The 57,671-nt window shown below is 36.7% G+C and carries 56 protein-coding genes and 1 riboswitch (2 of these 57 cut by a window edge); of the genes, 40 read left to right on the top strand and 16 right to left on the bottom strand.

The annotated features are described in order from the left end of the window. The 7 genes from B9N79_RS14700 to B9N79_RS14730 form a co-directional block, all read left to right on the top strand. On the top strand, positions 1 to 651 hold the 3' portion of the coding sequence (locus B9N79_RS14700; protein WP_046216774.1) for an ABC transporter permease. The gene continues 570 nt to the left of window position 1, outside the view; 651 of the gene's 1,221 nt are visible here — the last part of the coding sequence; the start codon falls outside the window, past its left edge; its stop codon occupies positions 649 to 651. A 1-nt stretch (position 652) separates the two neighbouring features. Further along, on the top strand, positions 653 to 1,804 hold the full coding sequence (locus B9N79_RS14705) for an ABC transporter permease (protein ID WP_040058238.1): 1,152 nt from the start codon (positions 653 to 655) through the stop codon (positions 1,802 to 1,804). Then, positions 1,777 to 2,523 (top strand): ABC transporter ATP-binding protein, encoded by a 747-nt coding sequence (locus tag B9N79_RS14710; protein ID WP_048896719.1) that lies wholly within the window; start codon positions 1,777 to 1,779, stop codon positions 2,521 to 2,523. The genes B9N79_RS14705 and B9N79_RS14710 overlap by 28 nt, the downstream gene beginning before the upstream one ends. Positions 2,524 to 2,750: 227 nt before the next feature. Further along, positions 2,751 to 4,022, top strand: a complete 1,272-nt coding sequence (locus B9N79_RS14715) for an ammonium transporter (protein WP_040058237.1) — start codon at positions 2,751 to 2,753, stop codon at positions 4,020 to 4,022. Positions 4,023 to 4,138: 116 nt separating this feature from the next. After that, positions 4,139 to 5,116: a DUF294 nucleotidyltransferase-like domain-containing protein gene (locus B9N79_RS14720; RefSeq protein ID WP_040058236.1), complete on the top strand. Its 978-nt coding sequence runs from the start codon at positions 4,139 to 4,141 to the stop codon at positions 5,114 to 5,116. Between the two features lie 3 nt (positions 5,117 to 5,119). Further along, positions 5,120 to 5,848 (top strand): exonuclease domain-containing protein, encoded by a 729-nt coding sequence (locus B9N79_RS14725; protein WP_040058235.1) that lies wholly within the window; start codon positions 5,120 to 5,122, stop codon positions 5,846 to 5,848. Between the two features lie 95 nt (positions 5,849 to 5,943). Beyond that, positions 5,944 to 6,492 (top strand): hypothetical protein, encoded by a 549-nt coding sequence (locus B9N79_RS14730; protein WP_052264301.1) that lies wholly within the window; start codon positions 5,944 to 5,946, stop codon positions 6,490 to 6,492. A 14-nt stretch (positions 6,493 to 6,506) separates the two neighbouring features. Here the strand turns inward: B9N79_RS14730 and B9N79_RS14735 are convergent, their stop codons facing one another. Together B9N79_RS14735 and B9N79_RS14745 are read right to left on the bottom strand one after the other, a co-directional pair. Then, on the bottom strand, positions 6,507 to 6,968 hold the full coding sequence (locus tag B9N79_RS14735; protein ID WP_019393074.1) for a hypothetical protein: 462 nt from the start codon (positions 6,966 to 6,968) through the stop codon (positions 6,507 to 6,509). Positions 6,969 to 7,287: 319 nt separating this feature from the next. Next, entirely contained in the window at positions 7,288 to 9,117 is a 1,830-nt protein-coding gene (locus B9N79_RS14745; protein WP_046216775.1) for an APC family permease, read from the bottom strand. Positions 9,118 to 9,234: 117 nt separating this feature from the next. Beyond that, positions 9,235 to 9,377: riboswitch (cyclic di-AMP (ydaO/yuaA leader) on the bottom strand. Positions 9,378 to 9,631: 254 nt separating this feature from the next. On the opposite strand from B9N79_RS14745, the gene B9N79_RS14750 reads away from it, so the two are divergent. The 5 genes from B9N79_RS14750 to B9N79_RS14765 all read left to right on the top strand — a co-directional run bounded on the left by B9N79_RS14750 (position 9,632) and on the right by B9N79_RS14765 (position 13,983). Further along, entirely contained in the window at positions 9,632 to 10,189 is a 558-nt protein-coding gene (locus tag B9N79_RS14750; RefSeq protein ID WP_046216776.1) for a YdhK family protein, read from the top strand. 91 nt (positions 10,190 to 10,280) lie between these two features. Further along, complete coding sequence (locus tag B9N79_RS26165) at positions 10,281 to 10,442, top strand: hypothetical protein (protein ID WP_156134400.1); 162 nt, start codon at positions 10,281 to 10,283, stop codon at positions 10,440 to 10,442. Between the two features lie 267 nt (positions 10,443 to 10,709). After that, positions 10,710 to 11,897 carry an MFS transporter gene (locus B9N79_RS14755; RefSeq protein WP_019393079.1) on the top strand — a complete coding sequence of 396 codons (1,188 nt, stop codon included), beginning with the start codon at positions 10,710 to 10,712 and terminating at the stop codon, positions 11,895 to 11,897. 197 nt (positions 11,898 to 12,094) lie between these two features. Next, positions 12,095 to 13,480, top strand: coding sequence for a PepSY-associated TM helix domain-containing protein (locus B9N79_RS14760; RefSeq protein WP_046216777.1), 1,386 nt, complete (start codon positions 12,095 to 12,097; stop codon positions 13,478 to 13,480). A gap of 35 nt (positions 13,481 to 13,515) precedes the next feature. Then, positions 13,516 to 13,983 carry a FixH family protein gene (locus B9N79_RS14765; RefSeq protein ID WP_040058230.1) on the top strand — a complete coding sequence of 156 codons (468 nt, stop codon included), beginning with the start codon at positions 13,516 to 13,518 and terminating at the stop codon, positions 13,981 to 13,983. Between the two features lie 82 nt (positions 13,984 to 14,065). Here B9N79_RS14765 and B9N79_RS14770 read toward each other — a convergent pair whose 3' ends face one another. Further along, entirely contained in the window at positions 14,066 to 14,962 is an 897-nt protein-coding gene (locus B9N79_RS14770) for a LysR family transcriptional regulator (protein ID WP_040058229.1), read from the bottom strand. Positions 14,963 to 15,148: 186 nt separating this feature from the next. Between B9N79_RS14770 and B9N79_RS14775 the strand changes: the two genes are divergently transcribed. The 14 genes from B9N79_RS14775 (at position 15,149) to B9N79_RS14840 (ending at position 32,793) form a co-directional block, all read left to right on the top strand. Continuing rightward, positions 15,149 to 16,081: an ACP S-malonyltransferase gene (locus B9N79_RS14775; protein ID WP_046216779.1), complete on the top strand. Its 933-nt coding sequence runs from the start codon at positions 15,149 to 15,151 to the stop codon at positions 16,079 to 16,081. A gap of 15 nt (positions 16,082 to 16,096) precedes the next feature. Then, entirely contained in the window at positions 16,097 to 17,734 is a 1,638-nt protein-coding gene (gene mdcA, locus B9N79_RS14780) for a malonate decarboxylase subunit alpha (RefSeq protein ID WP_040058227.1), read from the top strand. 4 nt (positions 17,735 to 17,738) lie between these two features. Next, positions 17,739 to 18,602 carry a triphosphoribosyl-dephospho-CoA synthase gene (locus B9N79_RS14785; RefSeq protein WP_046216780.1) on the top strand — a complete coding sequence of 288 codons (864 nt, stop codon included), beginning with the start codon at positions 17,739 to 17,741 and terminating at the stop codon, positions 18,600 to 18,602. Further along, positions 18,577 to 18,873 (top strand): malonate decarboxylase acyl carrier protein, encoded by a 297-nt coding sequence (mdcC, locus tag B9N79_RS14790; RefSeq protein WP_040058226.1) that lies wholly within the window; start codon positions 18,577 to 18,579, stop codon positions 18,871 to 18,873. Before B9N79_RS14785 ends, mdcC begins: the two co-directional genes overlap by 26 nt. Continuing rightward, on the top strand, positions 18,866 to 20,551 hold the full coding sequence (gene mdcD, locus B9N79_RS14795; RefSeq protein ID WP_082864690.1) for a biotin-independent malonate decarboxylase subunit beta: 1,686 nt from the start codon (positions 18,866 to 18,868) through the stop codon (positions 20,549 to 20,551). The genes mdcC and mdcD overlap by 8 nt, the downstream gene beginning before the upstream one ends. Then, complete coding sequence (locus B9N79_RS14800) at positions 20,542 to 21,156, top strand: malonate decarboxylase holo-ACP synthase (protein ID WP_040058225.1); 615 nt, start codon at positions 20,542 to 20,544, stop codon at positions 21,154 to 21,156. The genes mdcD and B9N79_RS14800 overlap by 10 nt, the downstream gene beginning before the upstream one ends. A gap of 199 nt (positions 21,157 to 21,355) precedes the next feature. Next, a complete protein-coding gene (gene uxaC, locus B9N79_RS14805; protein WP_040058224.1) occupies positions 21,356 to 22,783 on the top strand; it encodes a glucuronate isomerase in 1,428 nt (475 codons plus the stop codon). A 37-nt stretch (positions 22,784 to 22,820) separates the two neighbouring features. Continuing rightward, positions 22,821 to 24,197, top strand: a complete 1,377-nt coding sequence (locus B9N79_RS14810) for a glycoside-pentoside-hexuronide (GPH):cation symporter (protein WP_046216781.1) — start codon at positions 22,821 to 22,823, stop codon at positions 24,195 to 24,197. 101 nt (positions 24,198 to 24,298) lie between these two features. Continuing rightward, entirely contained in the window at positions 24,299 to 25,297 is a 999-nt protein-coding gene (locus tag B9N79_RS14815) for a LacI family DNA-binding transcriptional regulator (RefSeq protein ID WP_019393091.1), read from the top strand. A 67-nt stretch (positions 25,298 to 25,364) separates the two neighbouring features. After that, complete coding sequence (locus B9N79_RS14820) at positions 25,365 to 26,825, top strand: tagaturonate reductase (RefSeq protein WP_046216782.1); 1,461 nt, start codon at positions 25,365 to 25,367, stop codon at positions 26,823 to 26,825. 14 nt (positions 26,826 to 26,839) lie between these two features. Further along, a complete protein-coding gene (locus B9N79_RS14825) occupies positions 26,840 to 28,330 on the top strand; it encodes a UxaA family hydrolase (RefSeq protein WP_040058221.1) in 1,491 nt (496 codons plus the stop codon). 18 nt (positions 28,331 to 28,348) lie between these two features. Beyond that, on the top strand, positions 28,349 to 29,647 hold the full coding sequence (locus tag B9N79_RS14830) for a Gfo/Idh/MocA family protein (RefSeq protein ID WP_046216783.1): 1,299 nt from the start codon (positions 28,349 to 28,351) through the stop codon (positions 29,645 to 29,647). 460 nt (positions 29,648 to 30,107) lie between these two features. Next, on the top strand, positions 30,108 to 31,622 hold the full coding sequence (locus tag B9N79_RS14835) for an MFS transporter (protein ID WP_019393095.1): 1,515 nt from the start codon (positions 30,108 to 30,110) through the stop codon (positions 31,620 to 31,622). Between the two features lie 43 nt (positions 31,623 to 31,665). Continuing rightward, positions 31,666 to 32,793, top strand: a complete 1,128-nt coding sequence (locus tag B9N79_RS14840; RefSeq protein WP_082023624.1) for a glycoside hydrolase family 88/105 protein — start codon at positions 31,666 to 31,668, stop codon at positions 32,791 to 32,793. 153 nt (positions 32,794 to 32,946) lie between these two features. Here the strand turns inward: B9N79_RS14840 and kduD are convergent, their stop codons facing one another. The 3 genes from kduD to B9N79_RS14855 are packed head-to-tail and all read right to left on the bottom strand — an operon-like array spanning position 32,947 to position 35,254. Next, positions 32,947 to 33,729, bottom strand: a complete 783-nt coding sequence (kduD, locus tag B9N79_RS14845) for a 2-dehydro-3-deoxy-D-gluconate 5-dehydrogenase KduD (RefSeq protein ID WP_046216785.1) — start codon at positions 33,727 to 33,729, stop codon at positions 32,947 to 32,949. 14 nt (positions 33,730 to 33,743) lie between these two features. Next, a complete protein-coding gene (kduI, locus tag B9N79_RS14850; protein WP_040058218.1) occupies positions 33,744 to 34,574 on the bottom strand; it encodes a 5-dehydro-4-deoxy-D-glucuronate isomerase in 831 nt (276 codons plus the stop codon). Positions 34,575 to 34,600: 26 nt separating this feature from the next. Beyond that, positions 34,601 to 35,254, bottom strand: a complete 654-nt coding sequence (locus B9N79_RS14855; protein WP_040058217.1) for a bifunctional 4-hydroxy-2-oxoglutarate aldolase/2-dehydro-3-deoxy-phosphogluconate aldolase — start codon at positions 35,252 to 35,254, stop codon at positions 34,601 to 34,603. Between the two features lie 331 nt (positions 35,255 to 35,585). On the opposite strand from B9N79_RS14855, the gene B9N79_RS14860 reads away from it, so the two are divergent. From B9N79_RS14860 to B9N79_RS14875, 4 genes are all read left to right on the top strand, one after another. Then, a complete protein-coding gene (locus tag B9N79_RS14860) occupies positions 35,586 to 36,182 on the top strand; it encodes a TetR/AcrR family transcriptional regulator (RefSeq protein ID WP_040058216.1) in 597 nt (198 codons plus the stop codon). Between the two features lie 257 nt (positions 36,183 to 36,439). Continuing rightward, positions 36,440 to 38,644, top strand: a complete 2,205-nt coding sequence (locus B9N79_RS14865) for an MMPL family transporter (protein ID WP_040058215.1) — start codon at positions 36,440 to 36,442, stop codon at positions 38,642 to 38,644. Positions 38,645 to 38,701: 57 nt separating this feature from the next. Continuing rightward, positions 38,702 to 39,445, top strand: a complete 744-nt coding sequence (locus tag B9N79_RS14870) for an alpha/beta fold hydrolase (RefSeq protein ID WP_040058214.1) — start codon at positions 38,702 to 38,704, stop codon at positions 39,443 to 39,445. Positions 39,446 to 39,564: 119 nt separating this feature from the next. Continuing rightward, the gene (locus B9N79_RS14875; protein ID WP_019393102.1) at positions 39,565 to 39,789 is read left to right on the top strand and encodes a hypothetical protein; all 225 of its coding nucleotides are present in this window, start codon (positions 39,565 to 39,567) and stop codon (positions 39,787 to 39,789) included. Between the two features lie 67 nt (positions 39,790 to 39,856). Here the strand turns inward: B9N79_RS14875 and B9N79_RS14880 are convergent, their stop codons facing one another. The 4 genes from B9N79_RS14880 to psiE all read right to left on the bottom strand — a co-directional run bounded on the left by B9N79_RS14880 (position 39,857) and on the right by psiE (position 42,818). Continuing rightward, positions 39,857 to 40,249 (bottom strand): YxiJ family protein, encoded by a 393-nt coding sequence (locus tag B9N79_RS14880; protein ID WP_019393103.1) that lies wholly within the window; start codon positions 40,247 to 40,249, stop codon positions 39,857 to 39,859. Positions 40,250 to 40,312: 63 nt separating this feature from the next. Next, positions 40,313 to 41,533 carry a DUF819 family protein gene (locus B9N79_RS14885; RefSeq protein WP_040058213.1) on the bottom strand — a complete coding sequence of 407 codons (1,221 nt, stop codon included), beginning with the start codon at positions 41,531 to 41,533 and terminating at the stop codon, positions 40,313 to 40,315. A 152-nt stretch (positions 41,534 to 41,685) separates the two neighbouring features. Further along, positions 41,686 to 42,333, bottom strand: coding sequence for a DUF421 domain-containing protein (locus tag B9N79_RS14890; RefSeq protein WP_040058212.1), 648 nt, complete (start codon positions 42,331 to 42,333; stop codon positions 41,686 to 41,688). Between the two features lie 80 nt (positions 42,334 to 42,413). Further along, positions 42,414 to 42,818, bottom strand: coding sequence for a phosphate-starvation-inducible protein PsiE (psiE, locus tag B9N79_RS14895; RefSeq protein WP_019393106.1), 405 nt, complete (start codon positions 42,816 to 42,818; stop codon positions 42,414 to 42,416). A 155-nt stretch (positions 42,819 to 42,973) separates the two neighbouring features. Between psiE and B9N79_RS14900 the strand changes: the two genes are divergently transcribed. Beyond that, positions 42,974 to 43,498: an NAD(P)H-dependent oxidoreductase gene (locus B9N79_RS14900; RefSeq protein ID WP_019393107.1), complete on the top strand. Its 525-nt coding sequence runs from the start codon at positions 42,974 to 42,976 to the stop codon at positions 43,496 to 43,498. A 36-nt stretch (positions 43,499 to 43,534) separates the two neighbouring features. On the opposite strand, the gene B9N79_RS14905 is transcribed toward B9N79_RS14900, so the two are convergent. After that, entirely contained in the window at positions 43,535 to 44,296 is a 762-nt protein-coding gene (locus B9N79_RS14905) for an SDR family oxidoreductase (protein ID WP_040058211.1), read from the bottom strand. A gap of 178 nt (positions 44,297 to 44,474) precedes the next feature. Here B9N79_RS14905 and B9N79_RS14910 point away from each other — a divergent pair, with 178 nt between their 5' ends. Continuing rightward, positions 44,475 to 44,960, top strand: coding sequence for a spore coat protein (locus B9N79_RS14910; RefSeq protein ID WP_019393109.1), 486 nt, complete (start codon positions 44,475 to 44,477; stop codon positions 44,958 to 44,960). A gap of 120 nt (positions 44,961 to 45,080) precedes the next feature. On the opposite strand, the gene B9N79_RS14915 is transcribed toward B9N79_RS14910, so the two are convergent. Beyond that, on the bottom strand, positions 45,081 to 46,280 hold the full coding sequence (locus tag B9N79_RS14915; RefSeq protein WP_046216787.1) for an AGE family epimerase/isomerase: 1,200 nt from the start codon (positions 46,278 to 46,280) through the stop codon (positions 45,081 to 45,083). 110 nt (positions 46,281 to 46,390) lie between these two features. Between B9N79_RS14915 and B9N79_RS26170 the strand changes: the two genes are divergently transcribed. Beyond that, positions 46,391 to 46,543: a hypothetical protein gene (locus tag B9N79_RS26170; protein WP_156134398.1), complete on the top strand. Its 153-nt coding sequence runs from the start codon at positions 46,391 to 46,393 to the stop codon at positions 46,541 to 46,543. A 245-nt stretch (positions 46,544 to 46,788) separates the two neighbouring features. Here B9N79_RS26170 and B9N79_RS14920 read toward each other — a convergent pair whose 3' ends face one another. After that, entirely contained in the window at positions 46,789 to 47,916 is a 1,128-nt protein-coding gene (locus B9N79_RS14920; RefSeq protein WP_019393111.1) for a 2-methylaconitate cis-trans isomerase PrpF family protein, read from the bottom strand. A 145-nt stretch (positions 47,917 to 48,061) separates the two neighbouring features. Between B9N79_RS14920 and B9N79_RS14925 the strand changes: the two genes are divergently transcribed. Further along, positions 48,062 to 48,922, top strand: coding sequence for a LysR family transcriptional regulator (locus tag B9N79_RS14925; RefSeq protein WP_019393112.1), 861 nt, complete (start codon positions 48,062 to 48,064; stop codon positions 48,920 to 48,922). 198 nt (positions 48,923 to 49,120) lie between these two features. Further along, on the top strand, positions 49,121 to 50,431 hold the full coding sequence (locus tag B9N79_RS14930) for a CitMHS family transporter (RefSeq protein ID WP_040058209.1): 1,311 nt from the start codon (positions 49,121 to 49,123) through the stop codon (positions 50,429 to 50,431). A gap of 43 nt (positions 50,432 to 50,474) precedes the next feature. On the opposite strand, the gene yyaC is transcribed toward B9N79_RS14930, so the two are convergent. Together yyaC and B9N79_RS14940 are read right to left on the bottom strand one after the other, a co-directional pair. Further along, on the bottom strand, positions 50,475 to 51,008 hold the full coding sequence (yyaC, locus tag B9N79_RS14935) for a spore protease YyaC (RefSeq protein ID WP_048896721.1): 534 nt from the start codon (positions 51,006 to 51,008) through the stop codon (positions 50,475 to 50,477). A 122-nt stretch (positions 51,009 to 51,130) separates the two neighbouring features. Next, positions 51,131 to 51,376, bottom strand: a complete 246-nt coding sequence (locus tag B9N79_RS14940) for a hypothetical protein (protein WP_019393115.1) — start codon at positions 51,374 to 51,376, stop codon at positions 51,131 to 51,133. A 328-nt stretch (positions 51,377 to 51,704) separates the two neighbouring features. Between B9N79_RS14940 and B9N79_RS14945 the strand changes: the two genes are divergently transcribed. From B9N79_RS14945 to B9N79_RS14965, 5 genes are all read left to right on the top strand, one after another. Further along, positions 51,705 to 51,926: a GNAT family N-acetyltransferase gene (locus tag B9N79_RS14945; protein ID WP_253946773.1), complete on the top strand. Its 222-nt coding sequence runs from the start codon at positions 51,705 to 51,707 to the stop codon at positions 51,924 to 51,926. 190 nt (positions 51,927 to 52,116) lie between these two features. Then, positions 52,117 to 53,142 carry a Gfo/Idh/MocA family oxidoreductase gene (locus tag B9N79_RS14950; protein WP_046216788.1) on the top strand — a complete coding sequence of 342 codons (1,026 nt, stop codon included), beginning with the start codon at positions 52,117 to 52,119 and terminating at the stop codon, positions 53,140 to 53,142. A 78-nt stretch (positions 53,143 to 53,220) separates the two neighbouring features. Continuing rightward, positions 53,221 to 54,225, top strand: coding sequence for a LacI family DNA-binding transcriptional regulator (locus B9N79_RS14955; protein ID WP_040058207.1), 1,005 nt, complete (start codon positions 53,221 to 53,223; stop codon positions 54,223 to 54,225). Between the two features lie 52 nt (positions 54,226 to 54,277). Then, positions 54,278 to 55,657, top strand: a complete 1,380-nt coding sequence (locus tag B9N79_RS14960; RefSeq protein ID WP_275080530.1) for a sugar porter family MFS transporter — start codon at positions 54,278 to 54,280, stop codon at positions 55,655 to 55,657. Between the two features lie 31 nt (positions 55,658 to 55,688). Continuing rightward, positions 55,689 to 56,516 carry a sugar phosphate isomerase/epimerase family protein gene (locus B9N79_RS14965; RefSeq protein ID WP_019393120.1) on the top strand — a complete coding sequence of 276 codons (828 nt, stop codon included), beginning with the start codon at positions 55,689 to 55,691 and terminating at the stop codon, positions 56,514 to 56,516. 62 nt (positions 56,517 to 56,578) lie between these two features. On the opposite strand, the gene B9N79_RS14970 is transcribed toward B9N79_RS14965, so the two are convergent. Beyond that, positions 56,579 to 57,671: the 3' portion of a sugar porter family MFS transporter gene (locus B9N79_RS14970; protein WP_040058205.1), read on the bottom strand. It continues 305 nt past the right edge of the window; 1,093 of the gene's 1,398 nt are visible here — the last part of the coding sequence; the start codon falls outside the window, past its right edge; the stop codon is at positions 56,579 to 56,581.

Here is a 57,671-nt window from a genome sequence, read left to right on the forward strand (position 1 = left end):
GAAAGGAACGAAGCCTTTTCTCATGATGTTGTAAAGGGATTGTTCAGTCAAAATGTCATTCAGTACTATGCGGTCTCATTTTATGTGTTGCTTATTATGTTTTGGAGTTATGGAGGGCTATTTTTGCTGCGAACAAAGCAAACGAAAGCATTAGATCATCGTTTTGTTTCACGTCATATTTCACTCTTTTCCATTAGTATCGGAAAAGGTTTTGCTTTGCTTCTTCTAATTAGTATATGTTCGCTTCTGCTTGGAGTGCCTATCTTTGAAAGTCTCGGATTAAAAGCCGTGGAAAATAGGTGGATTTTTGGAGGTTTAACCGTAATTTCAGCCTTTTTCTTTATAAGTTTATTTATCATGATCGAAGCATTAACAAAGCGTATTCAGTTTTATCAACTATTTGGACTCTTTTTTATGATTGTTAGCGCTCTTTTAGGAGGCCATCTTATCCCACCTGTCTATTTTCCAGAAGGACTTTTGTGGCTTGAAGTGTATTATCCGAACTCTATTATTTTAAAATCGTTTCTTGCCTTATTTAGTGGAGAAGAATATAACCATTTTCTAAAATCCTCTCTATCGCTTCTTTTCCTTTCATGTGCTTTTCTAGCTCTAACGTTGATGAAATTCAAGTTAGGAAGAGGAGAGAAGTAATATGAGATTAATAGAATTAAATATTAAACAAATGCTAAAAAAATGGACAACGTGGCTGCTTTTTCTTTTCCCTGTTCTACTTGCAGTAGGAGCTGGAGGGCTGATCGAAAAGCAGGGAAGCGAGATTAGAATTCCAGTCGTTTTTGTTGATAAAGATAACAGTACCTCGTCAAAACTTGTTGTGGATCGAATGAAAAAGCAGGATCTTTTAGACGTTTCAACAGCAACGCAAAAGGAAGCTTTTCGTCGTTTAGGACAGAATAAAGTAGATAGCGTTTTTATCATTGAAGAGGGATTTGAAGAAAAAATAAAACTCGAAGAAAGAGAGGGTGTTATTAAGCTAGTTTCTACACCTTCATCTCTTACTTATCGCATCGTTCGTGAACTTGTCGCAAGCGAAGTAACCCGTCTGACAAGCAACGCAAAAGCTGCTAACCGGGTTATTGCCATTTATGACAAGAGAAAAATAGATATAGATAAGGAAGAGATTTGGAAAGATGCATATCGTTATTCAGACGACCAGTGGGAACCAGAACCCCTTATGACAATCCAGTATAAACAAGAGGGAGAAAAGTTCGGTAATAGAGAAACTAAAGGGAGTTTTAATTCTTATCTAGGACTATGGAGCTTCTCAGTATTGCTTCTTTGTTTTATTATGAATGAATGGGTTTTAAAAGAGCAGCTTTTGTTTTCGAGAATGAGAACAACATATAAAGGACTCACGGCCTATCTTTACGGGAAATCAGGATCACAACTTCTCTTCTTGTTTGGAAGCGCCGCATTATCTTTTGGTGTCTTGTTATACTTTCACCATATTACAATGAATATAAAAGTATTAGTAAGTATGATCATATTTAGTTTGTTTTCTAGTATGTTAAGTATGTTTATGGCAAGCTTTATACGTTCTAATGGAAACTATTATTTGCTATCTTTTTTAGTTGTAATGATGATAAGCGCTTTTGGTGGAAGTTTCTTTTCACTCAGTGATTTTTCACCTTTTTTAGGACATATATCAGCTTGGATGCCTCAATCGCTTTTTGTAAAAGCATCTTTTGCTCATGAGTATTATTACAGTTTTAGTGCTTTTATAATCGGAATAAGCGTGATTTTATGGGGAGGAACAGTATGGAAAATACAGAAACAGAAAAGATAATTGTTATAAAAGACGTGTATAAAAAATATAAGGGAAGAATGGCATTAAAAGGGGTTTCACTTTCCATCCGCAAAGGGGAAATCTTTGGACTTCTTGGTCCAAACGGAGCGGGAAAGTCTACGTTGTTATCGTTGCTAGCAACCATTGTTCCGCCCTCTAAAGGCGCGATTACTGTTCAAGGACTCGATCTTCGAAAACATAAGAAAAAAGTACGGGAACAGATTGGTTATGTTCCTCAAGACTTAGCTCTATGGGAAGAGTTTACGGTAAAAGACAACTTTACGTTTTGGAGTAAACTCTCAAAACGTAAAAAATCGAAGGAAGAACTTTATAAACTATGTGAGAAAGTAGGACTTGGTGACAGGTGGAATGATAGAGTTGAAAATCTATCAGGTGGAATGAAGCGAAAGCTTAATATTGGTATTGCCCTCATTCATGAACCATCTATTTTAATTATGGATGAGCCAACGGTTGGAATAGATATTCAATCTAAGTTTGAAATTAATCGTTATGTAAAAGAGCTAGCTGCTGAAGGAACAACAATTATTTATACAACACATGATATGAGTGAGATTACAACCATTTGTCACCGCATGGGAGTTTTAAAAGAAGGAAGAATGGACTTTATCGGAACAATTGAGGAAGCTAAGTACAATGCAGAAAATGAAGGTTGGAATATAAAGAACCAAGAAGAGTTAATTTATCACATATTAAAGTAAGCAAGGATTGAATGTTCAATCCTTGCTTTTTTGTATGTAAACAATTTATACAATTTCAAATGAATTGAAACTATGTAAGAAGTTCTAACACGATAAATCTGAAAATTTAAAAAATGGTGTTGACTTTTCTTTCTAATGCTATAAAATAAAATTAAATCATTAAATGTAAGGAAAAGTAACACTTGATGTAACTAAAGAGATTTGTGATGAAAAAAGGGGGCAATCATATGGATATGGAATTTTTGATGAACAGCGTTTGGGTTATGCTTGGAGCAATTTTAGTTATTTTTATGATAGGTGGATTCATTCTTCTTGAAGCAGGATCAACGCGAATGAAAAACGCCGGCCATATTGCTGGGAAAACAATTTTTACATTCGGCATTTCTTCCCTTGTCTTTTGGGCAGTTGGATTTGCTTTTATCTTTGGAGATAATGCAAACTTTCTTGTTGGTTTATCTCACTTTTTCTATTCCGGTTATGAAATTGAAGGGCAAGGACTTTCAACGGCTGTATTCTTTGTCTTTCAATTAGCTTTTGCTGGAATCTCGTTAACTATCGCGTTAGGTGGATTTGCAGAGCGAGCAAAAATGTCGGTTTATTTTATCTTCTCTATTTTATTTGCGGCACTTATCTATCCGGTTGTTGCGCATTGGATTTGGGGCGGAGGTTGGTTAGCTGAGCACGGTAAGCAAGACTTTGCTGGATCAACGGTTGTTCATTTAACAGGCGCTATGGCTGCGCTAGCAGCAACGATTCTTTTAAAACCTCGTATTGGTAAATATAATAAAGACGGTTCAGCAAACAACATTTATGGTCATAACCAAGTGTTTACTGCTCTAGGCGTGCTCATTTTATGGGTAGGATGGTTCGGTTTTAATGCGGGAAGTACAGTTTCTGTAGCAGATGGTTTTTTTGGATTTGTTGCTCTTAATACAAACCTTGCTGCAGCAGCTGGAGCTGTTGCAGCATTTCTTATCTCATGGCTTGTGCTTGGAAAATCAGATGTTCCAACTATCTTAAATGGAGCATTAGCAGGACTTGTTGCCATTACGGCCTCTTGTGCATTTGTTGAGACGTGGGCAGCTGTTGTTATTGGTTTCATTGGTGGACTTATCGTATTTTATAGTGCACGTTTCTTTGAAAGAAGACGTATTGATGATCCGATTTTTGCTTTATCTGTTCACGGTGTAGCAGGGGTTTGGGGAACATTATCAACAGGATTTTTCGCAACGCCTGAACTTGCTACAGTTGGAAAACCAGGTTTGTTCTACGGTGGTGGATTTGACCAACTTGGCGTCCAATTCACAGGTGTAGCTGTTTCTGCTCTTTATGCTTTTGTTGTTTCTTTCATTATTTTAGCTATTATTAAAAAAGTGATGGGAGGACTTCGCGTAACAGAAGAGGAAGAAATTATGGGATTAGATATGAGCGAGCATGGGAGCTACGGATATCCTGAAGCCTTTACAACACAAAAAGAAAACAATAAGCTTAGTTCATAAAGAAAGAGAAAACTTTGCAATAAATGAAATAAAATCCTCCATAAAAGAAAGTGGAGGATTTTATTTCATTTCAGTAGAAAGTGTTCCCTTTTAGTATAAGAAAAGGAAGTGGCACAGTGCAAAATGAAGCTCAGTACAAAGAACTAAAAGAATGGCGTTCTGAACACATTCAAGCTTATTTGACAGATAACAAGAAGTTAAATGAATTTCACGATGAGCTGATGAGAAAGGTGTTTAACAAAGCTTTTCAAACGATAAAAAAGCAAAGTGGTGAACCACCATGTGCTTTTTTATGGTTTGTAGTCGGAAGTGCTGGAAGGCGTGAACAAGGTGTTGCGAGTGATCAAGATCATGGACTTGTATATGAGACGAAAAGCAAAAAGTATGAAACATATTTTAAATCTCTTGGAGAAGAACTTTCATTTGGTTTAAATGAAGTTGGCTATCCTTATTGTGAAGGAAATGTAATGAGTTCAAATAAAGTATGGAGAAAATCGTTAGAGGAGTGGGAAGAACAGCTTCTAGGATGGATGGATTCACAAAGTTGGGAGAGTATGCGTTATTTGCAAATTTTTTATGATGCTCGCTCCCTTGTTGGAGAAGAGAAGTACATCACAACATTAAAAAACAAAGTGCATGATTTTAAAAAAGAACATCCCACATTATTAAGGCGTTTTTTAGATAATATGATGCATGTGAAAAAAGCGGTTGGTCCATTTGGGCAAATCTTTGTTGAAGATAATGGGGCACATAAAGACTCTATTCATATTAAAAATGCTGCTTTTATGCCATATGTAAACAGCGTTCGTCTTTTATCAATTAAGGAGGGTATTCATGCAACGTCAACTTTAGAAAGGCTCTCTGAACTTTGCTCGTTTCCTTGCTATAAAGAGCTGAAATCGTACTATGAGGATTTTGAACGACTGTTAAGCTATAGAGTCTCGCTTTTTAAAACATCCACAACATATGATGAAGTACATTACTTAAATATTAAAAAGTTGAGCAAAGATGAAAAAAAAGAAGTAAAGCACATTTTGAAGAATGGGAGAAAGCTACATGAATATGTACAAAAGATTATCAAAAAAGGATGTTAGATAATGGGGTTTGAGCCGTTTATTCATTTTATGAGGGAGATGCATGGTAAGCTAAACGCCAGTATTTTTGGTGGAGCTCAAGGGATGAGTTCTCAGCAAATCGCTTATTTGCGTCAGCTTCAACGTGAACTTGATGTAGAAAGAGCATTGAATGTACCTCTTTGTGAACTTGATGTCGTTGTGTTGGATTTAGAGACAACTGGTTTTTTTCCTAACAAAGGGGATGAAATTCTTTCTATTGGAGCTGTGAAAGTAGAAAAGGGAGAAATGATAGAAGCGAAATCATTTTATTCGCTTGTTCGATATGAAGGAACCTTAAAAAAAGAGATCAAAGAGATAACGGGAATTAATGAAGAAATGGTCAAAAATGCTCCTTCTCTATCAGATGTGCTCATTGACTTCTTTTCTTTTGCAGGAGATATGCCAATTGTTGCTCATCATGCAAATCATGAAAAGAATTTTTTGCAGCATGTAAGCTGGAAGCTATTTCGCTCACCTTTAAAACACCGAATTATTGATACTTCTTTTTTATATCGAATTGCTGATAAGAAAAATGATAATAAGCCACTTGAAGAATGGTGCCTTGATAATAACATCGTTGTAGAGAATCGCCATCATGCGCTTGGAGACGCGAAGCTTACAGCAAAGCTGTGGTGCACATATGTTAAAAAAGTTCAGAAATCAGGGTGTGAAACGCTAAGAGATGTATACGAGCGTATTGCAGCTAAATAGAGAGCATTTCGTGATGAAATGCTTTTTGGTTTACTCTTAGTAAGAAGGGGGAAGAGGAATAGTAAGTTAAGCGATAAAAAGAGGAGGAGAAAAGGATGAACAAACAAATGCATAAAGAATATACGGATCAAGAAGCAAATAGTAAGCTTTTAAAAGGAATCATTATTGGTGGAATTATCGGTGGAGCTCTTACTCTTTTTGATTCCACAACGCGCAGCAAAGTAAAAAAGGCAGCATCGGGAATGACTGCTTCTTCAAAAGAAATGTTAGTGAATGTAAAAGAAAATCCTCAAGAAACAAAAAATCAAATGATTGACCGTTTTAAGACGGCTTCAACGACTCTAAAAGATGCTATTAGTGATGCACAAGATTTGTATGCTAAATTTAATGAAGACGTATTTAGCAAAGTAGAAGAAGTGAAAGACATTTCTTCAGATGCAGTTTCAACAGTCAAAGATTCTAAAGAAGATATTAAAGAGGTAGGTTCAAAAGTAGCAAAAGCAGGTTCACAAGCTGCTGAAGCATATCCTAAAGCGTCCGAGAACAAAACAATGAGCGGAAATGTGGACAACCTTCCAGAAAAACAAGCTTCTCCAGAGCTTAAACCTGTTGAAACGGGAACGAGCAGACCAAATCAAATGTAATAAAAAGAGCAGAATTAGTTCTGCTCTTTTTTTACGTTTAGCAAAAAAGATAGCAGTATTTTGAGTAACAGCCCTATTAAAATGCCTGGAATTACAAAGAGCATAGGAAGAAACACAGGTCCTAAATTCTGATGGGCAATTTCAATTTTTGAATAATACATAAGTCCAACTGTTACCGAGTAAGCGCAGAAGGCAAAGGGAAGGAACGTTAACGGATGTTTCCCACCGCCGTCATCTTTAAAGGCATCCCACATTGCAAAAAAATAGATACAAGGATAAAACATGAGCCATCCTATCTCAGCTGTTTCAGAAGCTTTCTCAATTTTTCCTAGAAAGCTATAGTAAATCGCTTCATTAAAATTTGCTCTTACATTAATTACTAGTTCTAAAATGATAAACGTAATTCCTTTTATATATTTTCCGTTTAAAAATTGACCAAACCCTGGGAAAGCAATACTCCAAAAAATTCTCTCCATTTTCAAGCTCTTTCTGATAATCTGTTTTGTTTAGAAAAAGAGAGCGGTTTATAGGAGCTGAGATTATTGGGATTAACCTGCTTAAACGGGAAAAAAGGAAAAATAGCACCTTCATACCAAAAAAGATTTCTTCTATTTAGTAAAGAAAAGAGAAGGATAAAAACGGGGTAGAGAAACTTCATAAATACCCTCCTTTTATAAAATAAGCTTCTTTTTATCTTTTTCAATTACTGGAAATTTATGCGGAGAAAGTCATAATAACAGAAGTAAGCAAAAAGGAAAGCGTATTTATGATGAAAAATACGCTTTCCTTTTTTAGTTATTTCTTAAATTTGAATGGAAGAGTTGTTACAATAACGTTTTTTCGATAAAGCAAATGTGCTTTTAACAATAAACTTGACTGATTGTGAAGCATATTATGCCAGCTTTTGCTTGTAATAAACTGTGGAATGAGGACTGTTACTGCCATATTGCTATCTTTTGATTTTTCTCGCACAATGTCGATGAACCGCAGAAGCGGACGGACAAGGCTTCTATATTGAGAATAAAACGTAACAAGTCGAATGTCTGGATGTACTCTTTTCCATTTTTCTTCAAGTACTTTTTCACTTTTGCGATCAAAAGCAACGTGAACAGCAATAATGGTATCTCCGATAAGGTTTGCATAACTTAATGAACGTTCTACAGCTTTCGTCATTCCTGCGACAGGAATGATCACTACATTTCCTGATAAAGCAAATGTGGTTTGATCGTCATCTGAAATGCGAAGCTGTTCACCAACTGCTTCATAATGACGTTTAATACGATGAAAAGCTAGAACCATAACTGGTAAGAAAATGAGTACTGCCCATACTTGAGTGAACTTTGTTGTAAAGAAAATAATGAGTACAATAAATGTAATAAGAGCGCCGACTAGGTTAATAATCATTTTTCCTTGCCATCCTTTAGGCTTTTCTTTCAGCCACTTTGCAATCATTCCTGTTTGTGAAAGTGTAAAAGGGATAAATACACCAACAGCATAGAGCGGAATAAGTTTTTCCGTCTGGCCATTGAAAATAACAATAAGCAAAATAGAAGCAGCACCAAGAGTCACAATTCCATTTGAATAACCTAATCGGTCTCCACGAATAGTGAACATCCGCGGAATATATTTGTCTGTTGCAAGATTAACAGCTAGAAGAGGAAAGGCTGAGAATCCTGTATTTGCTGCAAGAATTAGAATCAAGGCTGTCGTTCCCTGAACGAAATAGTATAATCCGTTTCTTCCCAAAACTTCAGCTGCGATTTGGGAGACAACTGTTTCATTTCCTTTTGGAGAAATGCCATACCAATAGCCTAAAAAAATAATTCCTGAAAAAAGGATTGCCAAAATGATTCCCATTGCGCTAAGCGTTCTGACTGCATTTTGAGCAGCAGGTTTTTTAAAGTTTGTTACAGCATTTGAGATAGCTTCAACTCCTGTAAGAGCTGAGCATCCTGATGAAAAAGCTCGTAATAGAAGAAATAAGCTAACTCCCGGAACGGCTGTACCCATTGCTGTATGTGTAACAGGTGGAGTTTGCCCTGTTGCAACATTCCAAAGACCAACTGCAATTAAGATTAAAAGAGCAATTACAAAGAGGTACACAGGATAAGCAAGGACAGACGCCGATTCTGTCACACCTCGTAAATTTAAAAGAGTAATAACAATAACGAGTATACAAGCGATAAGTACTTTATAATCGTGAATGGCAGGAAAAGCCGATGTAAGGGCGTCTGTTCCAGCTGCAATACTTACTGAAACGGTTAAAATATAGTCAACTAAAAGTGAGCCACCTGCAATAAGTCCAGGATTTTCTCCTAAGTTCTTTTTCGATACAACGTAAGCTCCGCCACCTTCAGGATAAGAATAAATAATTTGACGGTAAGAAAGAATAAGCGCCATTAGTAAAACAAGGACTCCAATAGCGATTGGAATAGAATACCAATATGCCACAACTCCAACTGTTGCAAGAACAATTAAAATCTGTTCAGGACCGTATGCAACAGAAGATAGCGCATCAGACGAGAGAATAGCAAGCGCTTTTAGTTTACTTAACTTCTGCTCTCCAAGCTCGTTTGATTTTAAAGGCTTTCCGATTAACCACTTTTTAAGAGCTAAATAGTTCATCATTTTTCCTCCTAAGATTTTGCCATTTCATGAAGGAAGTGTTTACTAGACTTAAAAAAGAGCGCAAAAAAAGAGCCCTAAGGTTTTCCTTAGCGCTCATATTAAGCAGCATAAAGCAAACCTTCTCTATAAACGCTGATGAGGTTAGCTGTCGGATTCGGGCCTTTAGAGTAGCCCTACCTTTTTAAAAGGATTCACCCCTAGTGACAAAGCACAAAAATTGGGTCCCCCACTCCTTACAGATTAAGCGATATAAGGTGAAATGGAATTTCAATATGATGTTTTCATAGGTAATATACTGCTAAAAATTTAATTTGTAAAGAGAAAAAATTTTAGCATTTTTTTAAAAGAAAAAGGTCATTCGCCTCTTTAAATTTCTTCGATTAGTTTTTAAAATAATAAGTTAAAAAATTTTAAAAGCATCACGATTTTAAAAGAAAATGGGCATATTATAGCTTGTTTTATACCTATATAGGGTATATTGTGAAAGAGAATAAAGAGAGGAGTGGTGACGATGTATAAAAAGCTTGGTTTGATAGGATTAGCAGCTAGTATAAGTCTTAGCGGATGTAGTGAGAAAAGTGACTCAAAGGCTACAGAAGAGACAACAATGCAGAATGAAAATCAGCATAAAGAAGAGCATAGTGGAACCGAGAAAGTCCCTGAAGATTTACAAAAGGAAAAACACCCTCATTTTAAAATTGGAAGCGAAGCTATTATTACATCAGGTCATATGGAAGGAATGAAAGGAGCACAAGCAACTATTGAAGGGGCCTATAACACAGTAGCTTATGTTGTCTCATATAAGCCAACAACAGGAGGGAAGACGGTCAAAAATCATAAATGGGTGATTCAAGAAGAGATAAAAAATGCAGGAAACGAAACAATAGAAAAAGGAGATAAAGTTATTCTTGAAGCAAACCATATGAAAGGGATGAAGGGAGCAGAGGCAACGATTGTGTCCGCTAAGGAAACGACAGTTTATACGGTAAGCTATACATCAAAAACATCAGGAAAAGAAGTGAAAAATCACAAATGGGTAACAGAAGATGAGCTAGAAGAAATAAAATGAGAGAATAAATTAAAAACTAGTCCATAAGTATAGATTTTCTATATAACGAAACGAAAAATAGTTCTTTTTAACTGTTGAGAGGGAACGAATCGTGGAAGAATTATGCTTGTATATTACTGTTGTAGCAGCTGCAGGTTTATTGAGCTTTTTTCTTTGTTGTTATTCTTATTTTAAGACAAAAGATGAGGCTTTGTTTGAGGCAAAAAGAAATGGAAGAAATCGTGTTCATTTTGCAATGAATTCTAGTTTATAAAAAAATTAACGTAAAAAGGCGCAAAAATAGCGTCTTTTTTATTGTATAGGTGACGTTAAATTTCTAGCTCCTTTATGTAGTATAGTTAGAAATCCTTTTTCTGTCCTTTATAAACCTTCTTTTCTACAATTCATAAGGGTACGTAAAAATGTGGAGAAGGTTTGTAAAGATTTTTTTATAATGACTGCATTTCTATAGACTTTTATGAGAAAATCCTATATCCTAGTCATTTGTATGAAAATATAGAATGAAAGGAGAGAGAAGAATATGAGCAGATTCTCTGCTTCCCGAAATATTATTTTAACTGTATTTATGATTTCAACATTCGCTATTGGAATGACTGAATATGTTGTAACAGGTCTTTTAACTCAATTTGCTGAGGATTTACATGTGAATGTTTCTACAACTGGACTTCTTTTAAGCGTTTATGCAATAAGCGTTGCAATATTCGGTCCTCTCTTGCGAATTGCAACAATCAGATTACCATCAAAGCCTCTTCTTCTTGGTCTAATGGGCTTGTTTATTATAAGTAATATTATCGCAGCTACGGCACCAAACTTTCAGGTGCTTGTCTTATCTCGTTTGTTATCTGCTGTTATGCATGCTCCTTTCTTTGGTTTATGTATGAGCATTGCTTTTACGCTTTCAACACCTGAGAAAGGAACGCGAGCAATTGCAGCTGTACAAGGCGGACTAACAATTGCTATTATGTTGGGTGTTCCGTTTGGATCTTATCTTGGTGGGATTTTTGACTGGCGCTATGTGTTTTGGTTTGTAGCATTGTTAGGCTTTATTTCACTTATTGGTCTTATTCTTGTTGTTCCAAATCAAAAGGTTGGTGTTACCCCTAATTTGCGTTCAGAGCTGAAAATATTCAAAAATCGGAATGTATTACTTGTGCTTGCTATTATTGTTTTCGGTTTTTCAGGTGTTTTTACAGCATATACATTTACAGAACCAATGCTTACGCAAATTGCGGGTTTTAACGTAACGAATATTACAATTGGTCTTTTTGTTTTTGGGGTTGGTGCTGTTATTGGCACTTTTGCATCTGGCAAAATCCCTCCACATCTTTTAACAGAAAGACTAATGATGGTTCTTATTGGATTAGCAGCCGTTCTTGCTTTGTTTACTTTCCTTATTCCATTTAAATTTGTAGCCTTTGTCATGTGCTTTTTATTTGGGGCTGGAACCTTTGGTACAACACCAATTTTAAATGCTAAGATTATTTTAGCTGGAAAGGAAGCTCCATCACTTTCAGGGACGATTGCCGCTTCTATTTTTAATTTAGCTAATTCAATTGGTGCAACTCTAAGCACAGTCTTTTTAAATGTTGGAGCAAGTTTTACCCTTATTACATTAATTGCTTCAGGAATGATTTTATTTGGCTTGGTTTTAACCTTTGTGACCCACAAAGTTGAAGACAAATCTCTTTTTGCTCCTCAAAACAGCTAAACCATTAACGGTTTAGCTGTTTTTTTATAGAACAAAAGGCCCTGTCGTTTTTGTTCAATGTTTTTTCACATCTTTCTTCATTCCCCCTCTTGTTTAATAGTTAGCTGTCACCTAATCTTAATAAGGAAACATTTTTCGGAAAATTTTGTTCTTTTATACAATAATATCTATTTTAAAATTAAGAAGGTGAACACAAAATGACATCAGATGATAAAACTTCACACCGGGATGAACATCCCATAGCAAAAACTTCATCTTCCTCCCTTTATAAGACAATTTGGAGATGGCACTTTTATGCGGGGTTAATTTTTACTCCTTTTCTTCTTATATTAGCAATAACAGGAGGAATCTATTTATTCAAACCTCAGATTGAGAACTTTTTGTATCAAGATTTATATGAAGTAGAAAATGAAGAGGGGAACATCCCGCCTTCAAAACAAATTGAAGCTGTAACGTCAAAATATGTAGATGCTCATGTATATAAATATCGCCCAAGTGATTCACCTACTCGTTCATCAGAAGTAGGCGTTCATATAGAAGATGGAACGTATACTATTTTTGTGAATCCACATAATGGAGAAGTTATTGGACAATTAAATGATAAAGACCGCCTTATGGATAATATCGAAAAATTCCATGGAGAGCTTATGGTAGGTACGATAGGAGATCGCATTGTTGAACTTGCTGCATGTTGGGGGGTTGTGCTCGTTGTAACAGGTATTTACTTATGGTGGCCACGTAGAAAAACGAAGTTTTGGGGCGTTGTACTGCCACGTTTTTCGAAGGAGAAGAAAGTTCTTACGAGAGATTTACATGCAGTACCTGCCTTTTGGATTTCAGCAGGCTTACTGTTTCTTATTTTTACAGGTCTTCCGTGGTCTGGCTTGTGGGGGAATACGTTTCAGCAGATTACAACAAATGCAGGACTTGGATATCCGCCTTCTGTTTGGGTTGGTGACGCACCGAAGTCTGATGTACAAACAAAAGAAATTGCAGATGTACCTTGGGCAGCTGAAACAATGAAGGTTCCTCTTTCAACATCAAAAGACCTTTTGCCACTTTCAATTGATGATGTAATAAAAGTAGCCAATGAGCAAAATGTTACAAAAGGATACAACGTTATATTTCCGCAAACAGATGATGGGGTATATACGCTTTCATTATTTCCACCTAAAGCACAGGATGAAGTGACAATGCATATTGATCAATATACAGGAGCCGTACTTGCTGATTATCGATATGATAGCTATAAACGATTAGGTAAAATGATCGCTTTTGGTATTACAATTCATAAAGGAACACAGTTTGGTCTTATGAATCAGCTTATAGGACTTCTTGTTTGTTTAGGAATTTCAGGCATTGTATTAAGCGGCTTTTATCTTTGGTCGAAACGTAAGCCAAAAAGTAAGCTTGGGGCTCCAAAAGCAGCTGAAAATCCAAAGCAAATGAAAATTTTATCTTTTATCATTATTATAATGGGAATTTTGTTTCCGCTTGTGGGCATTTCAATTATTGTTGTACTTCTATTTGATTTCTTCGTGGTCAAGAGAGTACCACAATTAAAAAGATTCCTAAACGCTTAGGGAGACAAAAGATAGAAGATTCAGAGGTGTAAATGATGAAAAAATTTTTTTATCTCTTTTCGAGCTTTGTTATTATACTTTTGCTTTCAGCTTGTAGTGTTGATTCTGATGCGGCTAAATTGTATCGTCAGTCAGAAAAACTTAAAGCAGTTATTATGACTCCTGAAACTATGAATCCGGATGAGGCAGTAGGCTTAGAAGTGGAAGTAACAAAGGAAGATAAGAAAGTAGAAGAGCTGGAAAGAATGAATGTTGAAATATGGAAAAAGGGAAATGAAGGGAATAAAAAAGTGATAGAAGGACAAAGAACAGCGAAAGGAACATATGAGGTAGTAAACACATTTAGTGAAGATGGAATCTACTACGTTAAAGCAGATGTTCGAACAAAGAACCTTCATATTATGCCAACAAGACAGATGATTGTTGGAGAACTCTCAGAAGAGGACGCAAAATTATTAGAACCAGAAAAAGAGAAAGAACATAATCACCATTCACATCATTAACAAATGGACAAAAAGCTTTTCCTTTTAGAGGAAGAGCTTTTTTTATGATTGATAACTTATTGGTCCAATAGAGATACAATTTTTATATATCTTTAAAGTCTTTTGAAGATGTAAGATTTGAAAAAAAATCAATTAAGAAAGTTTGGAAGGACAACGAAACGTTCGAATGCTGCTTTTCCTTAGGAAGCGAAAGGTAAATGTTTCGTTCTGAAAAAGCCTCTTCTATTGGTAATAACACGACGCTTGAATTCAATACTTTATGCCATGTAATAGAGGGAATAAATGAAACACCAAGCCCTGCATTAATAAGATCTCTTACTGTTGACGGATTGTCGCTTTCATAAGAGATGGTGGGCGAGAAGCCAGCGAGCTCACAAATGGACTGAGCCGTTTTGCGTAAATTTTTATTTTCATTTAGTAAAATAAAGCGCTCATTTTTTATCTCCTGCAAGGAAACCGTTTCTTTTTGAGCAAGGTGATGACTTTTTGGTACGCCTAACATAATTCGTTCTGTAAAAAGCCGAGTACTTTCTACATTTTTTAAATTGATAAGAGAAGAAGAGAGACAAATATCAAAGGAGTTCGGTACTTCCCTACCATCAATATTTTGACTAATATGAAATTCCACTTTAGGGTGAATTTCACTAAACTTTTGAAGAAGTTCAGGAAGAATAGGAGAACCAACAAGCATAGAGAAACGTAATGTTCCAAAGACATGTGGCTGTAACCCTTGCAGCGCTTTTTTCCCCTGTTCTAAAGAATAAAGGGCTTTTTCCACATGCTCTAAGTACACTTTTCCAGCCGTACTTAACTTAATACTTTTTCCTTTGCGCAAAAAAAGATCAACACCAAGTTCTTTTTCGAGCGTGCGAATCGTTTTACTTAAGGAAGGCTGTGAAATATATAAAGACTTTGCTGCTTTTGTCATATGTTCATATTTAGCTACTGTTTGAAAATAGCGAAGCTGTAATAAATCCATGAAAAGGTTTCTCCTTTCTTACTTATAACTCCAGAGTTATATCTATTATAAACGAATCCATATTTTACATAAAGAAAAGAGAAGAATACACTAAAATAAGATATTACATAATAAATAGAATGCTTTGCGTACAATTTGAGCGTTCTTTTCTTTAGAAAATCTCAATTAAGGAGGTGAGGTGGAACAATGAACAAAATAGCTTTTCTTTTTCCAGGGCAAGGAACGCAGTATGAAGGGATGCTTGATGATCTCCCCCAAACAACTCTTACTTCCTCACTTCTTGAGAGAGCTCAAAATCGGTTGGATTACGATCCTCTTTTACTTGATGATAAAGAGTACATTAATACATCTGTTGGTACTCAGCTTAGCTTGTTTATAAAAGGCGTTATTTTAGAAGCTCATCTTGAGGAGGAAAAAATTTATCCACACGTTGTTGCAGGGCATTCAATAGGAAGTTTCGCTGCAGCTATAGCGGCAAAAGTCCTATCTTTTGAAGATGGACTTTACGTCGTGAAAAAACGTGCTGAATTAATGGATAACGTTGGCGGAAAAGAATATGGCATGGGCGTTGTTGTTGGGCTGAACAAGGAAAAGTTAGTTTACATTGTGGAGTCTATTCATAATGAAACAACGCCTGTTTATATAGCTAATGAAAATGCGGAAGATCAGTATACTGTTTCAGGAAAGCGGATAGGTATAGAAGTTTTGTTAGAAAAAGCAAGAAAACAGGGAGCCTCAAAAGCAAAATTTTTAAACATGACAGTTCCTTCACACTGTCCACTTATGGACGACGTAGGGAAAACGCTTTTTGAGGAACTTGAAAAATGTACAATTTCAGATCCTACTGTTCCTTTTATCGGAAATAAAAATGCTCGCCCACTTCAAACAGGCTCAGCTGTTAAGGAAGACTTAGCTTTTAACGTTTCTCATCCTGTTTTATGGTATAACTGTTCCACTATTATGAAGGAACTTGGTGTGAAACTATTTGTTGAAATGGCTCCTGGTCATGTTCTAGTAGATCTTATCAAACGTAAATTCCCAGAAGGACATTTTTTTCCTCTTTCATCCTTTTCATTAGATGATGTCCGGTTTTTAGTACAGAAATACAAAAGTAAATAACAAGAGGTGAGTATGATGAATAATCGTTCATGGACGACAAAACGAGATGAGAAAAGAAAAAAGCTAGCGTCTGTACAACATCTTGTAAAAGGTAAAATTATTGACGCCAAAAATATGAAAGAAGCCCTTGAGTGTCTTATTTCAAGCGGTGATAGAGTTGTGCTTGAAGGTGATAATCAAAAGCAGGCATCATTTCTTTCAGAAGCTTTAAATAGTGTGGATCCGAAAAAAATTCATGATCTTCACATGATTATGTCAAGTATTTCAAGGCCTGATCATTTAACTCTTTTTGAAAAAGGAATTGGAAGTAAAATTGATTTTTCCTATGCTGGCCCACAGAGTCTACGCGTTGCGCAAATGATTGAAGACGGTATGTTGAAAATGGGGGAAATTCACACATACTTAGAACTTTACGGACGTTTGTTTGTTGATTTAATTCCAAAAGTTGCTCTTGTAGCAGCTGAGAAAGCAGATGAAAAAGGGAATTTGTATACAGGAAGCAATACAGAAGAAACGCCAACAATTATTGAAGCAGCCTCTTTTAAAGATGGAATTGTTATTGTTCAAGTAAATGAAATTGTCGAAGAACTTCCACGCGTTGATATTCCTTCTGATTGGGTGGATTTTGTTGTACAGTCTCCAGAACCTTATCAGCTTGAGGCCTTATTTACACGAGATCCTTCTGGCATAACTGAACTCCAAATTTTAATGGGGATGATGGCCATTCGCGGTATTTACGAAAAGCATAATGTACAAAGCTTAAATCATGGGATTGGATTTAATACAGCCGCAATAGAGCTTCTTTTGCCAACGTATGGAGAATCTTTAGGACTAAAGGGGAAAATAGCGAAGCATTGGACGCTTAATCCACATCCAACACTCATTCCCGCAATTGAGAGCGGCTGGGTTGAAAGCATCCATAGCTTCGGCGGGGAAGTTGGAATGGAGAGATATACAGCAGCACGTCCTGATGTTTTCTTTACAGGGAAAGATGGAAAAATGCGTTCGAACCGTGCTCTTTGTCAGGTTGCGGGGCAGTATGCAGTAGATATGTTCGTTGGTTCTACATTGCAAATGGATTATTACGGAAACTCTTCTACAGTCACTTCAGGACGCTTATCAGGGTTTGGAGGTGCACCAAACATGGGGCATAATCCACATGGGCGCAGGCATTCCACTCCAGCTTGGTTAGATATGATTACAACAAACTCAAGTATGGAAAGAGGGAAAAAGCTTGTTGTGCAAATGTTTGAAACATATGGACAAGGAAACTCCCCTGTTTTTGTGGAATCATTAGATGCTATTAAAGTGCGTGATGAAGCAGATCTAGCAACAACTCCTGTGATGATCTACGGAGATGATGTTACACATGTTGTAACGGAAGAAGGAGTTGCGTATCTTTATAAAGCTGAAGGACTTGAAGAAAGAAGACAGGCTCTTTCGGCAATTGCTGGAGTAACAAAGCTCGGACGCGAACAAAGCCCAAAAGAAATGAGAAAGCTGCGCGATAGAGGACTTGTCGCATTACCGGAAGATTTAAAAGTGAAACGAACAGAAGCTAAGCGTTCCCTGCTTGCAGCTAAGAATGTGCGTGAATTGGTTCAATGGTCAGACGGTCTTTACGATCCGCCCGAAAAATTTAAGAACTGGTGATGATATGGGGAAAATAGTTGTTTTTAATACGAGTGAATATTTAGGTGCATTAGCGGTAAAGGCGCTAGTCGATGAAGTATGTTTAACACCTAAGCCAGGGCTAGTTGATGAAGAAAACAACGGTTCTCATCATGATTTGACACTTTCTATGATGAAAGCTTCTGCTCGTTCCCTTTATCCTTTTTTTGTGGAAATGGCACAAGCTTCTAAAGGTAAACAACCCTCCCAATTGTTGCGAGAAACATTAGGGGAAATAGGAAGAAACGCAGAAGAAAAAATGTTTGCTGTAACAAATGGAATAAACACTCATAAAGGAGCAATTTGGTCCCTTGGTTTACTGATTGGAAGTGCTGCTTCACAAGGAAACAGCACTTCAGAGGAAATTGCAAAAAGAGCGGGCAAAATAGCTCGTTTTGAGGATGCTTTTATGATGAAAAGGTTAACAAATGGAATGAGAGCAAAGAAAAAATACGGAGTAAATGGAGCTGTAGGAGAAGCTAAAGCTGGTTTTCCTCATATTATAAAGTTTGTTTTACCAATGCTTAGAGAAACAAAAAATATAAATCATAGTCGTTTAAATGCCTTGATGGCTGTGATGGCACATTTAGATGATACGTGTATTCTTCATAGGGGAGGAACTCTTGCTCTAGAAAAGGTGAAAGAAGGGGCACGTGCCGTTCTTCGAAATGGCGGGGTTGGAACAAGAGAAGGATTTCAAAGTCTTCTAAAATTAAATAGACTTGTTGAAGCACTTTTTGTGTCTCCTGGTGGGAGTGCAGATTTACTAGCGGCAGGTCTCTTTTTATATGAATTAGAGAAGAGAGGAATTGGAGGAAATTCAGATGGAAACACTTCGTTACGTTTATGAAGGAAAGCGAAAAATAACCAAACGTGCGCATATTGGGGTTGTTGCATCAGGTGATCTAGAAATACTTGTTGAGCCAACAGAAGAGAAGGAAGCAATCGTGACAATTAAAACTGGTAGTGAAGGATTTAAAGAAGTGTGGGAAGCTGTGCTTGAGCGCTTTTTTATAAAAAATGAAGTAACAGGAATATTCACAATAAATGACTTTGGAGCAACTCCTGGTGTTGTAGGACTGCGTTTAGCTCAAGTGTTAGAGGTGAGTGAATATGAGTAAATTGAAAGAAAGCTTCATCGAATTAAACGGACGTGAACGGGCAAAAGCACTTTTAGACAGTGGGGTAGGTATTGAACTTTTAGATCCTTTTGAAGGGATGAAGTCTCCGCATCTCGAGCCACAAGGAATCGTTCCTCAAAATGATGATGGGGTTATCGTAATAAAAGGTGAAATTGATGGAGAAAGAGTTGTTGTGATCTCAATAGAAGGAGCGTTTCAAGGAGGCGGTATTGGGGAAGTCTCTGGAGCTAAAATTGCTGGGGCGCTTGAGCTTGCTTTAAAAGACAACAGAGAAGGAAAGAAAATCGTACCTGTCGTTGTATTTGATACAGGAGGTGTTCGACTGCAGGAAGCAAACTACGGCCTTCTGTCAATTGCAGAAATTCAAGGAGCCATTGTTGCTTTAAATGAATATGTTCCAACAATTGGAATCATCCCAGGCAAAGTTGGGGGATTCGGGGGGATGTCTATTACAGCAGCTCTTTTTTCTCACCTTATGATTACACCGAGTGGACGCTATGGGTTAAATGGACCTGAAGTTATTGAACAAGAAGCAGGAGTAAGAGAACTTGATTCCAGCGATAAAAAAATGATTTGGGAAATGATCGGCGGAACACAAAGAGTCAAAACAGGTCTTGTAGATATGCTTATTGAAGACGATATTGATGAAATCCTTTCAAACGTCAAAAAAGCGATGAAAGAACATCCTGTTAAAAATCGGACAGAGGAAATTAACTTCTATTTAACATTAATTAATCAGGCATTTGCACAAGATACCTTTACTCCGAAAGATTACGAAAAACTGTATCATCATTTAAAGGAACAAGAGGTAGAGGAACTTCCTAAAGAGAGAGTAAAAGCGAGTGATCAAAAAGAAGATCAAAGTCGAGGAAGAAAGTGGTTTGAAGCATTAACTAGTGTTCAAAGTCCTTCTGGGTGGGCCTCTACCGTTCTTTCACATAGTAATGAAAATGGAAGTTATATAGCGGTAGTTCCTGATTCTTATAGCCGTTTCAAGCGAGCTCGTCACGGTGAAGTAGGTTTATATGAAGGATGGAAAATTGCGCAAACAGTGCAAGGGTTTATTAAAAGAGATCAGAAGAATGAAAAAAAGCGGGCCATTATCGCTGTTATTGATGCTCCGTCACAAGCTTATGGCTACAAAGAAGAAGTGCTTGGCATTAATGTAGCTCTTGCTGCTTCTGTAAATATGTTAGCAAAAGCACGACTTTACGGTCATCCAGTGATTGGATTTATTCCAGGAAACGCTATTTCAGGTGCTTTTTTAGCTCTAGGTCTTCAAGCTAATGCGTTACTTTCATTAGATGATGATAAAATTAATGTACAAGCGATGTCGAAAAAGTCAGCAGCACGTATTACGAAAAGAACGATTAGAGAGCTTGAAGAAGCAACAAAGAAGGTTCCTGCTATGGCTTATGATATTCATTCTTACAAAACGCTTGGTGCTCTTTCACAGCTTATAACAAATATCAATGGAGAGGATCCTTCAGAAGAAGATATTCATATTGTTAAAGACGCGCTTATAACTAGTATTCACGATGTTCAAAACCGAAATGATCGTTCCCTTTCCATTCGCTTGGAAACAAAGGAAGCTCTTTTAGGCGGACGAAAAGCCTCTATTGAGGTAAGAGAAAGAATGAAAAAACAGTGGAATTAAAACCTCATGATTTAATTAAACTTTCTTCATTAAGGAATGGATTTTTAACAGAAGAGCACGAGTTACCACAGTGGGCACAGAATTCTCTTCAAGCTTCTCCTTATGTTGTTGTACGAAGAGCGCCTTTTAGGGGAGAATATATCCCTGTTGGTGTCCGGGGAAAAAAACGAAGTGAACGATTTGGCTTTTATATAAGTAAGCGTGATATTAGTGAGGTAATTTCACCCATTCAGTTACAAGAGAGTTTTCCATCAAAGGAAAGACAACATTTAAAAGCCTTTCAGACGCTAAAGCGAGTGAGGGATATTTTACAAACTGAAGAACGGTGGGGTCTTGGAGGTAGCGTTGGTTTTGAATTAGCTACAGGAATAGAAACTGTAAAAGAGACAAGTGATGTTGACGTTATTTTATATAAAGAAGATGCGGTAAATATAAAAAAAGCGAGAGAGTTGCTAGCCTATTTGGATGATCTACAAAGTCGAGTTGATATTTCTGTAGAAACAAAGTTTGGAAGTTTCTCGCTAATGGAATATTGCAGTAAAGAAAGTTTCTTGTTAAAAACAATAGAAGGTCCAAAATTGATTCAAAAGCCTTTCTTTTCTTAGAAGGGCTTTTGAACTTAAAGAGAATTTAAGGAAACCTGTTGCAAATATTTAGAATTCAGACTACAATAAAATAAAATGTTAACGCTAACATTTTATTGGGTTAGAAAGTGATAAAATATTAATCTAATAATTTACTGATGAAATAAATATTTTTTATCACAAAATGTTAACGTTAACAAAAAAGGAGGATATCTAAAAGATGAAAGGATTTATGAGGGAAGATTTCTTACTTACAAACAGCACAGCAGTAAAGCTATATCATGAATACGCAAAAGATATGCCGATTATTGACTACCATTGCCATTTAAGCCCAAAAGAGATTTATGAAAATAAGCAGTTTCGTAATATAACAGACATTTGGTTAGATGGTGATCATTATAAGTGGAGATTGATGAGAGCGAACGGAATTGAGGAGGATTGTATTACAGGAAGCAAAAGTGACTATGAAAAATTTATTGCTTGGGCTAAGACCGTACCAATGACAATTGGAAATCCGCTTTTTCATTGGACACATCTTGAATTGCAGCGCTTCTTTAATATTGATGAACTTCTGAATGAACGCACAGCAGATAGTATTTGGGAGAAAACAAGCGAGAAGTTAGCAGGTGGATCACTAAGAGCAAGGGACTTTATTACAGCTTCAAAAGTTGAAGTTGTTTGTACAACAGATGATCCTGTAGATTCCTTAGAGTATCACATTAAAATAAAAGAACTTGAAAACTTCGATACAGCTGTGTTACCGAGTTTCAGACCTGATAAAGGACTTGAAATCAATCGACAGGGGTTTAGCAATTGGGTTAAATCTCTCGAAGAAGCTGCTGGTATATCTATTGACAATTATGATTGTTTTCTAGAAGCACTTGAAAGCCGCGTTCGCTTTTTCCATTCTGTCGGAGGAAGAGTATCTGATCACGCTCTTGACCGTGTTGTATATGAAGATGTAACAAAAGAAGAAGCAGGACAGATTTTTGAGAAAGTAATTCTTCAAGAACAAAGAATTACAGAGGAAGAAGAGAGAAAATATAAGACATATATGCTTATTTTCTTAGGGAAATTATATAAAGAACTTGATTGGGTTATGCAATTTCATATCCATGCTCTTCGAAATAACAGTACGAAAGGTTTTGAAAGTCTTGGACCTGATACGGGATACGATGCAATGGACGACGGAGAAATAGCAAAGCCGCTTGTTAGTCTTTTCAATCAGCTAGAGAAAGAAGAGAGTTTGCCAAAAACTGTTGTATATTCTCTAAATCCAAAAGACAATCCTGTTATCGCAACAGTAATAGGAAGCTTTCAAGGAGGCGGGGTACCAGGGAAAATGCAGTTTGGAACAGCATGGTGGTTTAACGACCAGAGAGAAGGCATGTTAGACCAAATGAAAACGCTATCAAATATAGGGCTTTTCAGTCAGTTTATTGGCATGCTTACAGATTCAAGAAGCTTTTTATCTTATACAAGACATGAATATTTTAGAAGACTTGTTTGTGACCTTGTTGGTACATGGGTTGAGCAAGGGGAAGTGCCATTTGATGAAGAACTTTTAGAACGCATTATAAAAGGGATTTGCTATAACAATGCTAAAAGCTATTTTAATTTTCCAGCTTATACAGTTCAACAATCTTAGCTAAGAGAGGAGATTGTAAAAGAAGGGGAGTTCGCGATTGAGCGTTGTAAAAACAGAAGGAAAAGTAGAGGTCAAAGTAGAAGGACTTAGCATAAAAGAAAAAGTCTCCTATGGTATGGGGGACTTTGGAAATGGATTTATGTTTGACTTAGGACAGCTATACTTACTAAAGTTTTTTACAGATGTAGCAGGAATCCCAGCCGCCGCTGCTGGAGGGATTTTTCTTGTTAGCAAACTTTTTGCCGCCATTTGTGATCCAATTGTAGGCTCTTCTATTGATTATCGGAGAAATATTGGTGAAAGAGGGAAGTTTCGACCATATCTTCTATTTGGCAGCATTATTTTAGCCATTTTAACTGTTTTGACCTTTATTTCACCGAATATTTCCTCAACAGGAAAGCTCGTTTATGCATATGCTTCTTATATGATTTGGGGGATTGGCTATTCCTTTGTTAATATCCCTTATGGTTCACTTGGGGCGGCAATGACACAAAACGCTGCTGATCGAACATCTCTTGCTGCTTTCAGACAAACAGGTTCTCTTGGAGCACTTTTTATCACAAGCATTGCTGTTGTTCCTCTTATTCTGTTGTTTCCGAATGAAAAGATTGGTTACCCCATTGTAATGGGGATAATGTCTCTTGTTGGCGTGTTGGGGTTTTATATATGCTATCGTAACTGCCAAGAACGCATTGTTATAAAAGAAGGTCCAAAGGAAAAACTTTCGTTCATGTCTATCATCAGAACTTTTGCTTCAAATAAGCCACTTTTAACACTTGTACTTATGACGGTTTTTACAATATCTGCCTACAACATTAAATCAGCGATGCTGATCTATTTTGCTCAATATAATCTCGGAAATGTTCAGCTTATGGCTTATATGAATTTTATTATTATTGGTTCCTCTTTTCTAGGGGTTATCATGCTTCCGAAGCTTGTGAAGCGCTTTGGTAAGAAAAAAACGGCAATGATTGGGCTCGCTATAAGTATCATAGCAGATACAGCAAACTTTTTTATGCCTTCAAATGTTGTGCTGTTCACTGTTTTAGCTAGTATTGCTTTTATTGGTATTAGCATTCCAAACGGAATTACATGGGCACTTGTTTCAGACATTATTGATTATGGAGAATGGAAAACAGGAGAAAGGAAAGAAGGCACAACATATGCTCTCTTTAACTTTTCGAGAAAACTCGCTCAATCTCTGTCAGGCTTTCTCTCGGGAGTTGGACTTGGTATTATTGGATACATTCCAAATGTTACACAAGCATCAAGCACGCTTTTAGGTATAAAAGGTCTGTTGCTTCTCTATCCTGCTGTTGCTTTGGGGATTGCAATGCTTGTAATTGGCTTGCTTTATAAATTGACGGATGAAAAGCACGAAGAGATGGTGAAAGATCTTCAAGCTCGAATTTAGAAAATCCTCATCTTTAGCCGATAACTGCTTATTATTCGAGAGTTTTTGTGATATTCTTATACTGAAAATACAGGGTAACTCACTAAAGGTAGGTAAATGAAATGAGTGTTACAATTAAGGATATTGCAAAGCTAGCTAATGTATCACATACGACAGTTTCAAGGGCTTTGAACAATAGCCCACTTATAAAAGAAAAAACAAAAAAGAAAATTTTAGAGATCGCAAATCAGCTTAACTATATTCCAGACTATCACGCCAAAAATTTAGTGATGCAAAAATCACATACAATTGGTTTGTTTTTTACAAGTATGGGAACAGGAACATCACCAAGCTTTCTCGTTGATACAATTCGAGGAGTGAACAAAATTATTGATGTTCAGTACAACTTGTTTGTGCGAGGAATTGATGACTATGACGACTTTTCTTATATAAATAATAAGCGCTTTGATGGGATTATCCTAATGAGTCAAAGTGATCGTGATAATATGTTTATTTACAATATTATCGAAAAGCAAATTCCGCTTGTTGTACTCAATAGGCAAGTGGACGATGACTCTGTTATGAATATCTTGTCTAATGATAAAGAAGGTGCTTATGAAGCTGGAGAATACTTCATTTCTTCAGGTCATAAAGATCTCGCTATTATTGAAGGAATTCAAGGATTCAAATCAACGCAGCAGCGAAGAGATGGCTTCTTACAATCGTTAATAGACAATGGAATTACAATCCGTCAAGAATATATTGTGCAAGGAAATTATGATATGCAAAGCGGATATGAAGCAATGTGTAAGCTACTTGATTTACCAAATCGGCCAACAGCTGTTTTTTGCTCAAATGATGATATGGCGATTGGAGCACTTAAGGCTGTTTTTGAGCGAAACTTAAGCGTACCTCATGACATTTCTGTGATTGGCTTTGATGATATTGAATCTGCAAAGTATACAAATCCATCTTTAACAACGGTAAAAAGACCCATTGAAAAAATTAGTATGGCAGGCGTTGAGGCCATTTTATCGCTTATTAATGGGAAAGAAAATCTTCAAAAAAAGACGTTTATTAATACGGAATTAATTCGCCGCAAATCTGTGAAAAGCTTATGAGTATAGAGCCGGTTATAGGAATAGCCGGCTTCTGATTGTTAACGTGTGCAAATAAGGGGGAATAAATATGAAATTAAGCCGTAAAAGTGAAGAATCTCATTCTGTTCAAACAGAGAATGTGCTTCAATTTGGAGAAGGCGTTTTTCTCCGTGGCTTTGTTGATTGGCAAATTCAGAAAATGAATGAGAAAGGCCACTTTAATGGGGGGGTTGTAGCTGTAAATCCTCGCAGAACAGGAAATGCGCCAAAATTAAATGAGCAAAATGGATTGTTTACGGTTTCTTTACAAGGACTACAACATGGTGAAATAGTTAAAACCTCCTCCGTTGTAAGCTGTGTGCAAAGAGGAGTTCATCCGTATAAACAGTATGATGAATATATAAAAATAGCAGAAAATGAAAATCTGCGTTTCGTTATTTCCAATACAACAGAAGCAGGTATTGCGTTTCGAGAAGAAGATAAACTTGAAGATCGACCACAGGAAAGTTTCCCAGGCAAAGTAGCAGCTTTCTTGTATCATAGATACCAATTTTTTGAAGGAGATGAAACAAAAGGTCTTATTTTCTTACCTTGCGAGCTGCTTGATCAAAACGGAGAAAAATTGAAAGCACTCCTGCTTCGCTACGCTGAAAAGTGGAATCTCGAGAAAGAATTTAGCACATGGATTCAGGTTGCCAACACCTTTTGTTCAACGCTTGTTGATCGCATTGTTCCTGGCTATTCGGAAGAAGAAGCAGGGAGAATACAAGAAGAAAAAGGATACAAGGATGATCTTCTTGTTGTCGCAGAGCCTTTTTATCAGTGGGTTATAGAAGCTCCTTCGTTTGTACGTGAGGAATTTCCAGCTGAAAAGGCAATGTTGAATGTGAAATTTGTAGACGATATTACTCCATACTCACTTCAGAAAGTGAGGATATTAAACGGCCTTCATACAGCAATGATGCCTATTGCATATCTTGCAGGATGCAATACAGTAAGAGAAGCAATTAGCAATCATCACATTGGGATTTTTATTCGAGCCCTTGCTTATGATGAGATTATCCCTGTTCTTTCTGTTTCTAAAGGAGAAGCGTCGGCATTTGCGGAGGCGGTGCTTGAACGATTTCAAAATCCGTTTATTCGTCATGACTTATTAAGTATTTCTCTTAATAGTCTTCCAAAATTTAAAGCTAGGAATCTTCCAACATTGAAAGAGTATGTGAAAAAGTATCGGAAGGTTCCGAAACTTCTTTCTTTTTCTCTTGGTGCACTTTTTGTTTTTTATAAAGGTAAAAGAGGAGAAGAGAAGATCCCACTTTCAGATCAGAAAGAGCTTATCGAGCTATTTCAATCTCTTTGGGAAAAAAGCAATAGTAAGAAGAGCATTCAGCATCTTGTGAGCACCGTTCTTTCGCTAGAAGAACATTGGGGCGAAGATTTAAGCGAAATCCCTGGATTAGTAAATGCTGTAGAGAGTGCGATTTTGCAAATTGAAGAAGCTGGTATGGAGAACGCCCTAAAAAAACTTTTTCATTTATCAACAACATAAAAGGAGTCGAGAAAATGAAAAACATAATTAAAATTCATGAAGCTGATAATGTAGCTGTTGCGTTAAGAAGTTTTCGTGATAAAGAAAAAATTACGGTTGCAGGAGATGAAGTAGAAGTTAAAGGCGGAATAAAAAGCGGACATAAGATTGCGCTAACAGATATTGCCCAAGGAGAAAATATTATCAAATATGGAGCTCCTATTGGGCATGCAACAGAGAGTATTGCAAAAGGAGAATGGATACACACTCATAACACGAAAACAAATTTAAGCGACAAAATAGAATATACATTTCAACAAAATCTAATACACAATACAGGAGTGAAAGAGCATAGAACTTTTAAAGGGTATCGGCGTAAAGATGGAAATGTAGGTATCCGTAATGAGCTATGGATTGTTCCGACAGTTGGATGTGTAAATGGAATTGGGGAACGCATGATTAAAGAATTTGAGCTTGAAGTAGGTCCTAATAACCCATTTGATAATATGATGGTTTTAAAACATAACTATGGCTGCTCACAGCTTGGGGATGATCATGTAAATACACGCACTATTCTCACCAAAATGGTTAAGCATCCGAATGCAGCAGGAGTTCTCGTTTTAGGCCTTGGCTGCGAGAATAATGGTTTAGAAGATTTTAAGGAGGCGCTTGGTTCTTTCGATGAAAATCGGATCAAATTTTTACGTTCACAGGATGTAGAAGATGAAATTGAAGAAGGAGTAAAACTGCTAAAGGAAATTAGTGCAGCTGCTAGCAATGATAGACGGGAAGAGGTACCGTTAAGCGAGCTTAAAGTTGGCCTAAAGTGTGGAGGATCTGATGGTTTGTCTGGTATTACAGCTAACCCGCTTCTTGGCCGATTTTCTGACTGGCTCATTGCACAGGGAGGAACAAGTGTCCTTACAGAAGTCCCAGAAATGTTTGGCGCCGAAACATTATTGATGGAGCGAGCTAAAAATGAAGAAGTATTTCATAAAATCGTTGATTTAATTAATGACTTTAAATCATATTTTCTCGCTCATAACCAGCCAATTTATGAAAATCCTTCTCCCGGAAATAAAGAAGGTGGAATTACAACGCTTGAAGATAAATCGCTTGGGTGCACACAAAAAGCAGGAATTTCGCCTGTTGTAGATGTGTTGAAATATGGAGAGTCTTTGGAAGCTAAAGGTTTAAATCTTTTAAGTGCTCCTGGAAATGACCTTGTTGCTTCAACAGCTCTTGGCGCATCAGGGTGTCAAATCGTACTTTTTACAACAGGAAGAGGCACTCCTTTTGGTACCTTTGTTCCAACAATGAAGATATCAACAAATACATCGATTTATGAAAAGAAGAAGCACTGGATTGATTTTAATGCCGGAACACTTGTTGAAGAAGAAAATGAAGAAACTTCTTTAGACCGTTTTATTACGTATATTACTTCTGTTGCAAACGGAGAACTTGTGAACAATGAAAAGAACAGCTTCCGGGAAATAGCAATTTTTAAGTCAGGTGTTACGCTTTAGAAGAAAGGGGAATGAAGAGTGAAAAAGTATGCCATTTGTGGAGTAAGTAACAGAGCATTAGGAATGTTTATTAAACCAATGTTAACAACCTTTTCAGATCATAAGATTGTTAGTTTATTAGACCATGATGAAGCAAGGTTTGATGCCTGTAAAAAAAGATTTCCAACTCTTGCTATGACTCCTGTTTATTTTCCAGAGGAGTTTCAGATGATGGTAGAACGGGAGAAGCCTGATGCAGTGATTGTAGCAGGGAGAGATGATACACATGTTGATTATATTATGAAAGCTTTAGAAAACAATCTTGATGTGGTTACGGAAAAACCAATGGTTACGACAGCGGAAGATGCAAGAAAAGTAATGGAAGCGGAGAAAAACAGCGAAGGTTCTGTAAAGGTGACGTTTAACTATCGATATAACCCATATCATCGTAAAATTAAGGAAATGATTTTAGATGGAAAACTAGGAAGAATCACTTCTGTTGATTTGAATTGGTATATTGATACGTATCATGGTGCAAGTTATTTTAAACGTTGGAATAGATATCGCGAACGTTCAGGGGGGCTTTCTATTCACAAGTCAACACACCACTTTGATCTTGTTAACTGGTGGCTTAACGATGTGCCCGAGGAAGTTTTTGCATATGGAAGTCTTCATTACTATGGAGAGGAAGGAGAATGGAATCCATTAAGAGAGAGCGGTCGTTATTGTGGTACTTGTCATGTGAAAGATCGATGTCACTATTATCAGAGATGGAACAATAGAAGTGAAAGTAGAACAGTTCACGATGATCATCTGCAACAGGATATGATGAATGGCAATCAAGCTATGTATACAAACTATCGTCCTGACGCTTGTATTTTTGATGATGACATTGAAATTGAAGATACGTATGCAGCTACGATTAAATATAAAAAAGGAGCTCTCTTAAGCTACTCCATTAATTTTTCGCTTCCATATGAAGGATATCGTCTTGCTATTAATGGAACAAAAGGAAGAATTGAGACAATGGAATATCATGAGCCAAGTCGAATTCCATTTCAATTTCCAAAACAGAAAATTGATTATTTTCCACTGTTTGGGGCAAAAGAAAGCATTGAAGTTGTAGAAACCGAAGGAGGACATGGAGGTGGAGATCCACTTCTTTTAGAAGAGCTTTTTTTAGGAAGAGATCCGTTGCGAAATTACGATATTTTAGCAGGAACAGAAGCAGGTGCCTATTCTATTGCAGTAGGAGAAGGGGTATGGCGTTCAGTCCAAGAAAAACGTCCAATCTCAATTGAAAGTTTGCTAAATTGTAAAGAAAAAAGTAGAAAATAAAATATGAATCCGCTTTCAGAAATGTGTTGTATTATTCCAGAGAACACATTATAATGAAAACATAAAAGATTAACGTTAACATTAGAAAAATTTTTATGATAATAAACAAAAAACAGAAAGGAGGACGGGATAGAAAAGACTTTGGCATATAAGTGAGCGTGAAGTTTAAGCTAAGAAGTTTGAAATTATAAAAAAGAGAAGAAAACTTCTTAGCTTTGCAAGTTAGCAACCCCTAAAATGTTAACGTTAACATTTTAGGAGAGTAGAGATAGATAATGATTTTAAGGAAAAGTCGCGCAATAAAAAAAGCAAGAGAAATTAGTGGGTAAATTCTCTTGCAAACACAGTCTGTCATTTTTAATAAATTCATAGACATACCATTATTGAAACATAAATTGCGATCTATGACAAACAAAAACTCGTGTTTCTTTATCGGTGCTGTAAAGAAGGGGAGATTTTCGTGCAGAGAAAAATAGGGTTAAGCCATCAACTTGCTTATGGAAGTGCGAATTTACTTGGAAGTGGGGCATTAGCCATCAGTGGAGCATGGCTCATGTATTTTTATACCACCTTCTGTGGGTTGTCAATTATTCAAGCCGCAGCTATCTTTTCTATCGCAAGCGTTGTAGATGCTGTAAGTAATCCAGTTATGGGTTTTATTACGGATAATTTTCATAAAACAAGGTTAGGAAAACGATTTGGAAGAAGAAAGTTTTTTATTCTTTTAGGTATACCACTTATGCTTGTTTATCCAATGCTATGGGTAGAAGGATTTGGATTTTGGTATTATCTATTAACCTATATTTTGTTTGAATTAATCTATACATCTGTTATGGTGCCATATGAAACAATTGCAGCTGAAATGACAACAGATTTTGGTCTTCGTTCAAAGTTAACAGGTTTTAAAGCCATCTTTGGGAAAATAGCAAACTTTCTTGCTGCTTTTATTCCGGGACGTTTTATTGCTGAATATGGGCAAGATTCACCATTACCCTTTTTTTACACAGGTCTTCTCTATGGAGGGATTATGGTTATCGCCCTTATCAGTCTCTATATCTTTTCATGGGAGCGCTCAGCAAATGAGATTAAAGATGAACGTACGGGATCCTTATGGGAATCATTGAAAAAGCTTTTTATTGATATGATATCAACATTTAGAGTTCGTACGTTTCGTCATCATCTAGGAATGTACTTGTTTGGATTTGGAGCAGAGTGGTTGTTTGCTTCTGCTTTTACGTATTTCATTGTTTTTGGTCTTGGTCAGAGTTCTGAACTTGTTTCTAACTTATTAAGCTTCAGCTCAATCATGCAGCTTATCTCAACCGCTTTCTTTATTTGGCTTTGTGTGAAAATGGGATTTGCACGTCCATTTCGAATTGCTTTGAATGTTGTTATATTAAGTGTTATTGGCTATACAGCTCTCTATTTTACAGGTTCAGAAAACCTTGTCATTCTTCTGTTTGCAATCACGATGTTCTTTGGCTTAGGAACAGGAGGAGTGTTCTACATTCCATGGAACGTATATACATTCTTAGCTGACGTTGACGAAGCTGTGACAGGCAGAAGACGTGAAGGTCTTTATGCTGGTGTAATGACGTTTGCAGGAAAACTTACAAGAGCTGTTGTAGTATATATTCTTGGCTGGGTATTAGGAAAATTCGGTTTTGTCTCAGGTCAGTCAACGCAGCCGGAAGCAGCCGTTCAAGCCGTTGTAGGAGTATTTGCTATCGGGGTTATCTGCCTTGCAATTGGAGGCGTCATCTCAGCATATAAACTAAAACTAAATCGCGAATCACACGGCATTCTAATCAAAGAAATTGACCGTATTAATAGCGGTGGTTCAATGAAAGAAGTTGATAACAAAACGCGCACTGTAGTGGAAGCGCTAACAGGATTTCCATATGAAAAATGTTTTGGAAACAATAACGTTGGCTATCAGCAGAAGCCAAACATTGACTCAAGTTTAAAAGCATAAGCTTTTTCTCATATAATAAAAAATCTAAAAATGAGGTGGAACAATGTTACAAATGAATGATAAGAAACTTTATAATGATTGGGCTGCTAAAACATCAGATTCTGTTATGAAAAGAAGACCAGAAATTAATACAAAATGGGAATATGAAGATGGAGTTGTTCTTCAAGGGATGGAGCTTGTCTTCAACAAAACAGGTGATAGAAAATATTTGGAATATATAATGAAAAGCATGGATTTATTCGTTGATGAGAACGGCAATATTCCAAAGTATTCATCAAACGAATTCAATATCGATCACATTAACAATGGAAAGGTTCTTCTTGCTCTTTATGAACATACAGAAGATGAGCGCTATAAAAAGGCAGCAGATCTTTTAAGAAGTCAGTTAACAAACCATCCACGCACAAGTGAAGGAGCATTCTGGCATAAGGAAATTTATCCATACCAAATTTGGTTGGACGGTCTTTATATGGGATCTGTATTTTATGCCCGCTACATTAAAGAATTTGGTGAAGAAGCAGAGTTTGAAGATGTGATGAACCAATTTATTCTTTCCTACAAGCATACAAGAGATGAAGAAACAGGTCTTCTTCATCATGCATGGGATGAAAAAAGAGAGCAGCCTTGGTGTAATAAAGAAACAGGCCTTTCAAAACATTATTGGGCACGTTCAATCGGCTGGTATGTGATGGCAATTGTTGATGTACTCGACTACATTCCAGAAAGTTATGAAGGAAGAGCTGTTCTTCTTAATATGTTAGAAGAAACGGTAGAAGCAATGATGAACTATCAAGATAAAGAAACAGGAGTATGGTATCAAATTGTGAACCAGCCGGAGCGAAAAGGAAACTATTTAGAGTCATCTGGATCAGCAATGATGCTATATGCCATTGCAAAAGGTGTGAGAAAGAATTATTTATCACAAGACTGGTTTGAAAAAGCTGAACATATTTATAAAGGGATTATTGATGAATTTATCTTAACAACAAAAGACGGGTTAGTGAATGTTAATAAAATATGCCAAGTGGCAGGACTCGGCGGAAAAGATAAACGAGATGGCTCGTTTGCATACTATATTAGTGAACCGATTGTAACTAATGACCACAAAGGGGTTGGACCATTCATTCTTGCAAGTGCTGAAATGGAAATGCTGTATGAGGAGCGAAAATAAAAAAAGAGTTCTAGCATTTGCTAGAACTCTTTTTTATTTGCAAACAGCTCTAACGTGTATGCTTCTAAAATGTATCCACTAATTTCTAAATTCATTTCGCTTCCCCTCTTTTGTATAAAATAAAGCCGCATCATGTTGATGCGGCTTAACCGTCTACCGAGCTAACCAACCGCCATCAACGGCTAAAATATGCCCGTTCATATAGTCAGAAGCTTGACTTGCCAAGAATACCGCTGTTCCCATTAAATCTACTGGAGTTGCCCAGCGTCCAGCAGGGATGCGACTTAAAATTTCTTTGTTACGCTGTTCATCTGCACGGATAGGGGCTGTATTCGCTGTTTCTACATATCCAGGTGCAATGGCATTTACTTGGATGTTATGTTCAGCAAGCTCATTCGCAAATGACTTTGTAAGCCCTGTTACAGCATGTTTGCTTGCTGTATAAGAAGGAACAAATTTTCCACCTTGGAAAGAAAGCATAGAAGCGATATTAATAATTTTACCACTCCTTTGTTCAGCCATTACCTTTGCTGCTTCTTGACTTAAAAAGTAAACAGCATCTTGGTTAATCGCCATTACCTCATCCCAGTCTTCTTCTTTATATTGAAGGATAGGAGCACGTCGGATAGTTCCAGCGTTATTAATTAAAATATCAATCTTTTTATAGATTTTAAGACACTCTGAAACTACCTGTTTAATAGCTGTGCGATCTGATAAATCTGCTTGATGGAAATGAACATTTCCTCCTGCTTCTTCCACAAGAGTTCGTGTTTCATCCCACTCTTTTCCATGTGTTACAATAAACAAATCCGCACCGGCTTTAGCGAGACCAACAGCACAGCCTTGACCTAGTCCTTTATTTCCCCCTGTCACAATTGCCACTTTCCCGTTAAGGCGGAAGAAGTCCATTGAAAATGAGCTTACATCTTTTGTCATTTACATGTTCCTCCTTAGCGTAAGTCTTTCATTTTGACATGATCCATATCATCATACGTAATGTTTTCTCCGCACATTCCCCAAATGAACGTATAGTTGCTTGTTGCTGTTCCAGTATGAATAGACCAGCTTGGAGAGATTGCTGCTTGTTCATTTTTCATTACAAGGTGTCTTGTCTCATTGGGTTTTCCCATAAAGTGAAAAACGCGTGTATCAGGCTCCATATCAAAATATAAATATACTTCCATACGGCGTTCATGTGTATGACAAGGCATGGTGTTCCAAACGCTTCCCGGAGAAAGCATTGTTAAGCCCATTTGAAGCTGGCAGCTTTCACAAATGTTAGGGTGAATATATTGATAAATGTTGCGCTCGTTTAGCGTTCCTTGCTCACCTTTATGAAGAGGATCAATTTTCTTAATATCAATCTTTACCGTCGGATATGTATGGTGCGCTGGTGTTGAGTTAATATAAAATTTCGCAGGGTTGTTTGCATCTTTTGAACGAAACTTAACGTCTTTCGTTCCGCGTCCAACATATAGTCCATCTCGACCTTTCATTTCATATTCGACACCATCAAGAATAACAGTTCCGTCTGCTCCAATGTTAATAATACCTAGTTCGCGACGCTCTAGAAAATAACTCACACCAAGCTCTTTATCTAATTTAATTGTTAATTCTTCTTGACTAGGAGTGACTCCACCGAAAATCATGCGGTCGTTATGTGTATATGTTAGATGAACATGATCTGCTTCAAAAAGAGTTTCAACTAAAAAGTTTTGGCGTAATTCCTCTGTTGTTTGCTTTTTTACATCTTCAGGATGATGTGCATAACGAGTTTCCATTTTTCATTCTCCTTTTCGTCAGTAGTTTATTGAAGAGCCATTCTTACATTTTGAACTTTTTCAACATATTGGCGGGCAAGAAGAGAGATTTGAGAGAAATCGCCTGTTTTGGCAGGAGCCATTAGCTTTCCTCCAACTCCAACAGCAATGCATCCACTTCTAATCCAATCTTCCACATTATCAAGATCAACGCCGCCTGTTGGCATAATGTTTACTTGGGGAAGAGGAGCTTTCACAGCTTTAACGTAGTCAGGACCAAATGCGCTTCCTGGGAAGAGCTTTACAACGTCAACTCCGTAACGAAGCGCTTCCTTCATCTCAGTGACCGTCATACAACCAGGAATATACGGAACACCATACAAATTGCAAAGTTTTGCTGTTTCAACATCAAAGCAAGGGCTTACAATAAACTGTGCACCAGCAAGGATAGCGGTGCGGGCTGTAACAGAGTCAAGAACTGTACCAGCTCCAATGCACACGTTAACATTTTTATCGTGCTTAAAAGAGAGGTCTTTAATAACTTCCTCAGCTCCTTGAATTGTAAAGGTTACTTCAATTCCTGTAATCCCCCCTGCAATACAAGCTTCTGAAGTTTGAATCGCTTCTTCCTTTGAATCGCCTCTTACAACGGCAACAATACCGCATTCTGAGATCTTTGACAACACCAGTAATTTTTTCATCGCATCCTCCAAAAAAGGGAATTATACTAAAAATATTTCAAATAAAAGATAATTAATAGTATTCGGAAAATTATAACTTCATTATATAAGAAGAGGGTCAAAACTTCAATGAATAAATGTGAGCAAAGGGTTTTAAAAAGCTTGAAAATATAGATATGTAAGTGAATACAAGTTTCCACTTTTCACCTATTATTCCCTGTTTTTAAACGTATTTAGAAAGTGAAGAGGAAGTTGCGAAGCTCCTTCTATACTCATCTGTGCTATCTTTTCTTAAATCATGTAAAATAAGAGATAAGGTTGAATTTAGCGGCTATGAAAGGAGCATACCCTTATGGAGAAAAAACGAACAAGAGCGGAAGAACTAGCATGGACAAGGGAGCGCATTTTAAAAACGGCACAAAATTTATTTATGGAGAAAGGCTACCGGGCAGTATCGACACGAGAAATTGCCTCTGAATGCGGCATTACACAGCCAGCATTATATTATCACTTTTCTGATAAAGAGTCATTGTACGTGGCAATGCTTCAAGGATTCGTTGCTAAGATTGGCAAACGTTTAAAGTCTGTGTCTAAACCAACAGTAGCAGAGCGATTAGAAACAATGCTTGAAGTTCTCTCTGAAGAACATCCGTCAAGCATGATGATGATGCTTCACGATACGCTTGTTGAATTTAAGGAAGAAAACAGACGTTTTATTTTTAAGCTTTGGAAGGAGGCATATTTAGATTCGTTTGTTGCTGTTTTTGAAGAGATGAAAAACGAAGGAACATTAAGGGAACAAATTTCTCCGGAAGAGGCAGCACGTTTTTGTTTGCTTACTTTAGGACAAACAATGTCAACATGGGAAGGAAAACCACAATCTTTAGCAGGACAGTTCAAAACGCTTGTTGATCTTATTTTACATGGAACAAAGAAAACAGAAAGCTAGCACATCGAAAGATTGTCAAAAAAAAGAGCACTGTGATATAAATGGGGGTGTGAGTAGGAATCCCCCCCGCAATATCGCATTACTAACATTTATTTATCAGTTGATAAGTGAAATGGTTTTATGATATAACGTGAGTGAGGAAGTTGTTTTTAAAACTTATCAATTGATTAATAAAGGAGAGAAGCAGCAATGTAAGGCAGGAGGAGAAATTTTTTTAAGATAAACTTATCAAATGATAAATAGAAAGAGGGGATAATATGAATCATTTTATGAAAAAACTCATAAGGGGAATTGTTGGTAAAAAAGGCCGCTGGATTACGCTTATTGCATGGGTTTTACTTATTGGAGTTTTACAAATGGTGCTTCCGTCTTCAAGTACCTATACAGATGATAGCGTTGAGCCACTTCCAAGCAGTGAACCTTCTATGAAAGCTGCTCATATTGTAGAAGAGAAGTTTCCAAACAGCGATGGCGTACCTGCCTTGCTTACGTGGTATAACAAGGACGGCATTAGTGAAAAAGAGCTTACTGCTATTGCCTCTTTATCAAAAGAGTTGAATGAAAGCAAGCTCCCTCATCAAGAGTTGGCAGTGCCGTATGATAAAATGCCAATGCCTGCTTTAAAAGAACTTGTTTCTGAAGATGGCACAACCTTTATTCAAACGGTTTTATTTGAAAAAGGAGCTTCTTCTGATGAATTAAAAGAAGGTCTTACAGAATTAGAGACGCGTGTAGACCGTGAGTTTGAAAGAAATCCTCTTAATGAAAAAATAACGTCAGACAGCCTTATTGCTCGTGTTACAGGGCCTGCGGGAATTAGTGTTGATGCAACAGGCTTATTTAAAAATGCTGACGTTTCTTTATTAATTGGAACGGTTTTACTTGTCCTAGTATTTCTGCTGCTTATTTATCGTTCACCAATTTTGCCTTTCGTTCCCCTTATTGCAGTTGGAGCGGCTTATGCTGTTGCAACGCCAATTCTCGGTGCTCTCGCAAAGGCTGGCTATATAAGTTATGATTCTCAAGGTATTTCCATTATGACTGTTCTTCTTTTCGGAGCTGGAACAGATTATTGTTTATTTTTAATTTCGCGCTTTCGTCTTTTCCTCTATGAAGAAGGAAGTCGTCTACGAGCTTTAAAACGTGCATTTCTAGATACGTCGGGAGCCATTGGAGTAAGTGGTTTAACCGTCGTTTCAGCACTTTTAGTTTTACTTGTTTCTCAATATGCTACAATTCACAACTTTGCCATTCCGTTTAGCTTATCTATTTTTATTATGATGATTTCATCTTTAACCCTTGTGCCAGCACTTTTAAGTATTCTTGGTAGAAGCGCATTTTTCCCATTTGTGCCAAGAACAGAAGAGATGGAAAAAGAAAGAGCACAGAAAAAAAATAAAAAGATTAAGCTTCACAAGCAATCTCGTTTTTGGTATAAAGTTGGAGCTTATTCAGCTAACAAGCCTGTTCGTACCGTTATCATCACACTTCTGTTTCTTATTGTGAGTTCCACATTTGTAACAGGAATTAAGTATTCATATGATACGCTTTCAGCGTTCCCGAAAGATACGCCGTCTCGCGAAGGATTTGACCTTATTAGCGATGGATTTGGAGCAGGAGATCTCGCTCCTTTAACAATTGTCTTTGAACAAAATGATGAAAATATGAATATTAAAAATGATCTTGCTCGTTTAGACGGAATAAGTCGTGTTGAAAATCCAGAAACGAGTCAAAGTGATCAGAATTTTGTTTCTTATAAAGTTGAACTTGAACAAAATCCGTATAGTAATGCAGCGATGGATGATGTAGAGCAGTTGCGTAAGGACCTTAAAGAGATCTCAGATGACAAAGGGTTTGAAAATGTCTGGATTAGTGGTCAAACAGCTGAGCAGCTTGATCAAAGAACGGTTATTGCTCAAGACGAGATGAAAATTATTAGTTTCGTCATCGTTGTAGTAGCACTGCTTCTTTTACTTTATTTACGTTCTATTGTGGCAATGGTGTACTTAATTGCAACAGTATTAATTTCTTTTACGAGCGCACTTGGGCTTGGCTGGATTATTCTTCATTATGGATTTGATGTAGAAGCTATTTCAGGTCTTATCCCTATTTATGCATTCGTCTTTATTGTGGCGCTTGGAGAAGATTACAACATCTTTATGATTTCAAATATATGGGAAAAGAAAAAAGAGTTGCCGCTTAAGGAAGCAATAAAAGAAGGAGTTGGCCAAAGCGGTGGTGTGATTACGTCTGCAGGAATTATTTTGGCAGGAACGTTCGCTGTACTTACAACACTTCCGATTCAAGTGCTTGTTCAGTTTGGCTTAATTACAGCAATTGGAGTTTTGCTTGATACGTTCATTGTTCGTCCACTGCTTGTTCCCGCGATTACAAGTCTATTAGGAAAATGGGCATTCTGGCCTTCAAAGCTTGGAAAGGTCAAAGCAAGAGAAGAGAATTAAACGAAGAAATCCTTTGGACTTTGTTCAAAGGATTTCTTTAAAAAGGAGAAAGAAAAGATGAAAAAAGGAATCAAATACAGCCTTATTACGGTTTTTGTTTTGCTTCTTATTGGACTAGGAAGCTTTTTTGTTTGGTCACAACTTACATATGAGCCATCAAAAGAGTTGACAACTCTTGTTAATGTTGAAAATATACAGCACGAAGACGATGCTGTTATTCTTCAACCTAAAAAAAGCAATGGAAAAGGAATTATTCTTTACCCTGGAGCAAAAGTAGAGCCAGAGGCATACAGCTACTATGGAAAAAAACTAGCTGAAGATGGCTATTTTGTGGCTATTCCACATGTTTTATTGAATTTTTCTATTTTTGATCAAAATAGAGCAGAGGATATTATTGAAAAATACGATGACATTGAAGAGTGGTATATTGGGGGGCATTCTCTTGGAGGTGTTAGTGCCGCTTCTTATGCCTATAAACATTCAAAAGAGATAAACGGCGTTATTTTCCTCGGGTCTTATCCAAATGAAAGTAATGATTTTTCGGAAAAAGAACTTCCAATGCTGTCTCTCTACGGAGAGCTTGATGGTTTATCAACTAAAAAGAAAATAGCACAAACTCATCATCTCTTATCTAAAGGTGCAGTTGTGCGTGAAATTAAGGGTGGAAATCATGCTCAGTTTGGGTTATATGGAAAACAAAAAGGAGATAACAAAGCGACAATCACGCCTAAACAACAGCAAGATGAAATGGTTCGCGTGACAAAAGAATGGCTTCAAAAGGTGAGTTTAAAAGATGATTAGGTGAGAAACATATCCTTTTGGGTGGTAGGGAGATAAATTAAACATGTATTAACTATAATTTAACCATTTTTTAACATTAGTCTTGTATTCTTTCAAGGAGACTTGAAAGGAGTGACAAGATGGGAAAGAGAAACAAAGTTCGCATAAAAGCAGTAATTATTTTAAGCTTCTTACTCGTTTTTCTAGTCTTTTCAATATATGTGTATCATCAGTACAAAATAATAAAAGAAAAAAGCTTACTTAAATACGAAGGAAATCTCAACCTTTTCAGTGAGATAGGATGGCATGTAAATAATGAAGGAAATGGAGAATACGTTCATTTTTTAAACAGAAGTGAAATGTAATGTAAGAGATATTTTCACTCGTTTTTGTAGAAAGAATTAAGGATGAAGAGAATGAAAAAAGAAGGGGTTATTGACTTAAAACCCCTTCGTTCTCTACATAGCGTAAAATAAGTATTCGGGCTTCTTCATTTCTAGCATACTCCCGATAAAAAAGCGGATACTGGTTCATCTTGTTTTCTAAAAAAGAATATTGAGGAAAAGCTTCAAAGAAAGTGAGACTAAGAGCATTCATCTGTCGCTCAGGAATTTTCGTTCCTTTTCCGCGCAAAACGTAATTAACGCTTCCTACAATGTTCATCATGTATGTATTAAGATCAGCATTAAAACAAGCTTCAGACGTTAAACACTCTTTAAAATCTTTCTTAATACTCTTTGTTTCTTCATAAGGAAAAGGATCGTATAGTTCCTCATTTATTTCTTTCAGCCTTTCATAAATCACTATGTTTTCGATTGTAGGCACCGCCTTTTACAAAATATACTAAACTATTGAATATAATACCACTTTTTGGGTAGTTTGGCGCATTTAAAATGTTAAAAACCAGTGACCAAGTAGAAATCCAATATAGTTTCCAATAATATACCCTAATGTGCCAACAACTAAAATAGGTCCTACTAAATTTCTCCACCCTTTTGCAATCGCCATTGCACTTGCTGTTGTTGGACCTCCTACTGTTGCATTGCTTGCTAGAACAATGTGTTCAAGGTCAAGCTTGAATAGTTTTCCAAATAGAAGTCCTATTCCTAAGTTAAATAAACCAACAATTGAAACGAATAAAATTAATAACGGGGCTTTTTCAATAATTAAAGGAATAGAGGCAGGTGCGCCAATCACGACAAAGAAAATATAGATAAGGTATGTGCCAAGTTCCTGTCCGCTTTTTATTTTGTTAAAGTAGTGTGGAAAAAGGTAGATAAAAAGAAATGTAAGCGTTGAAAGAAGCAAATATTTTTCTCCTAACACACCATTCAAAAAAACTACAATCCCTGAAGTATTTTCATCACCAGGAATGACACGGTCAAAAAAATCGGCTAGTTTAAATGAAAGAACAACTAAGAAAAAAGAAGTGCCAATAGAGGCGGCGACATCTTTTAAGGAAATTTCCTTTCTACGCCAATACTCAGCTGCGAGCGTTTCTTCTTTATTTACTCTTCCACGTTCAAGCTCATCGATATGCGGAGTGTTGAATCGATTTTTAAAAAACAAAAGAGATGGAATGAGCATAAAAAGAGCAAACATAGCAGCCATCACCATATTATCTGCTACAACGGTTGCTGATACCATTTCACTAGAAGGTTCGAACCGGGCTGTTACAGCCGCAAAGTTAACACCGCCTCCAATATAAGAAGCAGCAATAGCAGCAGAGAGTTTGGCAAGCTCTGGAATATAATCTTTTAAAAGAAAGAAACCAATTGAGCTTCCGATAACAGTACCAGTAGCACAAATCAAGAAAGTTAAAATAAGCTTTTTACTTTCTTGAAAAAGTTCTCTCATATTAATGTTAAAAAGTAGAAGGGGGATTGCGAGTGGAACAAGGTATGTCCATACAGCATCATACACAGGAGATGCTGATGGAATAATGTTAAGGTTGGAAAGAATGAGAGCACCAAGTAGGGCAATTACGGCTCCTGATATGACTGAGGCCCACTTATATTTCTGTTCAAGAAAAATACTAATCGAGGCCCAAACAGCCAATATTCCCCAAAGCATCCACGTATCGTCAGACTGAACAATTGCATTTATCATATAATCATCCTCCTCTTTTTCCTTAAACAGAGGTTGATTCATGATGTGAAAAACTGTTAAAGAGATATAATTAGCTGTATTGTAGCATATAGAAAAAATGAAAAAGCAAACAAAAGCTTTCTCTGATTCTGTGAAAGGAAAGAAAGCTTTTTTTACTCTATTGCTGCTTTATTATCAAGTAATTCAATATAAAATTCTTCATTTGTATAACTACAAATGAAAATATCTTGAATTTTCTCGTTTCCTAGTTTTGTTAACTCTTCTTTTAACCATTTTTCATCTTTATTAATCAGATGAAGATGTTGTCTTTGAATATTTCCATCTAAAATAAGCGGAAGTGAAAAATCATCTTTATGCTGAAAAACCGATAAATGCCCCGTTGGTTCTAAAAGAGCAAAGCTTACTTTTGAGATGTCTGCAATATCTTTGCTGCGAAGTTGAAGATATAAATCATCTAACGTATAGCCGAGGTCACGCATCACCTTTTGATTACATTTTCCATGTTCAATAACAAGTGAAGGACGCCCATCCATTATGGCTCGAGCTTTTTGACTTTTAAGCGTTACTTTAGAAAGGATAAACTGAATAATAATTAGTAAAATAATAGGAAGAAGCCCTTTGAAAATGGAGCTTTCAGGATTTTCGATAGTTAATACAGCTAAGTCTGCAATCATAAGGGTAATACCAACATCTAAAACACTAACGTCTCCGAGGTCTTTTTTTCCTGTTAAGCGAAAAAAGATTAGGATGACAACAAACATAAATGGTGTGCGTAAAAGCAGATGAAAATATTCGTCCATCATTTTTGCTCCTTCACATAATCTAAAAGGATGTTTTATAAGTAGGTTTATCAAATGAGGAATTTTTATGCGAGGATTTTCTAGTCATCACGAACAAAGCGCAGATTAGTAAGAAGAAGAGAAATGATAAGAGTTAAAATGGCTAGCGTATAGACGAAAGTTGTCATTGGTTCTTCATGATTAACGATAATCAATCGAACAATGGCTGTAACTGCAATATAAATAAAATAACGAAGGGGAAAATGATTGTTGTTTTGAAAGTATTTCACAACAAGACTTAAAAATTCAAAGTAAAGGAAATAAACGAGAATGCCCTCAACAAGAGAGTAGTAAGATGTTTTGTCATCGTGTAGCGCAAGACTTTGAATCAGAAAAATGGTTTTTTTAACAAGAAACAAAGAAAGAATAATGCCTAAAAAGAAGATCATTGTATTTAAAATACGTTGAAAGAAAATAGAAGCATAGTTATCATGATTTCCTTTCACAGTCTGTCACTCCTTCAAAGATGGATAGCACATCGGCTATTCTTTAAATATATTCACGTAAGGCGAAAACATGTCCATAATCAAAAGTGTAATCATTAGGCTGAAATGAACTAGGCTGTTAAAATGGAAACAAGAAAATAAAAGGAGGATTTTATATGAAGGTTTTAGTGATTATCGCTCATCCTGCAATTGAACAATCAACAGTTAATAAAGCATGGATGGAAGAGCTGAAAAAGCATGATAATATAACGGTTCACGAACTTTATCAAGAATATAAAGAAGAGATCGATGTGAAAAGAGAGCAAGAACTTTGCGAAGCGCATGACCGTATTGTGTGGCAATTTCCGTTCTATTGGTATAGCTCTCCTTCACTTTTAAAAGAGTGGCAAGATAAAGTACTTACATACGGATGGGCATATGGAGCAAATGGGAATGCGCTGCATGGAAAAGAGCTCATTTTAGCGGTTACAACAGGAAGTGGCGAAGAGAAGTATAGAGCAGGAGGACTTAATCATTATTCAATGAGCGAGCTGTTGAAGCCATTTCAAGCAACAAGTAATTTAATTGGAACAACTTTTTTACCTTCGTATCTTTTTTACGGTACGTCCGAAGCAACAAAAGAAGAAATTCAGAAAAGTGCTAAAGAGTATGCGGAGTATATTTTAACACCCCTATCATAAAACTTCTCCCTCGCTTTATAAGAAGCGAGGGAGAAGTTAAAAGTCAGGATTTCCTTTTAAAAATCCCTCCCACGCTTTTTTCATTCCTTCTTCATTTTCCTCTCGTGAAGCATGAAGTCTTTTTTCCGAATCTTCGTAGCCAATTTCTAAGTCTCCTTTTTCAAAGCGCTCAAAAATTGAGTCAGCAAATGAATCTAATGGAGCACCAAACGTATGAAGACCAGCCCCTCCTAAATCTGTATTCACAGCTGGTGGAAACACTTCTACAACGGATATATGAGTATTCTCAAGCTGAAGGCGCAGAGAAGTTGTAAAAGAGTGAACAGCTGATTTTGTAGCACTATAAATAGGCACCCATGCGCCAGGTCTTATAGCTAATCCTGATGAAATATTAATGATTGATGCATCTGTTCGAGTTAAAAAGTAAGGAATAAATAACAGGGAAAGATGGATTAGTCCTTCAACATTAATGTGGATTTCCTTGCTGTAATAGTCCCAACTCTCCGTTGCTTTTAACACGTTTACTCTTTGCTGAATTCCGGCATTATTTACTAATACGTTAACATCTGGAAAGTGAGACGTAACCCATTCAAATAAAGAAACTCGTTCTTCTTGTTTAGAAAGATCACATACTTTTGTATGCAGTTCAGGAAACTTTTCTTTTGCTTCCTGAAGTTTTTCTTCACGACGTCCTACAATAATGACGCTGTTTCCTTTTTCTAAGAAGCGCTCAGCAAAAGCTAATCCAATTCCTGAGCCTCCCCCTGTAATGAGGACAGTATTTCCAGCCATTTTCATTTTGTATTCCTCCCTTTTTTAAAAAGTTTTTCTTTTATTTCTTTTCACCCTTTTAGATTTACCAAACATTTTATAAACATGCTTTCTATAAATGAAGAATTGAATTAGGACAATTAACCATTTTTTCGTTTCAGAATAAGATGGGTTGACGAACAAAGAGATTAGAGGAGGGATTATCATGTCTACGGAAGAACGCAGAACATTGGCATGGCACGAGACGCTTGAAATTCATGAGCTTGTTGCTTTTCAATCCAATGGGTTAATAAAGCTTAAAAAAATGATAAAAGAAGTGAATGATCCAGACTTAAGAGAAATTTACCGAAAATCTATCCTTGATATTGAAGGCAATATTAAAGAGCTTATTCCGTTTTATTCCTTAGCGCCAGCAGGTCGGGAAGAAGAGTGGCGAAGTGACCTTGGGTTTTATTCAGGAGATTTATTAGGGCTTTTAAAAACTTCTGTTCGTAACTATTCAATTGCTATTACGGAAACAGCTACTCCTTCTTTACGCAACGTACTTACAAATCATCTTTTAAAAGCTATTAAAGGGCATGAACAAATCTTTAACTATATGTATAAAAAAGGATACTATCCTTCATATGATTTAAATGCCCTTTTAAGCAATGATTTAAAAATAGCAAATAAAGCGCTTCAAATGAAGTGAACATCTTGAGCTATGGAGACCGATAATTTTCTCGCTCTTTTGTGTTCAACCCGTACAGAGTATAAAACTTATTCCTAGATGAAAGAGAGATTAGCTTGAGCTAACCTCTCTCTTTCATTTTTATAAAAATGAAAGGGCCCGCATTACTTGATAACAAGCAGATGCTGGATGATAGTCTGTTTTAGGTGCTGAACTCTTTTCTTCACTATAAGGTTTGTTTTGCTCACTAAGAAGTGGATACCAAGCTCCATAAGTATGATCAATAAAATGCTTATTACAGTAGGAGAATGTTTCATTATAGTAGTTCCAGAATGAATCTCCTCCTGTTTTGGTTGCTAGGAGAGCAGAAGCGGCAATAATTTCTGCCATTACCCAGTAATTTTTGTCATGATCAATAACTGTTCCTTCTGGAGACAGTGAATAATACATTCCACCAAAGCTTTGGTCCCAAGCTCTTTTCCAAGCTGTTAGAAAGAGCTCCTTTGAACGAGAGAGCATCCATGGTTCTGACTTGTGACGATCTAGCCAAAGAAGCAGTTTGCTCCATTCTACTTGATGTCCTGGCACAAACCCATATGGACGAAATTCATCCTTTGTATCCATCTTGTTGTACTCCCAATCTGGTTTCCAATCTTCTTTGAAATGTTCCCATACCATCCCACCTGTTTGTTCAGCAAGTTCTCCTGTAACACGTTTAGCAAGATGATAGGCTCTATTTATATATTTTTTATCTCCTGTTGCTTCAAAAGCTGTTAAAAGTGCTTCACACATATGCATGTTGGCATTTTGCCCTCTATATGAAGAAGACTTTGTCCAATCTTCATTCCATTCCTCCATATAATAGCCATACTCCGAATCATAAAAATATTGTTCTGTAATGGAGAATAAATTATTTACAACTTCTTTGGCTCCAGGAATTCCCGCTTGAAGAGCAATAGAAGAGGCGAGCAATGCAAAAGCGTGTCCATAAGCTTGTTTTGAAGAATCGATAACTTCTTGGTTTTCTAATTCAAAAAAATATCCATTATTTTCTTTGTCACGATGATAATTTTCAAGAAACTGAAGTCCATGGTGAGCTGCTTTCTTGCACCATTCAGGACCGTCCAAAAGGGCTCCAAGGCTAAAGATATAAATAAAGCGAGAAGTACCAACAAGATGTTTTGTTTCTTCATCCATAATTGTTCCATCTCTTAAAAAGCCGTTAATATATCCGCCGTTTTTTTTATCGATACATCTTGGATAATAAAAAGATAAAATGTCAAAAATCTGTTCTTTTAAATACTCTTTATCTTTAAAATTTAACGTTTTTTCTGCGTTCATTTCATTCACCGTCCTGTAAAAATTAGTATATAAAAGAACGTTACCCTTTCTTTTTTGTGATAAACTTTCAATATGAATTTATGGATATATATGGATTTAGAGAGGGGGATATGAATTATTATGTGTTTACAGGAACGAGTAGAATCGAAGAAGTATTAGCTAAAAGAATCTTAAATAAAGAAGAAAAAGCCAGTTCGCATTACTTCTGTTTATTCTGGGATTATCGAGACAAAGTTACAAAAGGAAATTCGGTCTGTTCATAAAGTTGGTTTTCCACTTGTTCATTTATTTCAAGAAGCATACGAAAAAGGAGAGCTTCAGACAGCAGATGAAACAGCAAGCCTTCTCCTAGAGCTTCTGCTTCATGAAGAATTTGGGGAAAAGGCACTTGTTGAAAATTTAGCGAATGCGAAAAAGTAAAGAAGAAGGGATGTATGTAAAGAAAAGCCTTAATTGTTGTTAAGGCTTTTTAGCAACAGAATAATACTAGAACTTTAAAAGTAGAAAGTTAAGCAAGATTGTAAGATAGTTCATAGTTTTGTTTTGTATAAACATAACCTTCGAAAATCTTCCGAGCTGTACGAACTACTTTAATGCTTTGAATATGACCTGCTTCAATATCAACTTTTGTTTCCATAATGCCTGCTGGGTGACCTAAACGAAATATAGCATTATTTACTTTTACTAGGTCAGAAACAATAGTATCTTCTAAGAAAGCTGATGCTGTAGAACAAATAGCTCCCGTAATTGCTAATGCTTGATGAGGTTTTTGCATAGACATCATTCGAATGACAAGATTCATATTTTTTGCTTCTCTATTTACACCTGTTACATCCATATAGTTCATAGGTGGAGCAATGAGAGTTAGCTTTGGCACAGCTGGAGTTTTTACGGTTGCTTTTTCTTTAGAAGAAAAACCGCATAGTTCAGCAGCAATGGAACGAATACTTTCAAATAAATCCAATTGTTCAGATGTGTATTCATGAGGTAATTCCGTTCCAGTTAAGCCAATATCCGCAGCTCGTACAAATACAAGTGGATTTGCAACATCTATAATTGAGATCTGCAAGATTTTATCTTTCACTTTTATTGTATCTTTAGGATTTCCAGTCGGAAAAAGTTTTCCTGTCACAGCTCCTTCACTTTTGGTGAAGGAAAGATAGATAGGAGAACCTGTACCAGGTACGCCTGGAATTGAAAAGCTTCCATCTGTTTTTACATGGCCATTTTCAACTTCCACATCTGCCGTAATAAGCTTTTTCGTATTTGTGTTGAAAATTCGTACTGTTGTAATGGGTTCTATCGCTTGGACGAGACCTTGCTCAATAGCATATGGGCCAACTGCTGATGATATGTTTCCACAGTTTCCTTTAAAATCAACGGTTTGATTCGTTAAACTCACTTGTCCAAATGTATATTCAACATCAATATGAGGAGAAGTGGATTTACGAATAATAGCAGCTTTACTTGTTAAAGAGTTTCCACCACCAAGACCATCAATTTGACGTTGATCAGGACTTCCCATTATATCAAGCAGAAAAGCTTCCCATTGAGAATGATCTGAAGGCATATGATCATAGTTAAAAAATACGGCTTTGCTTGTTCCACCGCGCATTAGAGCTACAGGTACTTTCATTAGGATAACCACCTTTATGATGAGATTTTCATTGGTACCGCTTCCTTTAAAAATATAGTATGATATGTTTAATTATAAGTAAAATACATATTTTTATAGTGTTAGTATAAAAGAATTTTATAATCTAGATGAGGGAGGAATTACAATGGATGAAAAGGACTGGGTAGCCATTAAAACACTCTATGAAGAGAAAAATATAAGCAGAGCGGCAGAGCGCCTTTACGTATCACAGCCTGCTTTAACATACAGGCTTAAAAACTTAGAAAACGAGTTTGGCACTTCTATATTTTTAAAAGTTAAAGGGGGGATTGAATTTACTTCAGAAGGTATTCACTTAGCTAGCTATGCAGAGGAGATGATCAAAAAGCTACAGCTTACAAAAGATTATATGCTAAATATGAAAAACGAGGTTAGAGGCACTTTAAGGTTGGGAGCGTCGAGTAATTTTGCTCAATATAAACTGCCAAAAATTTTAAAACAATACTCAAATCAGTTTCCACTTGTTCAGTTTAACGTAAACACAGGGTGGAGCACAGAGATTATGAACCTTTTAAATTCTTCTGTTGTGCAACTCGGCATTTTACGAGGAAATTATCGCTGGCATGGAATGAAGACGCTTCTTCACAGAGAGCGCCTTTGTTTAATTTCAAAAAGGGAAGTGAATTTAAACGAATTAACGACCATCCCTTTTATTAACTATAAAACAGATAGCTCTTTAAAAAATCTTATTACAGGATGGTGGAATGACCGATTCTCCACACCTCCTCGTGTCACAATGGAAACTGACCGACAAGAAACGTGCAAAGAGATGGTGAAAAATGATTTAGGTGTTTCTATTCTCCCGGAGATTTGCATGCAGCCTTCCGATAATCTTTATACATATGGTCTTTCTTATAAAAATGGTGAACCTGTTCTGCGTAATACATGGCTTATGTACCATCAGGATTCATTAAAGCTTGCCGCTGTAAAACAATTCATTGATTTCATAAATAAGATGAAACTATAAAAGTACGCATTGCGTGCTTTTTTCTTTCAAATTTGGATTATAAGTTTTTTTTAATATTTTTATCAAAAAAATATATTTTACATATTAAAATGTTTAGACTAATCTGTAAATAATCATAAGGGGAATTTTATTTACTTCGCTTCATTATCTCTTAAGTTTTTGTAAGCGATTTCTTTTTTATAAGGGGAGGGAATTAACATTTTAACTTTTTTAGGAATATCAATGGTTATTGTTTTTACGTACTTAATGATGTCTAAACGTCTTTCACCAGTAGCAGCGCTTACGATTGTCCCTATTGTTTTTGCTTTGTTAGGGGGATTTGGGTCACAAATTGGAGAGATGATGCTTGATGGTTTGAAAGTTGTAGCTCCTTCAGCAGCTCTTTTATTATTTGCAATTCTCTTTTTTGGTATTCTAATAGATGCGGGTCTCTTTGATCCCCTTATTCGAACAATGCTCAAAATTGTGAAAGGTGATCCTGTAAAAATTGCTGTTGGAAGTGCAGTGATAGCTATGACGGTTGCATTAGATGGAGATGGAACAACAACACATATGATTACTATTTCTGCTATGTTACCGCTATATTTAAGACTTGGAATGAATCCTTTAATCTTAGCTACTGTTTCATTGCTTTCAGTTAGTATTATGAGCGGAATGACACCATGGGGAGGGCCTGCAACAAGAGCAATTGCTTCTCTTCATTTGGATGCAAATGAGTTTTTTATTGGTATTGTACCTACAATGTTAGCAGGTATGCTGTCCATTCTTTTTACTGCTTACATGCTCGGGAGAAGAGAGCGAAAACGCCTTGGAGTTATTACAATGAAGGCAGCTTCAGAGATGAAAAGCGCTATCAGTGAAGCTGCCGTCACTTCTATTGCGCATGATAACTTAAAGCGACCAAATTTACGGTGGCTGAATTTGATCTTAACTATCACTGTTATGGTTATTCTAATCATGGGACTAATTCCAATACCAGTCTTGTTTCTAATTGGTTTTGTCTTAGCATCTATTATTAATTATCCAAACATAGAGCAACAGAGAGAGAGGATCATGGCTCATGCAGGAAATGCGATTATGGTTGTTACGCTTGTATTTGCAGCTGGTATCTTTACAGGGATTTTTTCCGGTACAAAAATGGTAGATGCTATAGCTAATTCTCTAGTCGCTATTATTCCTGAATCACTAGGATCGTTCTTTCCAATTGTTGTGGCTTTAACAAGTATGCCATTTACCTTTATTTTATCTAACGATGCTTACTATTTTGGGGTTTTGCCGATTTTAGCTGAAGCAGGAACAAGTTATGGAGCGACAGCTGTTGAAATTGCACGAGCTTCTGTATTAGGTCAGCCTATTCACTTTTTAAGCCCTCTTGTTGCTTCAACACTCTTGCTCGTCGGAATGGTAAAAAAAGATCTTGGTGAAATTCAAAAGTATGCCTTTGTATGGGCACTCATCTGTTCTCTAGTAATGATCGTAATTTCAGTTATCACAGGAGCTATTATATAAAAAAGCGGTTGTATAACTAGCAGAGGTTATACAACCGCTTTTTTCATAAATGCTGAACATTTTCTAACGAAGCTTGATGTATAGCTTCTGAAATAGCCAGAGCGAGATTTCTTACTATATAAAGACGTGTATCATTGAGGAATTGAGTAGAAGGGAGGGGATCAACATAGTTCACAACACCTGTGATATGGAAATCACCTGTTTTAGGAAGAAGTTTCTTTAAGGCTTTTCCAGGGACAACAGGCCCTTTTTTAAGAAAAGCAGACCCAACATGATCCTCATCTCCTAAAGAAGCATCAATGCTGATAATGAGAGATTTCTTGAATCTTTTAGTGATTTTTTTTAACGTATCTTCTAAATTAAACGCATGAATGGGGGTCTCTAATGTACCATAAACTTCAAAGGGAATTTTTTTTTCTTTGAGCATTGTTCCAACTAAAGGACCTAAAGAGTCACCGATGGACCGATCTGATCCTATACATAAAAAGATAATGTCACGATGTTCATACTCTTTAGATTGCATAATATGAGCGAGATCTGATGTTAACTTTATGAAGCTTTGTTCAGCGGAATACATAAGAAAAAGCCCTCCTTTGCTTTATAAAAATAATGCATTTTCTTGTTATTATACGAGTAAAAGAGAAGAAGTGCATTATATAAGAAAGGTAAATAAAAAGACTCAAGATATTCTTGAGTCTTTTAGCGATTCAGTTTGGCATGATTAATAAATGTTTGTTCTTCTTCCACAAGCCCACAAGTTCCGCACTGAACTTTTCGTTCTGGCCCTTTGTAAGCTAAATGGAATGCATCCCGGTTGCTGTCATCATATTCATTTGTAATTTCTCCAGACTGTGGATCCATTTTTACAGATTGAGCAACTTGAGAAATAAGGTTGAAACGAGTGCGATTAGTTTTGCAGCTTGGGCAAAGATATGGATTTGTCATATATTAGCACCTCCTCTTTTTCTAATATCTCCATGTTCTTTACGTTCATGCGTTTTCGTAAGTATTTCTGTCAGGAATGAATTTTCACTATAGACTAACGTAGAAGTCTGTTGATTATAATGAGGAGAAAGATGAGCGGAAAAGAGGAGAATTTATGAATTGAAAAAAATGGAGTTTTTTAATTATGCGGTAGAAATCTTTTGGAATGCTTGGCGCACAGAAGCTAATCAGCATTTTTATCAAGATTGTATGTTTCATTCTTGTTATACAGATGAAGAGTTACCCTGTTTTTATATTAAGGTGAACGGAAATAAAATTATTGCTTCCTATGTTTTATTACGAACAGATTTCATTAGTCGACAAGTGTATCTATGTGAAAAAAGAATGGAGAGGAAGAGACTTAGGTCAACGCCTTTTAGCGCATGGCATCCAAAAAGCAAAAGAGCAAGGATTTGATGAGCTCTACTTGGCAACAAAGCTTGAAGATTATTATGAAAAGTATGGATGTGACTATATGAAAGATGGTTATTCTATTGAAGGGAAAAAATGAAAGTTTATATGCACACTTCTTTATCATACCTAAAGAATTAAAGCCTTTCTATGCTTTGTCCTTTGGGTATTTTTCTGAATAATAAAAAAATATGTTGACCTTAACAATGAAAATGCTTACAATTGGTTCATAAGGAAAGAGCTTTCCTAAAAATATCTAGTTAGATAAAACAGACATAGGGGTGTTGGAGATGAAGAAACTTAGAATTGGTCTAGTTGGTGCGGGAAGAATGGGAGCTTTTCATGCAGAAACAATAGAGAAACGACTTTCTGGAGCAGAATTATATGCTGTAGCAGACCCTGTGAGCGGAGCTGCTGAAAAATTAATTCATACACTAGGTTCCTCAGCCAAAGCGTATGATAATCCGTTAGACATGTTTAAAGATTCGGGTGTTGATGGAGTTGTGATCGCTTCGCCAGCCAGAACACATGCAGAAAATATTATTAGAGCAGCACAAAATGGGAAAGCTGTGTTTTGTGAAAAACCAATGGCTGTAACGATCGAAGAAGCAGATCGGGTTATTCAAACAGTTAATGAGTACAATGTTCCTCTTCAAGTAGGATTTAACCGCAGATTTTCAAAAGATTTTAAGAGCGCACATCATGAGATTGTACAAGGGGATCTTGGCACGCCACAGCTTTTACGTTCTTTAACAAGAGACCCAGTATTAGCGGATCCAGCTCCTGTTCCAGAGTGGACAATATTTTTGGAAACACTCATTCATGACTTTGATGTTTTAAACTATCTAAATCCAGGAGCTCTTCCTATAGAAGTATATGCTGTAGCAGATGCTTTAGTTAGACCGGATTTTAAGGAAAGAGGTTTCCTGGATACGGCTGTTGTGACAATTAAATATGATAATGGAGCAATCGCTACCGCAGAAGCCAATTTCCAAGCTGTATATGGATATGATGTAAGAGCAGAAGCGTTCGGTTCAAAAGGGATGATGACAATTGGAAGTATTCGAGAATCTAATATGACGCGTTATAACAAAGATGGAGTAAGTTATAATACACTTCGCTATGATCAGCATCTATTACACGATGCTTATGTAGAAGAATTAGCTTCTTTTGTAAATGCTGTTCAAAATAACGAAAAAACAGCAGTTGGAGGAGAAGAAGCAAGAATGGCCCTTCTTATTGCACGTGCTTGCATTGAATCTGTTATGCAAAAGAAACCAATTCAAATTGAGCACACTGTTTCAAATCTTGTCTAAGAAAAGACAGAGAAGAGCTTTTTAGGAAATCGAAGTTCGCTTATACTTATGGTAAACAACAGTAGAGGTGGTTTTCCCGTGAAAGCGACAATATATGATGTAGCCAAAAAAGCGAACGTTTCGATTTCAACCGTTTCAAAAGTATTAAATGGAACAGGAAACATTAGTGAAAAAACAAAAAAAAGAATTCGTAATATAATCGAAGAACTTCAGTATCAGCCAAGCGTTGTTTCATCTGTAAAAAAAGCAATTAAAACAATTGGATTACTAATTCCAGATGTAGCAAATCCCTTTATGGCTGAGGTAGCAAGAGCCGTGGAGGACAGCGGAAGGAAGAGGGGATTTAACGTTATTATTTGCAGTACAGATAATGACTCAACAAGAGAAGATCAATATATTTCAATGCTTCGTCAAAAATATGTTGATGGACTTATTATTGCAACAGGATTAAAAAACAGAAAAGCAATAAAAGAGCTTGTTGATAGCGATATGCCTGTTGCGATGCTTTCGCGTGATGTTCCTTATCTTCCGCTCCAGACGGTGGTAGTTGATGATTTTCAAGGTGGATACGAAGCAGCTACTCATCTTGCTGATCTTGGGCATAAAAGGATGGCCATGATTGCAGAGGATGTTGATGTTCCTTCTATTAAACAGCGGGCAGAGGGATTTAAAGAAGGTCTTCGTCTTTCAAATCTTCCTTTTAATGATAAAGATATTGTCTACTGTCCGCACGATCTTCATGAAAGTAAAAAAGCAAGCTTAAAACTGCTGAAAGATGTTTCAGAAAGACCAACTGCTATTTTCGTTTCAACCGAGATTCTTGCTCTCGGGGTTTTGCAAGCTGCTCGTTCTTTAAATATTTCCGTTCCGCATGAACTTTCTGTGATTGGCTTTGATAATAGCATACTTGCTAAAATTAGCGATCCACAGCTTACAACAATTGAACAGCCAAAGAAAGAGATGGGTGAAAAAGTCATTGAACTTCTTATAAGTGAGATTGAGCAAAAAAGCGATGTAAAACAACGAGTAACTCTTTCACCAAAGCTCGTTATAAGAGAGTCAACTTCACAATGTAGGAAATAAAAAAGAGCGCAGTATGAAAGCAGCCAAGAGGTAAATAAAAACTACAGTTGTTTTGGAGGACGTTATGAAATCTAAAAAATCATATATTAGCGTCATTTATTTTTTCGGAGCTTTAGGTGGGTTGCTTTTTGGCTATGATACAGGCGTTATATCTGGAGCGCTGTTATTTATTAAGGAAGATTTAGAATTGACCCCTTTTATGGAAGGACTAGTTGTAAGCGGTGTTTTAATCGGTGCCTTAGTTGGGGCTGCTATTTGTGGACCTATAGCTGATAAGTTTGGTCGAAAGAAAACGATTATATTGCTTGGTGTTCTATTTACAATTGGAGCAATTGGAACAGGTTTAGCACCAACCGTGGAAGTCCTTGTGTTATTTCGGATTTTCCTTGGTGTTCCTGTTGGGGGAGCTTCTGCTCTTGTACCGCTTTATCTTTCAGAGATGGCACCGGCAGCAATACGCGGAAGAGTTGCCTCACTAAATACATTAATGAATGCATTGGGGATTCTTATGGCTTATATCGTCAACTTCGCTTTCTCTGCTTCAGGAAGATGGGATTGGATGCTGCTTCTAGCCGTCGTACCTTCTGTTCTTTTAATGGTTGGAATGTTTTTTATGCCGGAAAGTCCACGCTGGTTATTAAAACAAAACAGAGAAGGAGACGCGCGAAAAGTTTTGCTTCTAACGCGTGATGCAAAACTTGTTGAAGAAGAAATTAAAAGTATTCAAGAAGTAAAAACAGCAAAAAAAGTACCTTTCTCCGCTCTGTTTGCTCCAGCTGTAAAACCCATTTTATTCATCGGGGTAGGAATAGCTATTTTTCAACAGGTGATTGGAACGAACACTATCATTTATTACACCCCAACCATTTTAAAAAACGCAGGTTTTGGGGCTTCGAGTGCTATTGCTGGAACAATTGGAATTGGAATTGTAAACTTACTTTTTACAATGATTGGTCTAGTTCTGATTGATAAAATAGGTAGAAGAATGCTCATGCTGCTCGGTAATGTAGGAATGTCTATTGCTCTTGTTGTGCTTGGGATTAGCACGCTATTTTTCACAGCGCCGGGATGGCTTTTATTAACATGCTTATGCTTATTTATGGTAGCGTATTCAGCCAGTTGGGGAATGGTTGTCTGGGTTGTCCTTGCAGAGATTTTTCCACTGAGAATTCGAGGTACCGCAATCGGATTAGCAAGTACGACGCTTTGGTTAGCAAACATTGCTGTATCCCTTTCATTTCCTGTTTTATTAAATTCTTTTGGCTCAGGTTCGCTTTTCCTTACGTACGGTGCGATTGGCATCTTTGCCTTTCTATTCGTCTATAAATTTGTTCCTGAAACAAAAGGAAAAACGCTTGAAGAAATTGAAGCTGAAATCTCATCAAAGAAAACGGTTCGTTCTAGAGAAATCGCGGTATCTATTCGAAAGTAAAATGAAAAATTATCATATATAGGAGGCTACTATGAAAAGAGACTACGGAATATGTTTATGGACATTTGGAAATGTTCCTTTTGAAGAAAAGTGCCGTCTAGCAAGTGAAGTTGGAGTAAATGGGGTAGAAGTGGAAGGGGATATTAGTCAAGATCCTAGAGAAATAGCCACTATCCTTTCTAAATATGATTTAAAAATCCTGTCTATTACGCCAAACAATGTAGATATCTCAAGTGATAATGAAATCGTTCGCAAAGAAGCGGTTGAGTATTTTCTAGATCTCCTTTCCTGGGCAGATGAGCTTGGAGCAAAACGAATTTGTTTGCATGGGGATGTTGGAAAAGTTGTTGGATGCGGAGACGAACAAGATGATTGGGCAAGGCTTGTTGAAAGCTCTAAAAAGATATTACAAAAAGCTGAGAACCTTCATATTGAAGTTGTATTTGAAGTGTTAAACAGATATGAAAATCACCAAGTACGAACAGGGCGAGAAGCGTTAAAACTCATTGAAGATGTGAAAAGCTCCAATTTAAAAGTTCTCCTTGATTCATATCATATGAACATTGAAGAGGAAAATCCAGCTCAAGCGCTAAAAGAGGTTGGACAACATTTAGGTGTGTATCATATTGGGGATTCAAACCGCCAAGGTATTGGCCAAGGACACGCTAATATTCATGAACAGATTGAAGTGCTGCACGAGATTGACTACAGAGGCCCAATTATTATGGAAATGACTGCTCCTGGACCCAATCCATTTACACCTGTAAAGGAAGAAGGGTATATTGAGGTTGTAAAAAATTATTATAAAGACTCTCTTTCTATTGTGAAAGAATGGGAGCAAAATAAAATACAAGTATAAAAGAAGCCAAATGCTAATATAGCATTTGGCCTTTTTATTATAAAAAGAGAGTCACTATTCGTTTAAACAGATAGTTTTTGAGTATCCTTTTTGTTTGGTGTCCAAAACTGTTCAATTTCTTCAAGAGATTTATTTTTTGTTTCAGGTACAATTGTCATAACAAAGATAAAGCATATAACGTTAATAACAGCAAACGTCCAAAAAGTATATGCTCCTCCCAATCCGCTTAGGAGCATTGGGGTGAACTGTCCGATTGCCCAGTTTGCTCCCCATAAGAACATTGTCGTTAATCCAACAGCTCTTGCTCTTAAATGGTTTGGGAAAATTTCAGGAATCATAATCCAAGGAATAGGTCCCATTGAAATACAAAATGCAGCTGTAAATCCAATGATAAAGATAATAAGCCATGGACCTGCAATGTTAAAGAAGAAAACGCCTCCAATTAAAAGCATGAAAAAGGCCATTAAACTTGAACCGATCGCCATCAATTTTTTTCGACCTGCCCGGTCAATTAAAAAGACAGCGGCAATTGTGGAGATGAGCTGCACAACGCCAACAAGGCTTGTTGCTACAAACTCTGTGTTGTTTTCAAATCCAACAGATTTAAAAATTTCAGGACCGTAATAAGTAATTGCATTCATGCCAATTACTTGGTTGAAGAGCGCTAAAAAGATACCTACTCCAAGTGCTTTTCTTAATCCAGGTTGAAATAATCTTAGCATAGAAGAATTTGTTTCTGTAGTAATGGATGATTTAATCGCTTTCATTTCTAAGTCTGCTGTTTGCTTATCATTAATCCGACGCAAAATAGAAAGAGCTTCTTGATCTTTTCCTTTTTTAATAAGGAAACGAGGACTTTCCGGAACAAAAAGGAGAGTAATGAAAAAGAGAAGAGACGGAATCATTCCATATCCTAACATCCACCGCCATCCTGCTTCAACGCCCCAACTGTGCGTGCCAGCATTTGCTACAGCTAAGTTGACAAAGTAGGTAGAAGAAATACCGAGTACTGTAAATAGTTGATACATGGATGACAATCGCCCCCGGATAGCAGGAGGAGCACATTCGGTAATATACGTCACAGCTAGTGAAGAAGCTAAGCCAATTCCTAGACCTCCAAAGATACGGGCCGCAATAAGCATTTCGACTGAATTA

Source organism: Priestia filamentosa (genome assembly GCF_900177535.1).
GTDB classification, from domain to species: Bacteria; Bacillota; Bacilli; order Bacillales; family Bacillaceae_H; genus Bacillus_I; species Bacillus_I filamentosa.

Coding starts and splice junctions, on each gene's coding strand:
- B9N79_RS14760 (WP_046216777.1), top strand. CDS start 12,095: ATGACATCAGATGATAAAACTTCACACCGGGATGAACATCCCATAGCA.
- B9N79_RS14725 (WP_040058235.1), top strand. CDS start 5,120: ATGGGGTTTGAGCCGTTTATTCATTTTATGAGGGAGATGCATGGTAAG.
- B9N79_RS14915 (WP_046216787.1), bottom strand. CDS start 46,280: ATGAACGCAGAAAAAACGTTAAATTTTAAAGATAAAGAGTATTTAAAA.
- B9N79_RS14885 (WP_040058213.1), bottom strand. CDS start 41,533: ATGATAAATGCAATTGTTCAGTCTGACGATACGTGGATGCTTTGGGGA.
- B9N79_RS14710 (WP_048896719.1), top strand. CDS start 1,777: ATGGAAAATACAGAAACAGAAAAGATAATTGTTATAAAAGACGTGTAT.
- B9N79_RS14940 (WP_019393115.1), bottom strand. CDS start 51,376: ATGACAAATCCATATCTTTGCCCAAGCTGCAAAACTAATCGCACTCGT.
- B9N79_RS14875 (WP_019393102.1), top strand. CDS start 39,565: ATGGGAAAGAGAAACAAAGTTCGCATAAAAGCAGTAATTATTTTAAGC.
- B9N79_RS14705 (WP_040058238.1), top strand. CDS start 653: ATGAGATTAATAGAATTAAATATTAAACAAATGCTAAAAAAATGGACA.
- B9N79_RS14950 (WP_046216788.1), top strand. CDS start 52,117: ATGAAGAAACTTAGAATTGGTCTAGTTGGTGCGGGAAGAATGGGAGCT.
- B9N79_RS14750 (WP_046216776.1), top strand. CDS start 9,632: ATGTATAAAAAGCTTGGTTTGATAGGATTAGCAGCTAGTATAAGTCTT.
- B9N79_RS14945 (WP_253946773.1), top strand. CDS start 51,705: ATGTTTTATTACGAACAGATTTCATTAGTCGACAAGTGTATCTATGTG.
- B9N79_RS14815 (WP_019393091.1), top strand. CDS start 24,299: ATGAGTGTTACAATTAAGGATATTGCAAAGCTAGCTAATGTATCACAT.
- B9N79_RS14755 (WP_019393079.1), top strand. CDS start 10,710: ATGAGCAGATTCTCTGCTTCCCGAAATATTATTTTAACTGTATTTATG.
- B9N79_RS14855 (WP_040058217.1), bottom strand. CDS start 35,254: ATGAAAAAATTACTGGTGTTGTCAAAGATCTCAGAATGCGGTATTGTT.
- B9N79_RS14900 (WP_019393107.1), top strand. CDS start 42,974: ATGAAGGTTTTAGTGATTATCGCTCATCCTGCAATTGAACAATCAACA.
- B9N79_RS14865 (WP_040058215.1), top strand. CDS start 36,440: ATGAATCATTTTATGAAAAAACTCATAAGGGGAATTGTTGGTAAAAAA.
- B9N79_RS14745 (WP_046216775.1), bottom strand. CDS start 9,117: ATGAACTATTTAGCTCTTAAAAAGTGGTTAATCGGAAAGCCTTTAAAA.
- mdcC (WP_040058226.1), top strand. CDS start 18,577: ATGGAAACACTTCGTTACGTTTATGAAGGAAAGCGAAAAATAACCAAA.
- kduD (WP_046216785.1), bottom strand. CDS start 33,729: ATGACAAAAGATGTAAGCTCATTTTCAATGGACTTCTTCCGCCTTAAC.
- B9N79_RS14870 (WP_040058214.1), top strand. CDS start 38,702: ATGAAAAAAGGAATCAAATACAGCCTTATTACGGTTTTTGTTTTGCTT.
- B9N79_RS14820 (WP_046216782.1), top strand. CDS start 25,365: ATGAAATTAAGCCGTAAAAGTGAAGAATCTCATTCTGTTCAAACAGAG.
- B9N79_RS14825 (WP_040058221.1), top strand. CDS start 26,840: ATGAAAAACATAATTAAAATTCATGAAGCTGATAATGTAGCTGTTGCG.
- B9N79_RS14840 (WP_082023624.1), top strand. CDS start 31,666: ATGTTACAAATGAATGATAAGAAACTTTATAATGATTGGGCTGCTAAA.
- uxaC (WP_040058224.1), top strand. CDS start 21,356: ATGAAAGGATTTATGAGGGAAGATTTCTTACTTACAAACAGCACAGCA.
- B9N79_RS26170 (WP_156134398.1), top strand. CDS start 46,391: ATGAATTATTATGTGTTTACAGGAACGAGTAGAATCGAAGAAGTATTA.
- B9N79_RS14715 (WP_040058237.1), top strand. CDS start 2,751: ATGGATATGGAATTTTTGATGAACAGCGTTTGGGTTATGCTTGGAGCA.
- B9N79_RS14890 (WP_040058212.1), bottom strand. CDS start 42,333: ATGGACGAATATTTTCATCTGCTTTTACGCACACCATTTATGTTTGTT.
- B9N79_RS14910 (WP_019393109.1), top strand. CDS start 44,475: ATGTCTACGGAAGAACGCAGAACATTGGCATGGCACGAGACGCTTGAA.
- B9N79_RS14905 (WP_040058211.1), bottom strand. CDS start 44,296: ATGAAAATGGCTGGAAATACTGTCCTCATTACAGGGGGAGGCTCAGGA.
- B9N79_RS14775 (WP_046216779.1), top strand. CDS start 15,149: ATGAACAAAATAGCTTTTCTTTTTCCAGGGCAAGGAACGCAGTATGAA.
- kduI (WP_040058218.1), bottom strand. CDS start 34,574: ATGGAAACTCGTTATGCACATCATCCTGAAGATGTAAAAAAGCAAACA.
- B9N79_RS14765 (WP_040058230.1), top strand. CDS start 13,516: ATGAAAAAATTTTTTTATCTCTTTTCGAGCTTTGTTATTATACTTTTG.
- mdcD (WP_082864690.1), top strand. CDS start 18,866: ATGAGTAAATTGAAAGAAAGCTTCATCGAATTAAACGGACGTGAACGG.
- B9N79_RS14730 (WP_052264301.1), top strand. CDS start 5,944: ATGAACAAACAAATGCATAAAGAATATACGGATCAAGAAGCAAATAGT.
- B9N79_RS14770 (WP_040058229.1), bottom strand. CDS start 14,962: ATGGATTTATTACAGCTTCGCTATTTTCAAACAGTAGCTAAATATGAA.
- B9N79_RS14860 (WP_040058216.1), top strand. CDS start 35,586: ATGGAGAAAAAACGAACAAGAGCGGAAGAACTAGCATGGACAAGGGAG.
- yyaC (WP_048896721.1), bottom strand. CDS start 51,008: ATGTATTCCGCTGAACAAAGCTTCATAAAGTTAACATCAGATCTCGCT.
- B9N79_RS14925 (WP_019393112.1), top strand. CDS start 48,062: ATGGATGAAAAGGACTGGGTAGCCATTAAAACACTCTATGAAGAGAAA.
- B9N79_RS14785 (WP_046216780.1), top strand. CDS start 17,739: ATGGGGAAAATAGTTGTTTTTAATACGAGTGAATATTTAGGTGCATTA.
- B9N79_RS14735 (WP_019393074.1), bottom strand. CDS start 6,968: ATGGAGAGAATTTTTTGGAGTATTGCTTTCCCAGGGTTTGGTCAATTT.
- mdcA (WP_040058227.1), top strand. CDS start 16,097: ATGAATAATCGTTCATGGACGACAAAACGAGATGAGAAAAGAAAAAAG.
- B9N79_RS14920 (WP_019393111.1), bottom strand. CDS start 47,916: ATGAAAGTACCTGTAGCTCTAATGCGCGGTGGAACAAGCAAAGCCGTA.
- B9N79_RS14965 (WP_019393120.1), top strand. CDS start 55,689: ATGAAAAGAGACTACGGAATATGTTTATGGACATTTGGAAATGTTCCT.